The organism is Thiocapsa imhoffii (assembly GCF_016583985.1).
GTDB classification, from domain to species: Bacteria; Pseudomonadota; Gammaproteobacteria; order Chromatiales; family Chromatiaceae; genus Thiocapsa; species Thiocapsa imhoffii.
The window spans coordinates 1-57671 of the sequence record NZ_NRSD01000018.1 but is presented as its reverse complement, the minus strand read 5'-3'; the positions used below and the strand labels follow the sequence as shown (position 1 = coordinate 57671).

Here is a 57671-nt window from a genome sequence, read left to right as displayed (position 1 = left end):
ACATGAGGACCCCGGCCGCCATCCCGATCATCGTCCTGCGAGCGATGACAGGCTGCCGCGCGCGCCCTTGTGTGCGGCACGCATGCGGCAGGCGTGAGTGGCCGTCAGGGACGGATCGGGAGGGCGGGGAAACGGCATTGCGCATGTTCAGGCTTCCAGGAACTCCATGGGCTAGGGCCATGCCAACCGAGAATCGTTGGGATCCTCTTTCAGACCGTGCGTGACCCGTGACCGGGAGGGTCCGGGCACATCCCGCGCCGCGGAAGTGCCCGAACTAAGCGTTACTTAAAGCGTGAGAAGGCGTCCATAAAGGCCTTGCTGGTGGCGTCCCAAGCCGACTCCATGCCCTTGCGCATATCTTCCCAGGCCGCTTCGCTCGCATTGGTCATGTTGGCGAGCATCTCGCGAGCTTCTTCCTGTTGTTCGCGCAGGCGCGCCATTTGCTCTTGATACTGCTGCTTCATGTCGGCCTGTGCACTCTCGCTCTTGGCTTGCAGCTTGTCCATGTCCGCATCCCACTCGTCCATCTTCGCCTTCATTTTTTCGATGTATGTCTTACGGTCGACCATTTTGAATGTCTCCTTTGATTGCTGGTGGGGGCGTCTTCAGTCACGCTGAGTATTCCGCGTCCGGGCGGTGAAAGCAACCGCGCCCAGGACAACGCAGCCATTCTCAACCTTGGTCGTCAGCGCTGTTCGTGATCATCGCCCTGGTGAGTGCTCATCACTGGGTTTGTCCGCGTTCATAGTGTCGTGCAAGCCAGCCTGGTGAGGCGCCGAGAGCGAACGCGAGGCGGAGGCTCCACATGAAGACAATGGTGCGCACCACGCCATCACGTTCCCAGCGCCGGGCCGAGGTGACAACTGGCTCGCGCAGGCACAGGGGTGGGCCTTCCCGTTTGAGTCGCGCGGAGAGGCTGATGTCCTCCATGAGGGCCAGCGGCGGATACCCCCCAACGCGCTCGAATGTCTCACGCACGACGAACATGGCCTGATCACCGGTTGCAATACCGGTGAGCCGGGACCGTTGATTCATGCTCCAGCTAACCAGTCGGAGCAGCGGGTGGCGGGCATCGATCCGCACATCGAAGCGTCCCCAGCAGTGACCTTGTTGGGCCAACCGATCCGGCAGTGCCGCGACCACCTCGAGTGGAGGGCGCGTGTCGGCGTGCAGAAAGAGCAGGACGGCACCGCGCGCGGCGGCGCCGCCGGCGTTCATCTGGCGCGCACGACCTCGGGGCGCGGTGAATGCCTGATCGGCATAGGCTTTTGCTTGGTGCACGGTTTCGTCATCACTGCCACCATCGACGACGATCAGTTCGCAGCCTTGCGTGCGCAGGGGCGCGAGGGCCGTGAGCATGGTCGCAATACCGCCCGCCTCATTGAGGGTCGGAATGATGATGGACAGACGTGGCACCGGGCGCGATGAGGGGTGCGTATGCGTTGCCATGGGTGGCGATTCAGGCATGACATCCAGGGTTCGGATCAACCGGTCTGGCTCCGGTGGTGATGCCGACCGCCGAGGCGGGGGGCGATCGGAGAGTGGCTCGGGCCGCGGCGCCTGGCCCGAGCCAACGGCCTATTTGAGATTACGATCGCGCAGGCGCCATTGGAAATGGCTCAAGAGTTTTGAGCGAACCTTCTTCTCCTTATGCTTAGCCGCCGCGGCCAGCCGCTTCTCAGCGACCCCGATCAGAATCTCCTGCGCGCCCTTCGCCGTCTCGTCCTCGGGCTGACGTTGAGTGTAGTGCCCCTCTGCGTTCAGATCCCAAGCCGAACGGGTGTCGGCGAACTGAACATCGAGTAGCAGGCGCAATTCCTGGCGCAACTCGGGGTTTTCCACCGGCGCATGCACCTCGACGCGACTGTCGAGGTTGCGCCCCATCATATCGGCTGAGCCGATGTAGTATTCCTCCTCGCCGCCATTGCGAAAATAGATGATCCGGGCGTGTTCGAGGAAGCGCCCAACGATACTGACGACACGCGCCGTCTCGCTGATGCCGGGGAGCCCAGGGCGCAGCCGGCAGGTGTCGCGCACGATCAGATCGACCTTCACCCCAGCCCGGGTAGCCTTATAGAGGGCGCGGGTGATCTCGGCGTCCTCGAGGGCGTTCATCTTCATCTGAATCAACCCATTCCCGGTGCGCTTTTGATGCTCGATTTCGCGGTTGATCTTGTCGATGATCGCGCGTTTCAGGGTGTAGGGGGCAGCGAGGATCTTGCGATAGCTCGGTGGTGGGGAATAGCCGGTCAGATAGTTGAAGAGTTCGGTCAGGTCTTGGCCGATCTCCTCATCGCATCCCAACATGCCCAAATCAGTGTAGAGCTTGGCGGTGCCGGAGTGATAATTCCCGGTTCCGATATGGTAGTACCGCCGCAGCTGTGAGTAGTCGCGCCGGACCACGAAGATGAGTTTGCTGTGGGTCTTCAGCCCCATGACACCATAGTTGACGTGGATCCCTTCGGCTTCGAGCCGGCGCGCCCAGACGATGTTGGCGGCCTCATCGAAACGCGCCTTGAGTTCGACCAGCACCGCCACCTGCTTGCCATTGCGCGCGGCCATAATCAGCGAGTCGAGGATCGGGCCGGCCGAGGTGCGATACAGGGTCATCTTGATGGCGAGGACTTTGGGATCCTCGGCGGCAGTGCGCAGAAAGCGCTCGACCGAGGTGGCGAACGCTTGATAGGGATGTTGGAGCAGGATGGGCCCGTTTTCGCGAATGATGTGGAAGATGTTGCGGCGATCATTGGCCAGCAACGGATGATCGACGGCGCGGTGGGTCTTATCGCGCAGCTCCGGGCGTTCGATCGCGGCGATCTCGAAGAGGTCGCGCAGCGCCATCATGCCCTCGATCTCGAAGACGTCTTCCTCCTCATTCAGCCCTAACTCGGCCGCGAGCATGCCGCGATGCGTGGGCTCCATGCCGGGCTGCACCTCGAGCCGAACGATTGGGGCGAAATGCCGTTCGCGCAGCTCGGTCTCGATCATCTCGAGCAGGTCGTTGGCGGCCTCGGCCTCGGGCTCGACGATGGCGTTGCGGGTGATGCGGAAGAGGGCACAGGAATCGATCTCCATGCCTGGGAACAGCATGTCGAGATTGTGCAACATCAAGTCTTCGAGAGTCACGAAGGTGGTGCTGCCATCAATCGGGATCATTCGCTTCGAGACATCCTTGCTCACCGGGACCTTCACGCGCGCCATGTATACCTCGCTGCCTCCTGGGAAGCGCAGGGTCACGAGCAGGTTCAAGGTGAGGTTTGAGATGAAGGGAAATGGGTGAGCCGGATCCATGGCCAACGGCGTTAACATCGGGAAGATATTGGCGCGGAAATGGTCGCGCAGCCGCTCACGTGCGTCGAGCGGGAGGTCATCGTGCAGCAGGATGCGGATGTCATGTTGTTCGAGTTCCGCGCGCAGCAGCGTCACGATGCGCTGCATCTCGATTTGGAAGTCGCGGACCGCCGCCTGACATTCCTTCAGTTGCTGCAGGGGGGTGCGACCATCGAGGCTCATGGTATGCACCCCGGCCGCGATTTGCTGCTTAAGCCCCCCGATGCGTTTCATGAAGAACTCATCGAGATTGTTGCTCACGATCGCGAGGAACTTAACCCGTTCCAGCAAGGGTGTGCGCGGGTCATCAGCCTCATGCAGGACGCGTCGATTGAATGCGAGCCAGGTGAGCTCTCGGTTCAGATAGAGCGATGGATCATTGAGATTGATCTCCTCTGAACTGGCGTTCGACGGGGTCACGCTCGACGCGGCGGGTTCCTCCGCGACATCCGAATCCTCATTGATGGCTCGTTGGATCTCGTTGTGATTCATCATGACTCGCTTTCCGTATGACTGCCGGTGGGGTCGGGCCGCGGCGGATGGGCGATCTGCCCCGGCGCTCATCCGCCTTGCGGCGCGGATCGGCCAGTCGCTCTCTTTGTCGGACCAAGCCTAGATCCGCGCGGTAGAATGCAATCGCTCACCGCCCGCTGAGCATAGTCTAGCAACCTCTCATGAACCAGGCGTGTCAGATTACGTTCCCCGTCTGAGTGCGCGTCTGGGCGTCGTTAGGTGCTGCCGACGGGGTTGGCGGCGATCGGCCCTAAGGGTCGCGCTGGTGATTGGCGAATGATGAACTGAGGTGCTGTGAGAGCCGAAGGGATGGAGACGAGTGATCGAGATGAACTCTTCGAGCGACCGGACCTGAGGCACCGGCCCTTCACGTTCGACGCGGAGGTTGCCCGTGTCTTTCCCGATATGATTCAACGGTCGGTGCCAGGGTATGTTGAATTGGTGCGCCTGACGGGCCTGATCGCGAGCCGGGTGGTGCGACCGGGAACCCGCTGCTACGATCTGGGGTGCTCGCTGGGAGCGGTGTCACGCGAGATCCTATTGCGGACGCCTCCAACGGTTCCGGTGATTGCCGTGGATACCTCCGCGGCGATGATCGCGGGGTTGCGCGCACGCCTGGCGGACACCCCTGGGCGCGAGCGTCTCGAGCCCCTCCAGGCCGATCTGGCTACCATCGAGATCACCCAGGCCTCCCTGATCGTTCTTAATTTCACATTGCAATTTATTCCGTTGGCACGTCGTGATGAATTACTCCAGCAACTGCGCGCCGGTCTCGTCCCCAAGGGCGCGCTCGTGCTGGCCGAGAAAATCGAACTCGGTGAGGGAGCGGAGGGCCGGTTCGTTCGCGCCCTGCACGATGATTTCAAGCGCGCGAACGGGTATAGCGATCTGGCCATCGCGCGCAAACGCGCTGCACTCGAGCAGGTCTTGGTTCCAGAGACGGTCGAGCAGCACGAGCGCCGTCTTGCCGCGGCAGGCTTCAGCGGCTGGACGCGCTGGTTCCAGTGTCTCGATTTCGTGGCTTGGGTGGCATGGACCTGAGGCCGTTTGAACCCTTCCTGGGTGCGCTCGGAGACAGTCGACTCGCACGCTGGCGTGGTGTCCTGGCCGATGGGATTCGGACCCGCTTGGACACGCGGCGACATGGCGATCTCCCGCACTGGGAAAGCGCGCTCGCCGCGCTGCCGAGCCCCCCGCGCGGTCAGTTGTGTCTCGCTGAGGATTGTGTGGGGATCGCGGGTCCGGTCGCGCTTCCCGAGCCTGTGTTAGAGGATCTCGTCAAGCAACTGATGGCCCTGCATCCCTGGCGCAAGGGACCCTTCTGTGTGCATGGGCTGAGGATCGACGCGGAATGGCGCTCGGATCTGAAATGGCGACGGCTCAAGGATGCCATCACCCCGCTTGCGGGACGGCTGGTGTTGGACGTTGGATGCGGCAATGGCTATTACGCGTGGCGTATGCTCGGACAGGGTGCACGGCTCGTCATAGGCGTCGACCCCTCACTCTTGTGCGTGGCGCAATGGTTGGCCATTGATCATTTTCTCGGCCGTGATGCGATGGCGGTCCTCCCGCTGGGGATCGAGGATCTCATGGCGCTGGCGGATGCGCACCTGGATGACCCTGGTGTATTCGATACGGTCTTCTCCATGGGGGTGCTCGCGCACCGCCGCGCACCGCTCGATCATCTCCGGGATCTGCGACGCTTGCTCCGCCCGGGCGGTGAATTGGTGCTCGAGACCTTGGTGCTCGCTCACCAGACCGACCAGGTGCTGGTCCCGACTGGGCGTTATGCGGCGATGCGCAATGTTTGGTCCATCCCAACCGTCGGGGTGCTGGTCGGGTGGCTGCGTGGGTGCGGTTTGACTGAGGTGCGCGTCGTCGACGTCTCTCCCACGACGCCCGACGAACAGCGTGCGACCCCATGGATGCGGTTTCAGTCACTGGTGGATCAACTCGACCCTCTAGAGCCACAGCGCACGCGTGAAGGCTATCCGGCGCCGGTGCGGGCGATTCTGATTGCCTATCGTCCAGACTGAAGCCGCGGCGGCGGGCCAGTACCTTGTCGCTGAGGGGAAACTTCCCTATGCTCGCCACCTGGACTGCACGCGAAGATCCGTCACGTGACCGCCCGTCACATCGACAACCCGAGTGCCGCGCTGCCTGTCGAGGACGTGTTACCCCGTGATTGCGCCCTCATCTGATCTTGCAAGGCCGCGTGCTTCGTCCGCCAACCCCCGCATCGATTCCTTGCAGGACTGACTTATGAATCCGTTTCTTGGCCCACTCATGGCGCTCGGCCTCGTCGTGGCGCTCGCCCCCGCGTCAGCTCTAGCCCAACGCGCGGATCTGGCCGCGCCGCGCCTTGATGCGAACGGCCAAATCCTCGCCAGCTTCCTCAGAACCCATGAGCAGTTTGTAGACATCGCGAGCAAAGGAGGGGCGCATGTGGTCTTTCTTGGTGATTCGGTCACGGCGGGTTGGGCCAATCATCCAGACCTGTTCGAGCGCGAGTTCGGTCGCCATCGGGCGGTCAACTTTGGGCTGAGCGGGGATCAGACACAGCATCTATTGTGGCGGATCGACAATCGGACCCTAGATGGGTTGCAGCCCAAGGTCGTGGTCCTGATGATTGGTACCAACAACAGCCGGATCGCTGATCATACGCCTCAGCAAACCGCCCGGGGCATCCGCAAGATCATTCGCTCCATCCATCGGCGTTCGCCAACGACCAAGGTGTTGCTCTTGTCCATTCTGCCGCGCGGGTCCGCCGCCGCGGATGCCAAGAACCAGCAGGTCAACGCCCTGATTGCCAAATATCACGATGGTAGCAGGACCCATTATCTGGATATGCGCCGCTCGTTTCTGGGTCCCGATGGCCAAGTGTCTCGGGAAATCATGCCCGATGAACTGCACCTGAGTGAATTGGGATACCGCATCTGGGCCGATACGATGCGCTCCACGCTGAACGACTTGACGAGATGATGGGTGCGATCGCCACGAGCTGAGATGGGGCGTTGACGGAGGATCGGGCACGCATAACTGAGGGGCTAACGCTCCGGCGTGCGGGGAGGCAGGATGAATTGGCGCGTGACCTTGATGACCAACAGCACCCAAGGCGTGGCGTGGAGGAGGAGGTCAAAGATATCAATCGCCCGGGTCAAGGTGCCGTCGGCCAGCATCTTGAGTTTTTCCCACAAATGGGGTTCTGGGACAAAGGGCGCGAGCCCCAGCGTGAGGGACGCGACGACGAAGAGATAGAGCGGAAAACGGTCGATCCAGTTGAGCATTCGATGTTGATTCTCTTGATTATTCGATGTGTTGCGATCGCGTTGCGGGAGGTTGAGATCACCCTGACGCGCCGCCCGAGCCGTTAATGCCGGCCGCGCTGTCGCCCCAAGCGCTTGACCAAATAGTAACCCACGACCAAGGTCCCCAAGAGCGCGGCCAAACCGACCATATAGAGCGCGGGGTCGCCCTTGCTCTCAAGATCGAGCACAACCACCTTGCGCGTGAGTGCAGTGATGGCGATCAAGAGCATGATCTCCACATGGACGGATTTGTCCATCATGTACATATAGATGCTCGCCATCAATTCGATCGCGATCAAGACGATCAAAAACATGCCGAAAATCTCGAAAAGTTCTCCGAGATCAAGCAGAAAGACGCCTTTTTGGCTGGTCACATCCTGGTAGAGCACGAAACAGAGTTCGAGCACGGCGAGCACCGCAACGCCAGAGATCAACACCAACAGCACTGCTGCCAGGATCCTTTCGAAATGGTGAAACCCCCGATCGATGAACGAGGGTGGGTGGCCGGGTTTCGACACGGACCAAGTACGGGGATCAAGGTCGAGCTCAGGTGGCGCGGTCTCCTGGGCCGCTGGAATGATCTGCAACAGCGCGCCCGCCTGCCGAAAGGCAGCCTGATACCGTAACGCGGTTGGCTCATCGATATTGCGCCGGATCGTGACGCATTGCCCGCTGAACAAATCTGCAAGCGCTTGATCAGACAGATTGAAGCGGGCTTTGAGCGCGGCTCTAGCCGTGTCGGCATCAGTTCCCGGAAGCAGGGTCGCGCTGAATTGGATGTGATAACGATGACGGTCCACGCACTTGGTCTCATCACGGTGATCGACTCGGATAGGTGGCTGGCAGAGCACCGTTCCCGCGCTGCGGATCGCTGGGTCTGCCGCAGCGTCGATCCGCGCACACGACCACGCGGCGAGCATGGTGCCGGAGATCAACGGGTTCGGCAAGGTCTTTCGGTGATCTCTCTGGGTGCTGACTGCGCCGCCTCGACATGGATGATGCGACCCTGCTTGAGCGAAGCTGATCCTGAGCACGGGCCATGATGTCGGCCTGCCAAGGAAAACGGTCGATCGCCTGCCGCCATATCCTGTGTGATCTATCAGCCCGGGTGGTGATGACGTAAACTGAGTGTCAGGAACTCAAGGCGGTGACTTGAATCGCGATGACCTGGTTTGACAGCCGGGTTATGCGCGGGGCCTGGAGAAGCAACGGACCGCTTTCGTTGGAACCGGAGTTCATGATGACCCCAATCAGATGCGCTGCTTCCGAGAGGATGATGTGGAGCGCTTGGGTTGTCGGCCTGCTCGTAGGCAACCTCATCCTGAGTGGTCCGGCGGCGCCAGCAGCTGGCTCGGCACAGGGGTGGGACGCCTGTCGAGATCGGGTGATTGCGACGCTCGAAGCCGAGGGATTGCGTGATTTTGGAGATGTCAGCGCTTATACGGGGGCGACGGGGACAGGGGCCCTTCAGGCGGTGATCGAACGCTGTGGATACCGGCCCGAACGGATCAGTCGGAGCTTCTGTGATGACCTTTACGGACAAGTGTATACCGTTTGCCAATTGGATGGATTTGATGGGATGAGCATGGCGGCGACCTCATGGGTCCTGATCTTTGATCCGAATGGACCTCTGGTTGAACGGTTGCGCCGAGTCTGCAGTGTCCCGCGTGAGATGTCTCGCAGTGAATTTGGCCGAGTGGTCTGCGGTGAATAGCCGGCTTGACGGGTTCAATGAACGTGCGGTTACAGCGATGGAACGCGTCATTGTCCTGCTGATCGGATGCCTCCTGTGCGGGCACTCAGCGGCGCCGTTGGCGGCAAACCTGACTCTGATTTGCGGAGTGAATCCACAGATCCATGCCTTCTGTCGCACCGCCGCCGAGGAATGGGCAGACGCTCATGGCCACTCGGTTCGTGTCTTCGCAGCGCCCACGGACGTCCAGCGTCGCCTCGACATCTATGAGGAATTATTGGGTGTTGCCGAGCCCGGTCTCGACGTGATCGAGATCGATGTCAACTGGTCGGGTGTCCTCGCCGCGGACCTGGTCGATCTCACACCTCATCTGGACGGCACCGAACAGGGCATCATTCCAGCGCTGTTGGAGAACAATCGAGTCGACCAACGGCTGCTCGCGTTACCCTGGTATCTGGATTTTGGTGTGCTCTACTACCGTCAAGACCTGCTCGAAGAGCTTGACTTGGCAGTACCAACGGATTGGGACGCACTCGAGACCACCGCGAGGACCGTGCAGGAGGCGCAGCGAGCCGCCGGCAACGGGCGATTCTGGGGCTTCGTTTGGCAGGGCTGGCGAGCGGAGGCGTTGGTCTGCAATGCGTTGGAGTGGTTCTCCGGTCAAGGCGCGGGGCGCCTGATCGAGGCAGACGAAAGCGTCTCGGTGGACGATGAGGCGGTGGTTGCGGCGCTCACGCGTGCTCTGGGGTGGTTGGACAACGTTTCTCCACCATCGGTCTTGTCGTTCACCGAAGATGAGTCTTTGACGGTCTTCGCCGAGGGGAATGCCGCCTTTCTCCGCCATTGGCCGGGAGCCTGGGCCACATTGAATGAATACGACTCCTCCGTGGCGGAACGGGTTGGCATTGCGCCCTTGCCGAAACTGCCGGATCAGTCGCTTCACCCTGCCGCATTGGGTGGTTGGCAGCTGGCGGTCTCGCGTTACAGCCCGCATCCCGAGCTGGCAGTCGCCCTGGTTCAGCACTTGACGAGTCCAGCGGTGCAGACCCGCCTCGCGGTGGAACTCAACCTCCTCCCGACGCGCGGCGACCTCTATCAGGAGCCCGACGTCCAAGCGTCTCTGCCGGTCTCCGGACTGCTGGCGACCGGCCAGGTTGAACTGGTTCCGCGACCCGCCGCGCTCCTCGGGGCTCAGTATCCGCGGGCCAGTCGACTGATTCAGGAGACCTTGTTCGATATCTTGTCAGGCAGCGCGGATGCCGACGTGGTCCTGCCACGCCTCGCTCATCAGTTGCGACGCCTCTTGATGGCAGCGCGGGACGAAGCAACCGAGCGCTGAGTCGGGAGGAAATCATGCAACGAACGCGACCATCATTGGCGAGAAGACAAGATCAGTCACGGCTTGGGCCGGTCCCCGTTCATCCTGATCCGGTCCGCGAGGCGCTCTCCGCAATGCGACCATCGCCACTCCGGTTGATCCTGCGCTGCTCCACCCGGAAGCGAGCGATGCTGCTCTGTCTGATACTGGCGGTGATCGTCGTTCCGCCCGCGGCGGCGTCCCGGTTGCGGATCGCTGTGTTCGGACAGGATCCGCCCCTCAGCTTCATCGATTACCAGGGCCAACTCGCAGGCTTCGACATCGACTTTGCACAAGCCCTGTGTCGGCAGATCCGGTTCGAATGCGAGCTGATCCCGACCGAGTGGGAGGAGTTGCTCACCGGGCTCGTGCAGCGGCGTGTTGACGCAGTCGTGGCCTCGATCTCGATCACCGACGAGCGCCGTGAACAGGTGGCCTTTACTCGTCCTTATTACGATAGTCCCGGGCGTTTCGTCGCCCGTCGGGGGCGTTTCACTGAGTTCGATCCAGCAAGCCTCGCTGGGGCCCAGATCGGTGTCGCGCGCGCGACCACGTTTGATGCTTATGCCACGGACCAACTCGGCGAACGGAACACACTTTATCGTTACAGTACAAGGCGTGATGCGCTTGCCGATTTGGTGCTCGGGCGTACCGACTTGGTGTTCGGGGACCACATCGCACTGCATGAGAACTTCCTATCCACCGAGGCCGGCGCGGGCTTTGAGCTGATTGGTCCACCGGTGTCGGATCGCGCGTGGTTCGGTGATGGGATCGGTGTGGCCGTGGCCAAAGGCGATACCGCTCTTCTGGCCTTGCTGGACGAGGCGATCGCGGAACTCAATCGCAACGGTGTCTTTGAGCTGATTCGCCGCGGTTGGTTTGATTACGATATCCGCAACCTATCTACGACCTTGCAGGCGCAAGAGGACGCGCACGGCGCGCCCCTGATCCCTGATCCAGCAAGCTAGCTGCACCACCAGGGCAGAGGACGCAGGTCCGCTCACCCGGGAACCGGACTCTCAGGTCGTCCCATCCACCGAGGAGACGGCAAGGCCTTGCAGTAGACCGATTTCGGCGAATTCGATGCCTGCCGCAGCAAAGCGACGGCCGATCTCGAGAAGAACGGCGGAGCGGGTTGGAATGCTGCCGGGACCATGCACGAAGCGAAAGCAAAACTGCACGCGCAGACGCACACCGCGGTCGGTATATTCCCAAATGAAGACACCCGGTGCCGGCTGTTTCAAGACATTCGGATCCTCGTTGAGAACCTGGTGAATCAGGTCCATGGCCAACTCGCGGTCGCTACCGTAGCGAATGACGAAATAGTGCACCTGGCGAACGGTATCGTCTTGGCCCGTCCAGTTGATGAATTCACTGGAAATGACCGAGCCATTGGGAATGACGACTTCCTGACGATCCGGAGTTCGCACCGTCAGGGAGCGGATGCCGATTTGTGTGACCGTTCCGTCGTGAGCCCCGATGCTGACGAAGTCGCCGATGCGCAGCGGCCGTTCGGCGAGCAGGAGGATGCCGGAGATGAAATTGTTGACGATGTTCTGAAGACCAAAGCCGATACCGACCCCGAGACTGGCAGCGAAAACAGTGAGCGCGGTGAGATCGAAGCCGATGATGGAGAGTGCCAAGAGCACTCCAGCGACGATGACCACATAGCGGGTGAAGGTCGCAAGCGCTTGGCGCAATCCCAGGTCGCGCACCCGTCGGTAGGCCAAACGATAACTGACCTGCTGACTCCATCCGCCAACCCAGAGGGCAGCGCCGATCAACAGGAGCGTCAGCAGGATTCCTCCCACTGTGAAGGGCGTGCCGCTGAGTTGGAACAGTTCGGTGCGTGTTAGCGATAGCATCCAGCGAACCGGTGGCGTCTGCGCGCCCCATCCCCAGAGCACCAGCAGGATCCAGCCCGCACCGACAGAGAGACCGAGCTGAGCGAGCCGCCGCCCCGGTTCAACAAAATGAGTTCGCCAGAATTCGGCGTTCTCAACGTCCGTTGTGCGCAGATGATCGTCGATGCGTGCAGCCAGGGCTTGGACGACCCCGACTGAAAAGTAGAGACCCAGTGCGACCAAGGTGAGCCAGAGCGAGAATCCGATCAGGGTCCAAGCCAGATGAGTATAGCCAAGCACACCGGCAATGCCGGTCAACAACACAAAGCCAGGCAGCAGTCGTGACAAGAGGCGGACAAATGCGGCGCCGCGTGAATGCATCAACGATCCTTCTTGCAAGCGCGCGCGCAAGGCGCGCTCGACCCCAAGGGCTGTTGGGAACAAGGCTAAGACCGCAAACATCCCGAGTCGGTCGAGCACATCCATCAATAAGGGCGGCAGCGACAACAGATGGGTCGACTCATGCAACGCCACGATGGCCGCGGCCACGAGGATCGCGACGCGAAGATGATGTTGTAATCGAAGTCCAGCCTCGACGACGGCGTGTGATGCTATCCCATTCGCTCGATCGGCCGCTCGGTCGCCCTCGCTGGCGACCCGAGTTGTCGTGCATACCGCGCTGTCTGACGCCGTCATCGACTCGCCCATGCGCGCGCTTTGATCGTCCTGATCAACCTCAGTGTTCGCGTCCACAGTCACCGGCTGGGGCCGTTGCTGCGTCAGCACGGCAGTCAGCCGCAGCAGCAAGAGGACGCTGGGAACGAGTGAGAGCAGCACCAGGATGGGTCGCAACAGGTCCGGCCGAAGGCCGAGGAGCCACCCGAGAACGCCCCAAATGACGGCCGGAATCATCCAGGGTAGGGTATTGGACAGGGCGTTGGCGCTGTGTGCGAGCATGCCGGGCGCGTCCTGCTGAGCGGCCAAGACTGAGAGTCGGTGCGCGGCCCAAAGTAAGAGCGCCACGAGCAGCGGCAACGCAATGGCGAGCGCGACGCGCTGGCTCGTCGCTACAGCAGCGAATTGGATAAGTAGAGTGCGCCAGAGCTCAACGCCGAACGTGGCCGCCAACCGTGGCACGTCATGCATGGCGGCCAGGACGCGTATCCAGTCCTCGGCGACCGTTGGCAGCGGGTGATGCTCGAGCAGGCTCGCCGCCGTGGTTTCGCCAATCAACCTGACTAGGGCGACTTGTTCCGCCTCTAGGCGGTCGCGCATCACCCTGATGTCCTCGCGCTGAAACGCCATCAACCCCATCAGATCGGACACATCCCGGCTGTATTCGTCCGGCTGCGCACCCTGTTGGAGTCGTGCGGCACCGCGTGATTCGAGGCTCGTGAACTGGGTGTTCAGGGCGTTCTCGAGGTGCGTCAAAGTGGCGGCGATCTCGTTGAGTTTGCGCACCCCTAAGCGCAGGATCCGCAGCGGCATGGTCTCGTCGGCACGCAGGGTCGTGAGTGCCTCTAAGCGATTTCCCGTTAAAACCAACTCAAGATCGTTCTGACGGATAAAAGCACGTGTAATCGCCTCGTTCACTTGCTCCGCAAGGAGACGACGGCGATTTGCGGCCGAGGGAGTGTCGCCGACGACGGCATCGAGATCGCGGCTTGCCCGCGCGGCTCGCCTCAGAAAATCGGCGATGACGTCCTGGAGCACCGGGATACGCTCATCAGCGACGGATGCCGCGGCGCGGTCGACCGCGGCGAGCGAAAACCGGCTCTGCAGCAGTCGCAGGCGCTGGTGTAACAATTCAATCTTGCGACGGCTCACGGCGGCGAGTTCCTCATAGCCAGCCAGCGTTGCCTGCAAGACACTCTCTTGCTCCCGCAAGAGTCGTAGACCGGTCTCACGCAGAAGATCGTCGGCTTGATGATCTTGGGCGCGTGCGAGGACCGTCGCGAGATCGTCTCGCACTTGTCTGAGGCGCACCAAGCTCAGCCTGTATTGCTCGATGCGACCCTCGATTACAGCCAAGCGCGAACGAATTGACTCGAGATCGAGCCGCGCTCGCCGCAAGTCTTCGGTCTCGACCAGAGGGCCGTGCAGCCTTCGCTCCTCCGCGGCCAAATCCACTAGCAGCGTCTTGACCGATCGCTCTGAGCGGAACACCGTTTCGATGATGTCCTCGCGCAACTGATTGAGTTTTCGAGTCTCCTCTTGAAGCTCGCGCAGATCGGGCAAGGCGACATTGGCGCTGACGAGGGTTGTGGCCAGCAGCAGCCAGGCAGGGAAGAGCCATTGAACACTGCGCTCGATCCAGCTGACTGATGCTGCAGTCGGCTGGATTACGTCGCTGGTTGCACTAGACACCATCGCGGCCCAGATATCCCTCCACTAAGCGCTCCCACTCCGGGGTGTGGATGGTCTCTAGGATGCGAACATTGATTTCCTCGCGTTGGGCTGTCTGCCTGGGCAATGCAATCCCGTAGTCCTGACGGGTGAGCAGGAACGGCAGCACACGCAGTCGGCCGACATACTGTTCTTGCACGAGGTAGCGCAGGATCGGCGCATCATGGACGACGGCATCCGCGCGTCCCGCGACCAGTTCCTGGAGCGCTGCCTCGGCATCGGTGACGGTGTGATGGCGGATGAGCTTGTCGGTGAGATACAGCGAGCTGGTACTGCCCTCAATGGAGACAACCCGCGTGCCATAGAGATCCTCGACGCTGCCGATCGATTCATCTAACGCACCGACCGTTAGAGAGCTCGCGATCGCCGCCGTGAACCCAGAGATCACGATAATGCTGGCGAACATCCAGACCAGCGCGATCAGGCGGCCGACCAGGGTGATGGGCGCCTTGTCGCCGTAGCCGACGGTGGTCATGGTCACTGCCGACCACCAGAGCCCGGCACCGATGCCACGGATCGGTGCCGCCGGAAATTGTTCGTTGCGGCGCCGCTCAACCGCCCAGACCAAGGCACCGAGTAGGGTCAATAAGCCAAGCAGCGCGGCCAGCGATGTGAGAAAAGGCTCCGAGGCGACCCGGCGCAACGCCGTGATCCAGGTCATCGTTTCCCGCACCGGAACCGCCACGCCGATCCCCGTGGTATAGAATGGATGGGTGAAGTCCAGGATCCGTTCTCGCTCGGCGGTGATGGTGAGCGCACCCACCGCGGCGCCGACCGTGCCCGCGGCAACCGCGTCGAGCATCTCGCTCAACCCCATCTCGATGAAACGGATCTCCACTCCCCATCCCTCGCTGATGCGACGCATCAACGCGATGGCGATTCCCGTGAACTCACCGTCGTCGAGAATCACGAACGGTGGTGCATGGCGAGTGGCAATGAGCATCGGCTCCTCTTCGGCGGCTGGAAGCGACACTGGAGCCCATGCCAAACAGACTACGATGATGGTTGTCAGAACAGCTGGCGGAACAGGTCTCACGATCACGGCTTGGATGTGGTGGAATCAGGGTGACCGGGGGTTGGAACTCGCCGGGTCACGGTTCACCTGTTCTAACACGCTCGCACAGGCCGACACAACCCAGGTCGGCGGCCATGACTGGTGGGAAACACCATGCTCGAAGGAGGGGCTGCGAATGAAGCGACCTCGGCACACGCCTCCGCTTGGGAGCGCCTTCACACGAAGCTGTAGCCGATTGATGTTGATCGCGCGCAATCCCTGCGCGTGATCAGCGCTGAGTGTCTCGTTTTGATTCAGTTGGACGGGGGGGACTACAGCAGAACACTCACGATGCGCAGCGCGGAGCGCTCGACCGCCTTTTGCATTACGGCGCCGACGAGCGCCTTGCCGAAGGCTTCGTGGACGCGCTTGGTTCCAAGATCCGTGCGGATCGAGGTCCCCAGGCAGCCGATCTGTTCGAGCCGCGCAAGGATCTGCGCCTGACTTGTGTGCGCGGGATCGTAGTGCACGGTGATGCTGCCGGCACGCGGGTTGACTCGGATGTCGCGGATTCCCTCGGTCGCGCGCAACTCGCTCTCGGCCTTGCGGGCACTGATCGGATCACACCGGAAGGAACTGGAGCGAATGCGAATCCGACCTGGAACGTGATGGATGTAATGGCTCATGAACGCACTGCCTCACGATGGAAGATCAACGGTTGACAGTGCGGAGGATAGGGATGTTATTACATGAATGCAAATCTTTCGCATTACGATTATGATCCCGCTCGTGACCTGTTTCGAATGCTGAGCGTGTCAGGGTTCCGCGCGCTAGATTGTGAGACTGTGCCGCCGGGTTTGAGCGGGTGATCCGGAATCCCCCCTCTGTTCTGAAGCAATTGAGATGTCCTGTGATGAATGAAAACGATGATTGGTTGGTGTTTCAGCTCGATGACTTGATGGGTCGGGTCAAGCCTGGGACGCTGTCGCTGAAGGAGTTCTTGCGCACGCCCTCGCTGAGTTGCTCCGTGTATCATTTGCCAGCCGGTTCTCGCGACATGGCGAATGCACACGAAGAGGATGAGTTGTATCTGGTGCTGGGTGGACGAGGGCGGTTGCGCGTCGGCGAGGATGAGCATCAGGTCCGCGAGGGAACCCTCATGTATGTGCGCGCAGCCTGCGATCACGCCTTCTTCGATGTCGAGGAGGATCTGACCGTGCTGGTCTTCTTCGGAGCGCCGGTGAGGCAACGGCGCTGATGACGATCGCACGGGACGGTTGCGTGAACGAGGAGAGGGTCCCCACGGGATCGAAAACCGGCTTCACGCGCGCCGGCCGTGGCGGTTCCCGATCTCTTCGAGGTCTTCCATGCGTTGCTGCAACAAGGCCTCTTGCTCACTGGCAAGGCGAACGCCCCTGAGTGCATTCAGGAGAATCGCCACGGTCGTGCCGTTGTGGAGGAGGGCGCTCGCAACGGGGGATAGGACACCCCCAATCGCTCCGGCGAGGATCCCGGTATTGAGACCGATCGCGGCTCGGAAGTTACCGCGGATCAAGCCCATGGTCTTCACGGCGAGTTCGCGTGCATCGGCGACGACGCTCAAACGGTCGTCCATGAGCAAGATGTCGGCCGTGGCGCGCGCGATGTCGGCACCGCGAGGCATGGCGATGCCCACATCCGCCGCGACGAGCGCGGGGCCGTCGTTGACGCCATCACCGACGAAGGCGACTCGCCGGCCGGCGGACTGGAGACCGGTGATGAGTGCCGCCTTATCTTCGGGAGCGACCTCGGCGTGAACCGCGTCGAGGCCTAATTCGTGAGCGAGCGCCTCGGCCTTGTGCCGGCGGTCGCCCGTGATCATGATGAGATTTTCAATCCCAAGCGCACGCAGCCGTTTCATGGTCTCCGCGGCATCCCTGCGAGGTGTGTCGCGCAGGGCAATCAGACCGACTGGGCCGGACGGAGCACCGACGTAGAGAAGGATTTTCCCCGACGCTTCGAGTGCCGAGATCTGGCGGTCGTCATCCGCGAAGCGGATGCCATGATGCTCTTCGAGGAAATGTCGGCTGCCGACTAGGATCTGTTCACCGTTCACTTCGGCGGAGAGTCCATGCGCAACCAGATAGTCCACTTCGCCATGCGAGATGTGCTGCAGATCGCGGGAGCGCGCGGCCTCGACGATGGCGCTCGCGACCGGATGGGAGGCATGCTCCTCGACCGAGGCGACGAGTGCGAGAAGTGCCGCCTCATTGCAGCTCAATCCAGGCCGCAAGACGATCACATCCGTGACGCTCAGCTCACTATGAGTGAGGGTGCCGGTCTTATCGAAGACCAGGGTGTCGACGCCCGCGAGCTGTTCGATCGCATCGCCACCTTTCATGAGGACGCCATGCGCGGCGGCTCGGGACATGCCGGACTTGAACGCGACCGGCGTGCCCAGTTTGAGCGCACATGAGTAATCGACGAGGAAGACCGATTGGAGGCGGGTGAGATTGCGGGTCAGACCATAGACGACCGCGCCGGTCGCTAACGTGAGATAGACGCGCTGATCGGCGAGACGGTCGGCTTCGCGTTGCGTGTCCGAGCGTTGATCGAGTGACTCTTGGATGAAGCGCGCGATGCGTGCCGTGGTCGTCTCCGCACCAACCTGCGTCGCGGTGATGCGCAGCCGTCCCTCAACCAGGACCGACCCGGCCACCACGCGGCGGGGTGCCTCCTTGCGCACCGGGACATCCTCGCCCGTCACCAAGGCCTGATTGACCAGCGCCGTTCCGCTGATCACACGGCCGTCGACCGGAATGGTTTCTCCCGTACCGACCTGCAGGATGTCCCCCGACTCGACCTGATCGCCGGGAATCTGAATCAATTCCCCGTCGCGCTCGAGCCAGGCCATCGCGGGCTCGGGGCGCAGGAGTTTGCGCAGCTGACGATCGGATTGGCGCTCCGTGGTGCGCTCTAAGAAGTGCCCCAGCGACAGCAAGAAGTCGGTGAGATTCGCGGTATAGAGTTCGCCCCGGGCCGCCGACAGGCCGATTGCCAGTGCATCGAGGACTTCGACCTTGATGCCCTCGCGAATGAGGGTCTCGGTTCCGCGACCGATGGTCGAGGCAATATTGGCGCCCGTGAGCGCGATCTGGAGGGGCCGGCTCAACCAGGGGAGCGCCAGGATGGTGAGCGCGGAGATGACCATGGGGGTGATCTCGGGCTCGCGCGTCACACCCGTCCGCAGTCCGCCCTCGGGCGGTGGTGAATAGCCTTGTAGGCGCCGTAAGATCCGTTCGCGCGCGCCTGGCGTCTTGTCATAGTGCACCACCAGGGTGCGTGCAACTTGATTGGCGCGGGTGTGAGACACCTCGCTCAACGTGTCCATCCAGTCTTCGAGATCATCCGGAGTGGATCCCGGCGCGCCGAGTGCCGGGATTCGCAGCCGGATGCGGCCCGGAAGCTCATGTAGGATGCAATCGTCCGACGGCATCTCCGGCACACCGAGTCTCATGATCGGAACAGAGGCGTTATTCAGACTTGGATTGGGATGCGTGACGTAATTCCGCCTCGGCATCGTGAAACCGCTCCTTCGCCTCTTCAATACCGCCCTGGACGGCCGACCAGAGTTGCACCACGCCCTTGATCGCGGTGCGTTGGACGCTTTCGTTAGTCAGGAGATAGGTCGCGGCCGCTCCGATGAGTAATCCTTTGAGAAACCGATCGTTGTTGAAATTGAAAAACGAGGATGCAGGGGCGGGCGCGGATGGTCTTGGATAGCGTGCCGCAGAGTCACCCGGCATCGCGGCCCAACCAGGATCAACACCTCTCATCCAATCCGCGTTTGGTGGATATCCGGGATAGATGCCGGGGCGCCCAGGCATCCCTGAAGGACTCATCCCAGAGCCCATGCCATAGCCTGTGCCATAGCTTCCGGTGGCATCGTACATCGGCTTCCTCTCGTGTGGGTTGTCGCTCATCTGGATCGTTCTCCCGGTGATGGAGGCGCAGTCGCACATCGGCGATGCGCTTGAATAGGTTGATCTGTTGAAGGAGGTTGCGCGCTCGGCACGTCAATCGCCATGTGAGCAACCTGATGCCGTGGGCAGCCGCCGATTGCCATGCCGATTCTGATCCTGGCGCGTTCCAATGTCTGGCTTGGATCGCATCCCCATCTCGTCCGAGTTAGGGCGTCTTGTGTTGATGGAGCGATGCCGATTCAGTGGAGCCCTCGGTTGGGTGACGCGCTGAAGCCGCCGTAGCGCTTGCCACCCGCGAGCGCGGTGTCCGGCCGGTGGCGAGTGCGCGCAAGAACATCACCAATGCGGCGCCGGTCACAAAGCCACCGATCCCTTCAACGAGGTTCTTGCGCACCCCATGTCGTTGACGCTGTCCGTGATTAGGCATGTAGGGTGTGGGCTGATCGTTAGCGTTCATCGGACGACGCCTGCTCAACGTGCTCGGATGCCGGGCGGGGCCGGTCGCGGACCCGCTCAACGCCGGTCTTCACCGCGGCCTTGGTCTTGGCGCCGGTCTTGAATAAAGCTGATTGCACCGACTCGTTGGTCAGGACGAACACCGCGGCCGCGCCGAGGAGTGCGCCTTTCCAGAACTCGGAGTCCTCGAAATTCAGCATTTTGCTGAGGCTGGAGAGCCCATTGCCGCCGTTGGCGATGTCCTCTATCAGCGCGGCCATGCCGGGCCCGCCATGCCCCTGTCCGGTTCCCCCCGTGTGGCTACTAACCGAACCGCGCATCATGGCCGCACGAGCACCGTCCGGGTCACCCCAGGGTGTTCCCCAGGGCATCCCATTATTCGGGATGGCACCAGGATGTGGCGGTCCGTATGCCGGTGCCGCCCAGTAGGGAGGCGGTGACCAGTAGGGAGGCGGCGCCCCGTATCCCTGGATCGCGGCATAGACATCGGCTGGGTTGCCATGGCCACCCGGGTCAGCTCCCAGGCCAGGACCAGGATGGGCATAGGCAGCCGGATGAGGGGGCGAGGCATCGGGCCAACCGTAAGAGGCCGCTGGTGCGCCGGGATAGCGAGGCGGCGGCCAACTCGCACCATGAACCGGCGGTGCCATTCCAGGATCGTTCGGCCTGCTTGAGGCCGGAGATTGCACTCCCGGGCAATCGTGAGCAGCGGGCGCTGGACCCTGTGCTGGACCCGGAGCAAAACCAACGGACGGTCCGCCCGGCGACGATGATGGGCCTGGATTCGGCGCGGTGGCACCCGCCGCCGATGGCGGTGGGCCTTGGACGTGTTCGTGGTCACTCATGCACGAGGCTCCTGAGAATGGCAGAGGGCAGATGGACACATGAATCGGGTCAGTTTCTATAAGAATAATAACCGTTCGTATTCTCTTTCGCAATCGCCCGGTCCCGGACCAGCACGTCGAGGGGCGCGACCGCAGTCGGTGTCGCCCGCCAGGAGCGCACGCACTGTCCGTCGCGCTCGAGTGTGCGGTTCGTCAATTCCGTGACGCCGTGAAACCCTGGTAGGATCCATCCAATGGTCCGCTCCGCGGAACCTCGCTCGACCAACTCCCATGTGCGTTACAGGAGAACTGCGCGTGTCGACCCTTCTCGTGACTGGTGGCGCCGGCTTCATCGGCGGTAATTTTGTGCGGTTCCTCATGGAGCAGACCGAGGTGCGGGTCGTGAATCTGGACCTCCTCACCTATGCAGGAAACCTCGATACGCTGGCTGAATTCATGGATCATCCACGCCATCGTTTCGTGCAGGGCGATATCGCGGATGCGGACCTGGTTGCCCGGCTGCTGGCCGAGTTCGACGTCGATGCGGTCGTGAACTTCGCTGCTGAAAGCCATGTGGATCGTTCCATTGATGGGCCGGCGCAGTTCGTCCAGACCAACGTCGTGGGCACCTTCAATCTTCTCGACTGTGCGCGTGCCCACTGGTCACGACGCATGGGGGAGGCGAAAGCGGCGTTTCGGTTTCTGCATGTCTCGACCGATGAGGTCTACGGCTCGCTGGGTCCCACCGGCCTGTTCACCGAGTCGACGCCCTACGCGCCGAATTCGCCGTACTCCGCCTCGAAGGCCGCGTCGGATCATTTGGTGCGGGCCTGGTTCCACACCTACGGTCTCCCGGTGCTGACAACGAACTGCTCGAACAACTATGGTCCCTATCAATTTCCCGAGAAATTGATCCCACTGATGATCCTCAAGGCGCAGCAAGGGGAACCCTTGCCCATCTATGGCGATGGAGGGAACGTGCGCGACTGGCTCTACGTCCTCGATCATTGTCAGGCAATCTGGCGCGTCCTGGAGGCAGGGCGACCCGGCGAGGTCTACAATGTCGGCGGCAACAGCGAGCGGACGAACCTTGAGGTCCTCGACACCCTCTGCGCGTTACTCGATGCGCGATTGCCGGATTCACCCTATCGCCCCCATGCCCAACTGAAGACTTTTGTGAACGATCGTCCGGGCCATGATCGCCGCTACGCCATTGATGCGAGCAAGCTCAAGCAAGAACTCGGTTGGGAACCCGCGGAGACGTTCGAATCGGGCCTGCGCCGCACGGTCGATTGGTACCTCGAGCACCCTGAATGGTGCCAGCGCGTGACCGACGGCCGTTATCGGGGCGAACGTCTCGGCGCCACCGACACCAGGATCGAACCATGAATCGAAAAGGCATGATCCTCGCCGGAGGGTCGGGCACCCGGCTCTATCCGTTGACGCGAGCGGTTAGCAAGCAATTGCTACCGATCTACGATAAGCCCATGATCTATTACCCGCTCGCGACCTTGATGCTGGCCGGGATCCGGGACATCCTGATCATCTCCACACCACACGATCTGCCGCTCTTTCGTGCCTTGCTCGGGTCGGGTGAGCAGTGGGGGGTGCGGCTTGAGTATGCGGAGCAGCCGCGCCCCGACGGACTCGCGCAAGCCTTTCTGATCGGGAGCGATTTCCTCGACGGGGCCCCCTCTTGCTTGGTGTTGGGCGACAACATCTTCTATGGCCACGGTCTAGTCGACCAGCTCAAGGCGGCCAGTGCGCGCACGCAGGGCGCGACGGTTTTTGGGTATTACGTCTCGGATCCGCAGCGTTATGGCGTGGTTGAATTCGACGTTGACGGACAGGTGTTGAGCCTCGAAGAAAAGCCACGTGTTCCCAAGTCGAATTGGGCGGTGACAGGAATCTATTTCTACGATGAGAAGGCCTGCGAATTGGCCGCCGGATTGCGCCCCTCGGCGCGCGGTGAGTTGGAGATCACGGATCTCAATATTGGTTATCTCGAGCGCGGCGAGCTCCACGTCAGCCGGATCGGTCGGGGAACCGCGTGGCTCGATACGGGAACCCATGAGTCACTGATGCAAGCGGGTCAATTCATCGAGACGATCGAACGTCGTCAAGGACTCAAGATCTGTTGTCCGGAGGAGGTCGCGTATTTTTCAGGCTGGATCGACGATCAGCAATTGCGCAGCATGGGCGAAGAGCTGAGCAAGAGCGGTTATGGTGCTTATCTGTTGAGCCTGTTGGAGCGAGGGAGTGTATGAATGTTGTGGAAACCGCGATCCCCGGGGTTCTCATCATCGAGCCGAAGGTGTGGGGCGATGAGCGGGGGTTTTTCATGGAGACCTATCGCAGCAACCGTTATACCGAGCTCGGTCTTCCAGCAGACCTGGTTCAGGACAACCTGTCCTTCTCACGACAAGGCGTGCTGCGTGGTTTACACGTGCAACACCCCCATGCACAAGGAAAATTAGTTCAGGTCATGTGGGGCGAGGTGTATGACGTCGCGGTTGACATCCGCCGCGGTTCACCCACGTTTGGGCAGTGGGTCAGTGCCACGCTATCGGGGCAGAATCGCCGCCAGTTCTGGATCCCTCCAGGCTTCGCTCACGGTTTTCTCGTCACGGGTGAATCAGCACTCTTCACCTATAAAAACACTGAGTATTACAGCCCGGAGACGGAGTTCGGGATCCGTTGGGATGATCCCGCGCTGTCCATCGCCTGGCCGCTCGACGGCCTGTCTCCCGAGTTGTCGGCAAAAGATACCGCAGCACCCTGCTTGAGCGAGATCCCGCCCGAGCGCCTCCCCAGTTATGAGGACTATCCATGACGATCGAGCGCAAGACAACCGAGCGGCCCCGCATCCTTCTCATCGGCGCCAATGGGCAAGTCGGATGGGAACTGCGCCGCACCTTGGCAACGCTCGGCAACGTGGTCACGGCCTCGCTTGAAGGGGAGTGCGGTCCGATCATCGATCTCATGGACCCGCTGTCGTTGCGGCGACTCGTCGATGAGACGCAGCCGGACGCCCTCGTGAATGCCGCGGCCTACACCGCGGTCGATAAAGCGGAGACTGATCAAGACACCGCGCGTCGGATCAATGCCGATGCCGTTGGTGAAATGGCTGAACTCGTCGCGGTGCGGGGTATCCCGCTCATTCACTACTCAACCGATTTCGTGTTCTCCGGCGAGATCGATCGACCCTATCGCGAAGACGACCTGACGGGACCACTGAATGTCTATGGTGAGACCAAGCTCGCGGGAGAGCAGGTACTTTTGAACTCGGGTGCCCAGGCGCTCATCTTCCGAACCAGTTGGGTCTATGGTATCCGGGGAGCCAATTTTCTCTTAACCATGTTGCGCCTGCTGCAGGAGCGTGATGAGTTACGCATCGTCGATGATCAGGTCGGCGCGCCGACCTGGAGTCGGATGCTGGCGGAGGTGACGGCATTGGTCTTGTATCGAGTCTTGCGGGGCGAGCTCGATCTTGCCGACGTGGGTGGACTCTATCACTTGACCGGTTCGGGACAAGTCAGTTGGTACGGTTTCGCCAGCGCCATCCTTGAGGAATCGGGACTGGAGGGTAAGCTGATCCCCATCCCATCATCCGAGTATCCAGCGCCCGCGCTGCGCCCGCGTTATTCCGTGCTCGACAATCGGCGCGTTCAAGACACCTTTGGCTTGACCATGCCCGATTGGCGCGTCTCCTTACGGCAATGTTTGGAGGAGCGGATCTGAGCTGATTGGTCCAGACTGATGCGTCGCCCGGAGCGGCTGGGGCGACGTCAGATCAGTCCAGCTTGACCATCTCCACCCTCGCCTTTATTTCGTAGAATGTATATTATGTCAAGTCAAGGAATCAGGATGTTACCGGACCTCTCCACCCTGACCCGAGACGCGCTAGCGTCCCCAAATCACTTGATCGACATATTGCTTGATGAGGCGATGTTCAGCGCTATCGATGCGCGAAAATTGGAGGCTCACCCGATAACCCTCCTCGCAGGGACGGCAGCGTAGGATCCGTGCGGTGATGTCAAGGGTCGGTTCGGGGCTTGCATCAAGGCCGAGACCAAGCCAGACATCCTGGCCGGGCTCGAGCGGAGATGAGAGATCCGCGCTCAATCCCATGTATCCCAGATCCTTGACATGCCCCTTGATCGGCTGTGCGACTTGGTGTGCGGGAGCGAGTTGGCGAACCGACACGGCGCAATCGACCTGCACACGTGGCGAGCGCCGGATCTCGACACGCGGGACGATGTTCGCCGTGGGTTTGCGCATGCCGATCAACTCGTACAGCGTGATCTCTTGTCGCTTCCCTTTCAGGAGCACCCGGTTCGGTTCCCCAACGTCAACCTGCTCACGAACTTGCAGATAACTCGCCTGATTGATCATGATTTGACCGCGCAAACTGAAGCCCTGCATGCGTGCCGTCATGTTCACCGTGTCGCCGATCGCAGTGTATTCGCTGTAGAGGGTTGATCCGAAGCTCCCAACCAACATGGGTCCATTGTTGACTGCGATTCCAGCAAAGATCGCGGGGTCCCCCATCGTTTGACTCGCTCGATTGAGATCGAGCATCGCGTGCTGCATTTCCACCGCGCACGCGAGCGCACTCAAGAGATGGTCATCACGCGCGTCCGGCACGCCGAAAAGCGCCATCACGGCGTCACCCATGAACTTATCGATGATCCCGCCGTGGGCCTGCACGCAGAACACCATGCGGTTGAAGAAACGATGCAGGAGTCGTGCGATGGTGGCCGGCGATTCCGAATCGGCCAAGGCGGTGAAACCGCGAATGTCGGCGATCAGGATGCTGGCATCACGCTCTTCGATCGGCTGGGATTCCAGCAGGAAATGATCGAGCAGCGGATGAATCTGTTCAGCCAGGTGCTGGGTGCGTTGCTGGGATGATGCTGAGCGATCGACGCCCTCGACCAGTCTCGCGAGTTCCACGATCAACGTCTCGCGATCACGGTGCTTCATGAAGGGGATGGACACACGAGACAAGGGACCGGAGGATGGTATCCGTGGGGTCGCATCGACATGGGCACGAGTTGATCTATGATTGACTTTTTTCATGGGTTTTGAGCGGTGATGAGTTCACCCTGTTCACACCGCTGGGCTCGTCGTGACGTCTTGGCGAGCGCGCTCATCTCTTCCATCCGACTTCAGGAGCTCAACATCCGCATGGATCGTTTCACCCGTATCTATAGTATCGCGATCGGCGTGCTGGCACTGGTTGCCGTGGCATTTTGGATCAAATCCATGTGGCAACCCGATGTCTGGGAGCTCGATGCCGTCCTGGAGACGGACCAGAAGCTGGCGAGCTACCCCTATCGGTTTCGTGTCGTCGCCTTCGATCAGGGGGTTGCCACCCTCTCGACACCGCGTTCGTTTGACGTTCCCGCTTATCGCTTCCTCGCGATTCTCGATCCCAGCTTGGGCAACAAGGCCGACAATGATCCTGCGGTTCTCGCCGCACAGCAAGATCTGATCGATCATCAACAGCGTGCCCAGGGCTTGATTCTCGCGCTCCCCGAGGTGCAGGCCGTGGATTGGGAGCTCGACACACAGTGGCTGTCATCGCGTGGGATCATGCCGGCGGCGACACCATCACCGCGAGCTGACCGATAGGAGGAAGGGATTGCGGACCGAGGCGGCGCACGCACCCAGATGCGGGAGGCTGGATGGCGCAATCTCGGGCTATACTACACCGAATTGGTCTCCCCGAGAGTCCTCTCGACGATCTGGCGTGCGGTCGAGGTGAGCGAGTCATGTGGTTGCGTCAGGCTGCTCAGCCGGCACTGCCCGCTGGCACGCCGCTTCAGTCGCTCACTGTCAGTGACCCCATGACGGAGCATCCTCCCATGCAACCAGGCACCCGCTCGCCGCTGCAGTCACCTCCCACACCCATCAGTCCGCGCCGTCGTCACCTGTATAACCTGCTGGCTTGGCTCTGTTTCGGACTTGGGTTCGTGGGGATGGTCCTGCCCTTAATGCCCACAACCGTTTTTTGGATCTGCGCCACCTGGCTGTGGTTGCGCAGTGCTCCGAAACGGGTGCGATTTCTGGTCGAACACCCACGCTTCGGGGCCTCGATTCGGGGGTTCCTGGAACGCGGAGAGATCTGTCGAACCGGCAAGACCGCTGCCATTGGCAGCATGGCGGTGAGCTGGTCGGTCTGGTATGGGCTGGCAAGCCCTGCCCCGATGCTCGCCATCAGTGTCGCCGTTATTCTCGGTTTGGTCGCCCTGTGGATTGCGACGCGGGCCGAAGGCCCGGCACCGCAACCCATCCCGCAAGCCATCAAGGTCACACTGGATCTGCCGGGCACATCCCGCAAGCGGAGCGAGGGATCCGCACGCCAGGTGCATAAACCCTGATTCGAGTCGCCCGGGCGGAGCGAACTTGAGTGCCCGCCCCGGACGCCATGAACGTGCGGTCACAGAAATATCAGGCCCCTGCTCGCTCCGCTGGTGTATCAGCCGTAGATGAGTTCGGACCAACGTCCGTCTTCGATCATCCGTTGCTTGATCTCCGTCCAGGCATCCACGGAACCGACCTGCTTCGCCATGACCCGATCGAAGACCTGCGCTATCTTGTCCAGTCCCGAGAGGAACACGTAGGTGTTGACGTCCTTGATGAGGCGCAGCGCTTCCTCGGCATGACCCTCGAGCCCCTGTTCCAATGCTTGCGAAGAGGTCATGAGTGGACGCGTGCCGAGCGCTCGGAAGGCCTTGAAGGTCTTCTCATCATAGTAATTTGCTAGATCGGTTGTCTCATCGTTCGTATACATCAGATCGAGACCGCTGCGCCCACCGTAGAAGAGCCGAACCTGTCCGTTCCAGTCACCACGGCGCTCATAGATGAGTTGGGCGAACGCACGGAAGGGTGCAATGCCCGTCCCGGTTCCAATCATCAGCAGATTCGCGCTCGGATCGAGCGGCATTTTGAAGGGACTGAGATACGGACCGCTGATCGTCAGCGCATCGCCAGGATTGGCATCGCAGAGATAGTTTGACGCAATGCCAGGGTAGCGTTCGCCACTGACCTCGTCGATGTAGAAACAGCGCCGGACCAGCAGATCAATCTCGACGCCGGTCGCAAGCGGGATATTGCGGGCGTTCGCGATGGAATAGCGACGGACATGGTATGCATTCCCGAAGGGGTGTGGACCTGGGACCACGACGCCAATGCTTTGACCTTCGATAAATTGAAACGCAGGGTCGACCACCTGCACGGTAAGATGTCGGACCTCTTCCGCATGCTCGGGAGTGATGCGTCGAGACGTTTTGATGAAGGCCTGGGTGGTCGGACCCAGATCGGCCATGGTTTCAGGCATTGTCGTCGTGCTCCTTGGTAGCAATGGCCTGGATTGGGCAGGCCAACACGCGTTGAATTGCGAACCCGATCCCAGCACATGATCGGGGGTCAGGAGAATCCAAACCGGGTTTTACGGCACTCGTCCGAGTCAGGTCCCCGGGCACGCCTCATGAGCGATCACAGTGGCCCGCTCCGCAGGAGCACCCTCCCCCCTCGCGACGATAGGGACCGCGCTGCGGATGACGGCGCGCGAAGCCGGCGTAGTATCGCTGGACCCAGACCCAGAGGATCAAGACCAGAAAAATCACCAGTGGGGCCATGATCAGCCTAGCCAATGGAACCTCCGATGCCAGCAAAGCCCATGAACGCGAGGGAGAGTAACCCAGCCAGCATCAGGCTTAATGCCGCGCCCTGGCTCACACTTGGAACGCGGGCGAGCGCGAGCTTTTCACGTAAACCGGCCATCAACATGAGTGCCAATAAGAAGCCGACACCAGCCCCGGTGGCATAGACCAGGCTTTGAATGAAGTTGTATTCCTTCGCGGTCTGAAACAGCGCAAGACCAAGGATCGCGCAGTTGGTTGTGATCAGCGGGAGGAAGATCCCCAGCGACCGGAACAGGCTCGGGCTGAAGCGTTTGACGAACATCTCCACCAACTGCACCGCCGAAGCGATGATCGCGATGTAGCAGATGAGTCGAAGGAAGAGCAGATCCAGCTCTGTCAGCAGCCAATTGATCGCATAAGCGCTCATGGAGCTGACGAGCATGACAAAGATCACGGCCAAGCCCATGTTCCAGGCGGTCTCTTTTTTTGCCGAGACACCCAAGAACGGACAGATCCCGAGGAACAACGCCAACACGAAGTTGTTCACGATGGCGGCATTCAGGAAGATGCTATGAAGCGCTTCAGTTTGCATTGGCAGCGACTCCCGAACGTTCGATGGACTGTTGCTCCTTGCGCAGTCGGATCCAGTTGAAGAGCAGCAACCAAGCACCTAGCACGAAAAAACCGCCCGGTGGCAGAATCATGACGACCCAAGGCTGGAAGTTGTCACCAAATAAGGGGATGCCCAGCAAGGTTCCGCTGCCCAGGATCTCGCGCACCGTCCCCAGCGAGAGCAGTGCAAGCGTGAAACCCGCCCCCATGCCAAGGCTGTCGACCAAGGTCGTGTGCAAACGTTGCTTCGAGGCAAAGGCCTCGGCGCGGCCTAGAATGACGCAGTTGGCAACGATCAATTGAATGAAGGCGCCAAGTGCGGCATAAAGCTCCAAACTGATGGCTTGGATACCATAATCGACGATGGTGACGAAGGTCGCAATGATCACGATGAAGCTCGCGATCCGCACCTGTTTTGGAATCCAATCACGCAACAACGAGATCAGAATACTGGAACAAACCAATACAAAGGTGGTGGCTAAACCCATCGCAATGGCGTTGATCGTGGTGTTGGTGACCGCGAGCACCGGGCACATGCCCAGCAACATGACGAAGACGGGGTTTTCTCTCCAGAGTCCACGGATGAAGGTATCCGGACTCAGCGATTCGATCCGATTTGGCAAATTGGACATTGATGTCTCTCGCTTGACGAATCCCAGACGATGAGGCGCGCGACCTCAGGGCGTTGGTTGGGTGAGGGTCGCTTGCTCGCGCTGGATGATCGGCAGGAATCGTTGCGCGGCCTCATTGAGCGCGCGCGCCATCGCTTGCGCGGAAATGGTGGATCCCGAGATGCCATCGATCTGCCACGGATCGGTCTTCGTCCCCTGCGCGACGAGCGTAATGGGGTTGAGCAGCGCCCTGCCGTCTGGATCGAGGCGCGCATCGAGGGCATCGAAGTTTGCGAGAAAACGGGGGTCGTTATCGATTTTGTCGCCGAGCCCCGGCGTTTCGGTCGAACGCAGCACCTTGCTGCCAATGATGCACGCGCACGCGGGATCGTAGCCGAACAGAAATTGGATCACGTCTTGGTAACCGCGCGCGGCGGCGGGGAAGGCGATGCCGCGCAAACTGCCGTCGGGGCGATACCCAGCGAAGATCCGCACTCCAGAACGTCCCTCCCCCACCTGACTGATGCCATGCTCATCGAGGATGAAGATCACATTCGAGGACGCCCCGGGCAGCACCTCGAAGACGGCGCGTTCGGTCAACACGCGTTCGTTCTCGGCGATGATCGGCTGGGTGAACTGGTAGACCATCACCACCAGCAGTCCAGACAGCGTCGCGATTCCGGCGAGCGTCCGAAGCATCGCCCAACTGGGCGTGACCGGAAGCGGCGTGGAAGGCTCCCGTTGTGGTTGCGAGTGAGTTTCGACATCGACACTCATGTGGCTACCCCTCCCCCCGTGCTTTCTTGATCGCGCCATACACCCGTGGCTGGGTCCAACTCGAGATCAAGGGGCCGGCCGCGTTGGCGAGCAGAATGGCGTACATGATCCCTTCCACCAAGCCTCCGAAGATGCGGATCACCACGGTCAGCACACCGATCAAGAGGCCATAGAGGATCGCTCCCGTTGCGGTGACCGGAGAGGCGACCATATCGCTCGCCATGAACCAGGCCCCAAGCATCAAGCCTCCGGAAAAAAGGACAAACCAGGGGCTGGGATAGAGGGTTGCATCCATCAACCAAAATGGCAGCGTGGTCAACGCGGCCCCGGCCATGACCGCGACTGGAATTCGCCAATCCAGCATGCGTCTCACGGCCAGATAGAGACCACAGAGGAGAATCAAGACCGCCGAACTCTCACCCATGGACCCAAAAACCATCCCGGTGAAGAGATCCATCATCGGCGCTTCGATCTGTTGGAACTTCTGCATGGCCAAGGGGGTGGCCCCGGTCCAGCCGTCGAGTTCGAGACTCATGACCCAGTCCTGGACCGGGACCGGCTGCATGAAAGGGGTGGTGAAGGTCGAGGGGATGAACTCGGTGAAGCGCCCCGGGGCAAAGGCTGGCGTCCAGGTGGTGATGGCTCCTGGAAATGCGGCCTGGACAAAGGCCCGTCCAACCAGTGCGGGATTCATGACGTTGTAGCCGAGTCCACCGAACAACGCCTTGCCCAAGGCCACGCCCACGAATGCCGCAACCGCCGCCATCCAGAGCGGAAAGCCGGGTGGGAGGGTCAAGCCGAGCAAAATCCCCGTGATCACGACCGACCAATCCGAGATGGTGTTGCCCCGGCGGCTGATGCGGGCGAAGAGCCACTCGGTTGCAATCGCCGCGGTCGTCGTGGTCAACAACAGCACGAGCGCGCTCAGCCCGAATTGATATACGGCAAAGGTGCAGATCGGTAGCAGCGCATAGACCACATTGCGCATGATCTGGTCGACGCTGATCGCCTTTTTCAAATGAGGCGATGTCCTAATCTCGATCGGTTTAGCCATCGCGGTCTACTTCTGGTTGTCTCGGTTGATCGATTTCGCAATGCGAAAATACTGTGTCAGTGGAATATTCGAGGGACACACATAGGCACAGCATCCACATTCGAAGCACTGATCGAGATTGAATTCCGCCGCCATGCGTTCATACTGCCGAGCGAGTGCCAGTTCACCCAGCATTGAGGGATTCAGGGATACCGGGCAGGCCTTCACGCATTCAGCGCACTTGATACACGGATAGACCTTTCGATATGCGAGATCCGGGTCCTCGTGTTCAAGCGCCACGATGCCTGAGACCGACTTGATGATGGGGACATCGAGTGAGGCCACCGCCATCCCCATCATGGGTCCACCGAGAATGACCTCGCCGAGGTTCTCTCGCAGCCCCACTTGTTCGAGCACATGGCGCACCGGGGTGCCGATCGGCACGAGAAAATTTCCAGGCTGCAGGACCGCGGGACCACTGACGGTGACGACGCGCTCGATCAATCCGCGACCCTGTGGCAGCAGTTCCCCCATCTGCGCGAGTGTGCCAACGTTGTACACGGCGACCCCGATGTCCGCGGTGATCCCGCCAGCGGGCACCTCGCGTCGGAGCAAACTTTTGATGAGCATCTTCTCCGCGCCCTGCGGGTACTTGGTCTTGACGGCCTGGGCGCTGATTGGCAGATCCGGCGGAAGATGCTGGCGGAGATGCGCCAGCGCGTCGAGTTTGTTGTCCTCGACGCCGATGATGGCCCGCTTGGCGCCCGTTGCCTTCAGCGCGAGCTTGATGCCCCGGATCAGTGCCGCGGTCTGCTCGAGCATGATCCGATGATCACAGGTCAAGTAGGGCTCGCACTCGCAACCATTAACGAGAACCGTCTCGATCAGGCGTCCCGCCGGCGGGCGCATCTTCACATGACTTGGGAAGGCGCCCCCACCGAGACCGACGAGTCCCGCATCCTGCACCGCGGCTATGACCTCCTCGGCCGTCATCCTGTCCACATCCCGCTCAAGGTCATAGAGCACCGCTTGACTCGCGGCATGGTAAACCTTGAGGTAGATCGCCGGGGTTTTGGGGCCGTCCGCGGTGGGCGCCAAGGCGATGGCGCGGATCAGACCGGTCGCCGGGGCATGCATGGGCACCGAAAAATGGCCATCGGCACATGCGATTGGCTCACCGCGAACGACCTCCTGACCGACCTTCACCAGTGGGACGGCGGGAGCACCCTTGTGTTGCGCCAACGGAATCACGAGTTCCGGCGCGAACACGAGGCGACGAATCGGCTTGTCGGCCGTCATCTCCTTGTGTTCAACAGGATAGATGCCGTGCGCGAAAGTCCGGTGACGTTGAAACAGACTGATAAGGCCCATGCGTGGAAGTCGCATCCAGTTGAGATCAAGTCCGGGCCGGCGCAGCCCGATCAGGACACTGCGCCAACCCCACGACAGGTCTGAAGAACGGGGTTATTGGTATTTCGCGGCCCGTTTGACGAGTTTGTCGAGCCCCGCCTCGGCTGGATTCCAGGGCGTCCCAGGGTGGATGCATCCCGCCGTGCATTTTTCAGCGGCCTTCACAATCTCTAGGAAGGTTCCCGCCCGGGGATCCATCACCTCGACCTTCTTCTCTGCGTTGTACTTGAAGATCCTTGGATTAATCAGCACGCATTCGTCGCAGGCGGTGCATTCTGGCGTTTCAACCCAGACGGCTTCCCAGTCCGCGGCTGCGTCATGGCTCGCACCATTGGATCCCGCCGCACCAGCACCATTGGTGCCATGCCCATGACCCTGGCCGTTACCGCCGAGCAGCGCAAGCGCCTGTGCATCTCCCCCCGCCATGGCCAATAGGCTGGTGGTTAACTTCTGCGCCATCTCGGCCTTGGCTTGGTTGCGAACCTGCTCGATGTCGACCTTGTTGAGCAGACCGCAGATTCCGCGCACTTGTGTCCAGAAGGATCGACGTTCCTCGCAAGAGGACACCAGTTCCTCGCTCACCAGCACCCGCATCAGCCGATTCTTGGTATCGACTCCCCAAACGTAAGGGAATTTGCCAAGGCGCGCCTCCTCATCCATCTCGAGGAATTCGGCGATCGGGATCATGTCCTCGTTCCAGGTTTCAGGCGGTGCCTTGCGGAAATGCTTGCGGAAACGCCCTTCCGTCATGGCGAAATCCGCAAAGGTGAACGGCACCTCCATCTCGGCGAGCGCGCCCTTCTCATCGGTGTATTTCAGCGTCCAGCTGATCCAATCGCGATCGAGGTTTGGATTGCCTTCGATCGAGCAACACTCCTCAAAACTCCTGCCGGCATCCGGATCGAAGCGGAACAAGGGATAGGCCCGTGACTCGATCGCCATGCGACTTTGATGGGCGGACATGTCGTCACCGATCCCATGTTCAGGCTGACACCCGCTGTAGACATTGAATAGGGCCGGACGACGGGCGTTGAGACCGTCAATGAAGCCCTCGAGCAGATGCGTGAGGTTGCCCACCGCGCCGTTGAGCACGAAGCTCGTCCGATGGGCCATGCCAATCAACCCCATCTCCTTGCGGATTTCGGTCTTCCCTTTCACCGACTTTCCGTAGGGTGCCATATCCGCCACCTGGCCAATGAAACCCGAGGTGCAGGACTGACCACCGGTATTGGAATAGACCTGGGTGTCGAGCACCATGACCTTCACGGGATGCCCGGACATCAATGCGCGGGACAGGTTCTGGAAACCGATGTCATACATGGCCCCATCACCACCGACCGCGACCACCGGCGGGCAAAGCAGCCATTCTTCATCGGAGAAATCCTTCCAACCGAAGTAGGCCAACTCTTCGCCGTGCTCGGCGCTGTGATAGCCACCCGCGAGTTCGAGACGGGCCATGCGAATAGCCTTGAAGCCCTCGCCCATCTTGCGCATGTGTCCCTCGAAGAGTCCGAGAGCAATCGAGGGCGAATCCTGGAAGAGGTGGTTCGACCAGGGGAAGGGATAGGGGTTGAATGGGAAGGTCGCGCCCCAGACCGACGAGCAGCCGGTGGCATTGACGATGCCCATGTTGGCGCGCGGTTGAGAGGCTGTGTATTGCCCCTTGAGCTGGCGCAGCTGATCGAGCAAACCCGTCACCCAGGTCAGCCACTCCGGATCCACTGGCTCGGCACTGCGATCACGATCAAGCTCAGCGGACAGATCGGATAACCGCAGATCAACATCCTGGTGTGCATTCACAGCCTTGTTGATGGCCGCGACATTGCTGAGATCGATTTTCGCGGCGAGCTTCAGACGGACATGGGTCTCGAGGCGGTTGATCAAATCGTCGATTTCGGCGAGATGCCGCTTGATCCGCGGCTGCATCAAGGCGGTCACCGTCGCGGTGAAGAGATGAATCACCGTCTTCTCGCCGCACCCCATGCAAGAGCCATCGCCCGAAATCAATGACTGATAATTGGTCTTGTCCAGCAGCAGCGTCTCGAGTGCGCCGATCTTATCATCGAGGTCATCGATCCGGATGAAGTCCGGGTCGGTGGTCGGCAGATCGAGCCACAGGTCCCATTTCGCGCGCATCTCCTCGATGCTTTGCGTGGTCTGTGGCTCGGAGATCAAGGCTCCATCGTCACACACCTCGATGCACTCCATGCATCCTTTACAGGTATAGGGGTTGATCGTGATGCTAAAGAGTCCGCCACTCCCCTTCTGTTTTTTCTCGCGATTCGACCAATAGGGCTTGGTGATTGCGAATTGGTAATCGCCAAGCGCGGCCATGAAGCGACCGAACTCTTCCTCGACCACAGCCTTCTGCTCGGGATCACCCTGATAGTTGGCGAGGGTCTCCAAGACGGCACGATCGAGCAGTTCGTGGATATCGGGGCCCTCTCCGGCAGACTCGATCAGGGCGCGGAGCCGTTTCTCGACGGTGCGCGTCTCACGGCGCAGATGCTGCGTCGGTATCCCCCGCTCGACCCGCGTGATGACGGTTGCGAAGACGTCTGAGATACGATTTACCAAACCCGGGATGGCGCTGTCCGGGCACACTGCGAAGCAATTGCCACAGGCCGTGCAATTCTCCGGCAGATACTTCGGATAATTGAAGCGAATTTGGGTCATGTCACGATAGACACCGGTGGATGCCGGCATCAGTGACAGGGCCATGTGCGGATCAGCCAGATTGTCATTGGCGCGTCCGCTGGCATAGAAGGAACCGGTCTGCTCCCAGAAGCGGTGCACGTCGCTGACGCCGCCGTCACCTTCGGGCAATTGCTTCAACATCACCGGCAGACCAAGCGCCTTGCGCGGCATCAGCTGCCCACTGACCGCTTGCTTGTCGGTGATCTCGACGATCTCATCGAACCCGCGACGCACGATTCGCAGGTTGTCCTGAACAACCCGCTCTCCTTTCGCGCCGAATTTTTGACGAATTTGTTCCTCGATCGCGGCGAACAGACCCATCTCGTCGAGCCCTGCCCGTTCCATCAGCGGGGATGCGGCAAAGAATGCGCCTTGGAAGGCGTTGCCCTGCATCCGGAACTGCAACTCGGGATCGGATGCCTCCTCACGCGCAATCTTGAATCCGTCGATATAGAAGACGCGGATCTCATGATCAATGATGAAACGGCGTGCCGCTGGTGGAAAGCTCGACCAAACCTGCTCGGGGTTGTCGAGGCTCGACTGGATGATGAAGCGCCCACCACGATCGAGACCCGCAAGTGGATTGGAGTGGGTAAAGACGTTCGGGTCCGGGCTCAGAACCACATCGACATAGGTGTATTCGCAATTGAGCCGAATGGGTTCGGGTGCCGCGGACAGGAAATAGGTGGTTGGCTGTCCCTTCTTCTCCGACCCATATTTCGGGTTGGCACGGATGTCGAATCCGAGCAATTCATACAGGGTCATCGCCAGGTTCTTGCCCGTGGTGACCGCGCCCCATCCACCAACCGAGTGCATTCGGACCGTAATGGCGCCCTTCGGCAAGAGGTTCGGGTTTTCGCTCCCACGCAGTGCGAGCTCACCGATCCTGGGATAGGCGTCCTTGATGCGCTGGATCCGAATCTCATCTTTCGGATCCAGCGCATCGCGCACGAAATCGACCGATAGATAGAAAAAGGGACGATGCGCGCCGCGTGGCAACATGTTCTCAATGGCCGCGATCAAACCCTCTGGCTGCAGATCGCGCGAACCCAATCCATAGCATCCCGAGTACAGGCGCGGCATGTCGCCGGCGCGATAGCTGGCGTAGTCTGGATAGGGGAGCGCCCCACCCTTCTCGAGCATGCCGTTCTCGAGACACTTGCTTAAGACCGAGCGAATCTCGCGCATCATCGGGAGATCCTCGGCGAGGGGTTGATCCGTGCGTTCGAGCACGGCCACCCCCTTGCGGCCCTTCAATAATGCGCCGAGGAGATCGCCCGGGAAGGGGCGATACATGGTCAGATTGACGACCCCGACCTTCAGCTTGCGACTTTCGCGCAGATAATCCACGACCGCTTCGGCTTGGACGATCATGCTGCCCTGACCCAGGATCAGATACTCGGCATCCTCGATCCGATAGCCACTGGCACGCTGATAACGACGCCCGGTCAAGGTCGCGTATTCGTCCATCACCTGTTCGGCAATGGGCGCGATGTGATCAAAAAAGTAAGGACGCTGCGCAGCGACGGCCTGCATGTAGGCGTCCTGGTTCTGCACCGTGCCGGAGGTGACGGGATTGTCGACATCCCAAACAAGGGGAACGCGCCGGCGTGTCTCGCCGTAGACGAGTCGCTGAGCCGGCGTTGGACAGGGAATGATGTCGTCCGGTTGCCCACAAAACTCGGCGATCAGTTCCGGCTCCGGAACGAGGAGCGGTTCGATCAGATGCGTGGTCAGAAAGCCATCCTGACCGACTGCCGCGGGCGTCAGACTCAACTCCGCCAGCTTACGAGCAATGAGATTGAGATCAGCGGCCTCTTGTGCGCTCTTGCCAAAGACTTGGATGAAACCGGTGTCATCGATGCAGTGATAATCATCGTGCGCGCAATGCACATTCAGACTCGACTTGGTGATGGCACGCGCACCGATATTGAGAACATAGGGAAGGCGCTTGCCGACCGCCGCATAGAGTGACTCATGCATGAAAGCCACGCCTTGCGCCGATGAAAAATTGGTCGCGCGCAGCCCCGTCATCGACATCCCAGCGGTGACGGCCGCCGCGGCATGTTCGGATTCGGGTTCGACGAAGATCAGCGGCCGTCCCGCGGTATTCAGGTGGCCTTTCGCGGCCTCTTCCGCCCAGTACTCACCCATCTGGGTCGAGGGTGTAATGGGATAGGCACCGGCGGCATCGGAGGCCTCGCGCTCGCACATGATGACAGCCGAATTGCCGTCCATCGCCATCCGCGTACCGGGATACTTGACTTGTTTTTCGTCTTTCTTTCCGAACATGGCGCTTCTCTGTGGTGGTTATCCGAGCACCTTGCTCCGGCCTCAACAGAGGCTCGAAGCCAACATGGGCAGTCGGAGAGCTTCGTTTCGTCTTCTGCCGCGTGATCGCATTGAGTGCGACGCGTCAGGCCAGTGGTAATGCCTCTTTACGGATCACTTTACGTGCATCCTTGCCTTTGATGACCCGGCCATCCGACTCGATCCAGATGATCGCGCCGGTGGGGCAGCGTTCGATCGCCACCTTCGAGGCCAGGGCGTTCTTGGTGTAATCAACCTCGGCGAGGTGATCCTGGATGCCGATCAACCCCTCGGGCGAATCCTGCACACAGCGTCCGCAGGCGGTGCAGACGACGTCGCAATCATGCGCGCCCTCGTCGCCTGGATCCCGGTTCTGACACGCGACCCAGAGACGATGACTCACCGGATGCAGACTGAAGAGGTTCTTTGGACAGGCCGTGACACAGTCCCCGCAGGCGGTGCACTTGGACTCATCAACACGGGGCAGTCCATAGCGATCGAGACGGATGGCCTTGAACTCACACACCAGCTCGCAGTCGCCGAGACCTAGACAACCCCAGGCACACCCCTTTCCCCCACCCGCGACCAATGCCGCGGCGCGACAGGAGGACAATCCGGCATAGGACGCCCGCAGAAATGCGACGTGCTTTCCCCCCGCGCAGGCGAGTCGAGCCGTTCGCCGCTCCCCCGCGCCGAGCGCAACACCGAGATAATCCGCAATCAGTTGATTGATATGCTTGGGGTTGACCGTACAGAGGCCTGGCGCAGCCTCCCCCTTGACCAGCATTTCAGCGAACGGGCGACAGCCTGCCGTCCCACAGGCACCGCAATTCGCACGCGGCAGCAAATCCTCGACTTCGTCGATTCTAGGATCTTCATAAACATACAACTGCCGGTTCGCCACGATCAGGATCGTGGCCAGCAGCATACCGAGAGCGGCCATGAAGCCGACAGCGGTCGCGATGGTTGCCATAGAGACTGCTCACAAGGCAAAAGGACGAACGGGTGAACGCGGGGTGGAGTTGGGTCCGCCACACGAGCCTCGCAGCCCGAGGACAGGGCTGAATCCTCCAGCCGGGGCGGTCACGCTGCATGCCCCGATATCCGGTTGCCGTTCAAAACAACGGTCTAATCTTACAAAATGATGATGTATTAAAATTCATAATTCCATTAATCGTTACTATTGAATACAATATGAAGCGTCTGATTCTGCTCTTTTTTTGATCTAGCGCATGGACATGTTCAGCAGTTTTTCCGAACTCAATCCGCTCTGGATCAGCGGCCATACCCGCCCGCGGAGCGCGATCCGGCGAAACACCCAGGCCGGACCCGGGTTGGTCTTAGGGAGGCGGCGCTCTGACCTCGCACCACGCACATCCTCAGATCCCGCGCAGCGAAGTGCCTGCACGGCTTGGCAAACGCGCGCTGCGTCAGGTCGCCCAGTAGTTGGATTGCGGGAAACGCGGAGGCTTGGAGAAACGACGGTAGCGGATGGTCGGCGCGGAAGAGGTGGTCGTCAGACGGACCCAGGCGAGGGACTCAGCTCCGCGCGCAGCGGGCGCGAGTCATTGCAGACGCTCGATGACATCCGTGACCAATCCGGTCTTCAGGGCATCGGTGAGCGAGATGATCAGGATCTTGTTGTTGGGGATGGCCGCCGCTGCAATCGCCACATCTGGGTCGACGCCCATCTCTCGCAGATAGAGAAAGGAGTCGGCAACATAGCGTTGCCCACCCTCGTGACTGCTGAAGCGCGCGGGCACCCGGCTCTGATGAATTCCGAGTTTGGCCGAGGGGGTGACGTAGCGTTCGACGCCGCCCGCAAGAATGTCGATGCAGGCTGAGGTGCAGGCTTGATCGACCGCCGTGCGATAGCCCATCGCGCGCAGAAAGCGGCCGAGTTTCCGGGCTTCGAAAACCGACCCGCCGGGGCTGTTGATGACGAGCCCAACCGCGCGCCGGCGGCGCAATTCTGCGATCGTCTCATCCGCGAAGCCGTCGGCAATATCCGCTCCATCGATCCGCAACCACACCGTCCGGGGGGTCCCGTCGGGTTCGAAACGCACCAAGGACGAGGGGGTTTCGGTGGCCTCCGAGACCCGACGACAGGACTCTGTGGCGAAGACCACCAAGGCTTCGCCATGCATCGCATGCTCTTGGACGAGTTGGTTGGAGCGTTCGATGATGTCCTCGACGCGATAGCCGTATTTTTCGGCGGCGGCGATCACGGCCATGTCCGTCACCGCCACATCCATGTTCTGCCCGACCCGCAGCAGGTGACAGGCCGCGATTTGCGACAGCCAATCATCGGTACCGAGACCCGTCGGTGGACGCTGCGCGCTGGGGAGTCGCGCAGGCGTGGTACCGCGCGTCCCGTCCAGGCCCAGTTCGCGCACTGAGTCGGTCCGCTCGGGCGCGGAATGGCAGCCCCATCCCAGGGTGAGGAAGGCGAGCAACAGCAGAAGGGATGGGAGCCGCATGAAAACGCTCATGAATCCTCTGGAGAGTTAGGCTCTGACCTCGATCCCGTGGCCAATCAAGAAGGATTTCACGGTCGGGATCGGAACCTCCCGTCGGTGAAAGATCCCGGCGGCGAGTGCCGCGTCGACATCCGTGCGCGCGAACACCTCTTCAAAATGCTCGACACAACCCGCGCCACTCGAGGCGATGACGGGGATCCGCACCGCTGTGCGCACCGCCTGAATCAATTCGAGATCGAAGCCGGAGTTCGTGCCGTCGCGGTCAATCGAATTTAAGAGGATCTCCCCGGCACCCAGTTCCTCACAGGCCTGGGCGAACTCGATCGCATCGAGATCGCGCCCCTCGCGCCCACCCTTAATGGTGCATTGGAACCAGCAGAAGCGCTCCCCTTGCGGTCCTGGTGCGCGCGTTTCGATCGTCTGATGATGGGTGGCGTCGGGGGCTTGGACATAGACGCGCCGCGGATCGATAGAGATGACCACGGCCTGGTTCCCATAGACACCGGCGATCTGTTCGATTGCGGTGGAGCCATCCTTGAAACCACGCTGCCGGTAAGCCAGCACGGCATCCACGGCATCGGACCCGATCGAAACCTTATCGGCTCCCGAACGAAAATAGGCATGCGCGACATCGAGCGCGGAATACCCGGTGCCATCGGCATCGCGAAAAGCACGAATCCCGCCTCCGATCGTCAGGGGCACGAACACCTGCTCGGAGGTCCGTTCAAGGACTTCGAGCATGGGTTGGTCGGCCAGTGGACACTCACGAAAGGCGGTGATATTGAGAAAGGCAATCTCGTCGGCCCCTTCTTGATAATAGCGCTGGGCCAGCTCCACGGGCTTGCCAAGATTCCGGACCTCACCGGACTCGCGCACGTCATACTGGTCGCCCTTTGTCACAACGAGATCGCCCGCGTCATTCGCGCGCACGTCGAGGCAGGCAATAATGCGCTTGGCCAACCGCGTGGGCTCTCCGGTGCGAGTCGGATCAACCCGGGTGGAGGCGGGACTGTTCTCCAGAAAGCTCCGGAGCAGTTGCAGTCCCGCGTTTCCGCTCTTCTCGGGGTGAAACTGCACCGCGGTCACATCACCCTGTGCGACCGCGCTTAGAAACGGTTGCCCATAGTCGGTCTTCGCCAAGTGCCACGCAGCGTTTTGGGACGTCGGCTCGGCGCAATAGGAATGCACGAAATAAAATTTTTCCCCGCCATAGTTGGCAAATAGCGAGCAGTCTCGCTCAACCCGCACGTCATTCCAGCCCATGTGCGGAACGGTGAGCGTGCCGGACTCGAAACGACGAATCCGCCCCGGAATGATGCCGAGGCCGGGAACATTGGGCGACTCATCGCTGCCCTCGAACAGGATTTGCAGGCCGATGCAGATTCCCAAGTAGGGTCGGCCGGCAGCGAGATAATCGCGCAGTGGCCCGAGATAACCGCGTTCGGCCAGGCGTTCCATAACGGCGCCGAAGGCACCAACCCCCGGAAAGATCAGCCGCTCGGCCTTGAGGATGTCGTCAGGTTTCTCGATCTCGGTCAAGGTGAAGCCGAGGGCGTGAATGGCATTGCGAAGACTGCGTACATTGCCAGCGCCATAGTCGAGCAGAGAGATCATGCGTCCGATTCCAACTGTGATCCTAACTCGATGCGAGTCGTGGAGGTCCCCCCTGCTCACACCCCATCCGCTATCTTAACGTCAACCGGGTACAGGTTCAGTCGTCCAGCGGTTGCGCGCCCGACTGAGCCGCTGGGTGCGCCTCCCAGGCGGCGGCAGCCTGTAGGTCGCTGCTGATGCCCTCGGCATCCACCACGCGCGCCAACGCCGTCTCCATCATCGCGCGGGCGTGCGCGGTGGTGGTCTGCAGATAGGCATGCAAGGCCGCGTCGTCGCTGTTGCGGTCTTCGCATTCCGCGCTGTAGCGCTCGAATGCATTTAGGGAGAGTACCAGATCCACCAGGTGGTGCGGACATTCACAGCGCACACTCGGCGATACCGCGGCGATCCGCAGCAGTTCCGCATCGCTGAACCGGTGTTCCGGAAGTGGCGCGGAAAGGTCAAGATCACCGCATGTGGAGGCCCCTTGGCTGACCTGAATCAACTGGTTAGAACACCATTGCTGGAGATCCCGCGGATCGACCGGAGCCCGCTTTGCGAGGATCCGACGTGCATCGATGCGCGCGAGTGCTGCTTGGTTCGCATAGGTGTAGACCAGGATGGCACGTGCCGCCCCCGTCTCGGCGATCTGCGCACTGATCTGACGCACTTGATCAGCATGCAGGGAGGGGCATTCCAGAACCACGACATCGGGTCCAGCGCTCACGGGACTGGAGGAGCGCAGCATGTCGAATGAATCATGAAAACCGACAAAATCGAGTCCAGTCAGCTGGGCGGCGGCACGTTTCAGGCGACTGGCAAGCGTGGCCCCGATGACGAGCACCCGGCAGGGTTGTGCGCATGTTTCCGGGGGGCTGGTCAGATCAGTGCCACGGACGCGCTCACGCAGCTGGTCGAGACTCAGATTGGCGACGCTGCTGATCGCATCCCCGCGATCAACGAGACGTTTGATTAACGTCAGGCGGGTGACATCGTCGGGACCATACAAGCGGGTGCCAGCATCCGAGCGCATCGGGGTGACGACGCCATAACGGCGTTCCCAAACCCGCAGCGTGTCGGCCGGGACCCCGGTCAAGCGGGACACGGTCCCAATGCGATAGGTGGGGCTGGGAACCAGGGTGTCCGCTGCGCTCAAGGTCCGTTCCTCGGGGTCTGATAGTGTGCTGGTATCTGAGCTAGGTGGGAGCCGACCCGCGTCGGTCCAAGCCCCGCCGCCGCGGTCGTGGCCGCGCCATGTCCGACGCCAGGCTCATGCTCCCCGCAAATCCCCAAAATGCGCGACCCGATCATGAACTTGCAGTAGCATGGCGGTTTTCAGCCGGTGGGCTCTGCGTCACGCTCACCGCTGTGACAACTTGACCTGACGGGGATTGTATGAACGTCTTGTCCCACACCCTCGCCGCCGTTGTCCTCGCCCTGACCCTGACCGGCCCGGTCTGGTCGCAAAGCAACGAGACCGTGCATCTCTACAACTGGAATGACTATTTCGCCGCCGACACCCTCTCGGGATTCCAGGCGGCAACCGGCATTCGCCCCATTCTCGATGTCTATGACGCGAACGAGGTTCTGGAGGCAAAATTGTTCGCCGGTCGCAGCGGCTATGACGTCGTCTTCCCGACTGCGCATCCCTTCGCAGCCAGGCAAGTGAGAGCGGGGATGTATCGCCCGCTCGACCAGGACGCGCTACCCGGACTTGCGCGCCTCGACCCCAACGTGATGTCACGCCTGAGCCTCAGCGATCCCGATAACGCGCATCTTGTGCCCTATCTGTGGGGGACCTCCGGGATCGGGATCAACCGTGAGCAGGTTAATGCCATCCTCGGCGAGGACGCGGACACCGATACCTGGGGGTTGATTTTTGATCCGGAGATGGCGTTGCAACTCTCCAAGTGTGGAATCAGCCTGCTCGATGACTCCACGGAGGTCTTCTCCGCGGCCCTCGCCTATCTCGGCAAGGATCCCAATAGCCTCGAGCGCGGCGACCTCGATGCCGCCGAGGCCTTGATCCGGTCGATCCGCCCTGCCGTGCGTTATTTTCACTCCTCGCAATACATCAGTGATCTTGCCAACGGCGGGCTGTGCGTCGCCATGGGCTATTCGGGCGATGTCCTCCAGGCCCGGGAGCGGGCCGCCGAAGCCAACCGCGGCGTGGTCATCGAATATCATATCCCGCGTGAGGGGGCCGCCTTCTGGACGGATGTCATGGCCATTCCGGCCGATGCCCCGAACCCGCTCGCGGCTCAGGCATTCATCGACTATATCCTCGAGCCTGCAGTGATCGCGGCGATTTCCAACGAGGTCTTCTACGCCAATCCCAATCGCGAGGCGACCGCCCTGCTCGATGCGGCGGTGCGTGAGGACAGTGCGATTTACCCTCCGCCCGAAGTCATGGATCGACTCTTCGTGCCCAGCGAGCGCAGTGATCGCGACATCCGCGAACTCAACCGCCGTTGGACACGGATCAAGGCCAACCGCTGACGCGGACAGGTCACCTCCCACCCACGCAACCGAGGCGGCCATGGCCACACTTGCTGAGCGTCGCTCCCTGGAGCCTTGGCAGGATCCCAAAGCGGCGCCCTATCTGCGCATCGACCGCGTCACCAAAAAATTTGGCGATGTCTATGCAGTCGACGACGTCAGTCTGAACATTTTTCAGGGCGAATTCTTTTCCCTCTTAGGCAGTTCGGGGTGCGGCAAATCAACCCTGCTGCGGCTGCTCGCAGGGTTGGAGTCACCCAGTTCGGGGCGGATCTTCATCGACGGGGTCGATGTCACGGCGGTGCCGGCCTATTCGCGCCCCGTCAATATGATGTTTCAGTCCTATGCCTTGTTTCCGCACATGAGCGTGGAGCAAAACATTGCGTTCGGACTGCAACAGGAGCGTCTCCCGAGTCGCGAGCGTGCCGAGCGGGTCGCGGAGATGCTCAACCTGCTGAAGATCAGCGAATTGCGCAAACGTCGTCCCGATCAACTCTCCGGCGGGCAGCGTCAACGTGTCGCGCTTGCACGCAGTCTAGCCAAGCATCCCAAACTCTTGTTGCTCGACGAACCGCTCGGCGCGCTCGATAAACGTCTGCGCGAGAACACACAATTCGAGTTGGTCAACTTGCAGGAACGTCTCGGCATCACCTTTGTGACGGTCACGCATGATCAGGAAGAGGCGATGACCATGTCCACCCGCATCGCCGTGATGGACGCCGGACAGATCATGCAGATCGATACCCCAACGGCGATCTATGAGTTCCCGACCTGTCGGTTCGTGGCGGAGTTCATCGGTTCGGTCAACCTCTTCGAGGGCAAGGTCGTGGAGAGCGCGGGTGAGTTGGTCACGGTCGAGACGCAACTCGGTCGCCCGCTGCAGATGCGCAGTTTCCAACCACTCGCGATCGGGGCATCGGTTGCCGTGGCCATTCGACCTGAGAAAATGCGGATCTGCTCCGATTATCGTGAAGACGGTGTCAATCAGGTACAAGGCGTCGTCGAGGACATCGCCTACCTCGGCGACGTGTCCATCTACCGGATCCGGGTCGCCGACGGCTCCCTGGTGGAGATGACGCTGACCAATGTGCAACCGCGAACAGAACAGGCGCTCACTTGGGACCAGGCCGTCGCTATCGAATGGTCGCCCAGCAGTGGCGTGATCTTGACCGAATAGAGCCGGCCGCTCGTGAGGTGGAAGTCAACATGTCCAGATCGATGCAGGACCAAGCCCGAAGTGACCGGCGCCTCAGTCGCTTGATCAATATCGGCTTGCCCTATGTCTGGCTTGGTCTCTTCTTCCTGCTGCCATTCGTGATCGTGCTGCACATCAGTCTCGCCGAGTCGACGCTGGCGCAGCCGCCTTACACCGCGTTATGGCACTGGCTCGACCGCGGTCTGCTGCAAATCGAGATCAATCTCGGCAACTTTCTCTTGGTGTTCGAAGACGATCTGTACGCATGGGCCTTATGGCATTCCTTGCAGGTGGCCTTCGTCTCCACGGTGCTCTGCCTGCTGCTCGGCTACCCCATGGCTTACGCCATTGCGACGAGCGCCTCACGCTGGCGCCTCATTCTCTTGATGCTGATCATCCTGCCCTTCTGGACCTCCTTTCTGATTCGCGTCTACGCCTGGATTGGAATCCTCCAGACGAACGGACTCCTCAATGATCTGCTCTTGTGGCTTGGCCTGATCGAAACACCGCTGAGCATCCTCCATACGCCAACAGCCGTCTACATCGGTGTCGTTTATTCCTACCTGCCCTTCATGATCCTCCCACTCTATGCCAACCTGACCCGTCTCGACCCGATCTTGCTTGAGGCCGCCGCCGACCTTGGCTGTCGTCCGCTACGCGCCTTCTTCCGGATCACCGTGCCCCTGTCGCTGCCAGGTATCCTGGCCGGAAGTATGTTGGTCTTCATCCCGGTCGTGGGTGAATTCGTCATCCCAGACCTGCTTGGCGGACCCGAGAGTCTGATGCTGGGGAAGTTGTTGTGGACCGAATTTTTCTCCAACACCGACTGGCCCCTTGCCTCGGCCCTCGCGATCGTGCTGTTGGGGATTCTCGTCGTGCCCTTCGTGATGATGCAACGACTGCAACAGCGGCTTGAGGAGAACCGACCATGAAGCGTCAACGCTGGCCGCTGCTGAGCGTCCTCGCGTTTGGTTACGCCTTTCTCTACGTGCCGATCCTGCTGTTGATCCTCTACTCCTTCAACGAGTCGCGGCTGGTAACGGTTTGGAGTGGTTTCTCAACGAAATGGTATGGGGAGTTGTTTCGCAACACACAGTTGCTCGATGCGGCCTGGCTGAGCGTGCGAATCGCCGCCACCAATGCGACCTTTGCCGTGGTGCTTGGCACGCTGGCCGCCAATGCCATGGTGCGTCATCGGCATTTCCGTGGACGGACCGGTTTCGAACTCCTGATCACCGCGCCACTGGTCATGCCCGATGTGATCATCGGGCTTTCGCTCCTGCTCCTCTTCGTGGCCATGCAGCAGGGCATCGGTTGGCCGGATGGGCGCGGCTTCACGACCATCACCATCGCCCACATCACCTTCAGCATGGCCTATGTTGCCGTGATCGTCAGGGCGCGCCTACTGCAGTTAGACCGCTCTCTTGAGGAGGCCGCCATGGATCTGGGCGCGCGCCCACTGACGGTCTACCTGCGGATCACCCTACCCTTGATCGCACCGGCCTTACTTGCCGGCTGGCTGCTGGCCTTCACGCTCTCGCTCGATGACCTGGTCATTGCCAGTTTTGTCGCCGGCCCTGGTTCGACCACCTTGCCCATGGTGATCTACTCCAGTGTGCGTCTGGGTGTCTCACCGCAGATCAATGCCTTAGCGACCATCATTGTCGCGATCGTCACACTCGCGGTGCTGATCGCCGCGCTCGCGTTGCGCGGGGAGCGCGCGCGGCGATAGCCGCGCGTGTTCGCTTCATCCAGAGGCTATCGGGCAAGAGCACCAGATAGACGACGCCGAGAATGACGAATTGATACCAGAAGCTGGTCAACCAGACCGGCGTGACACCAGTTGCCAGCCAGGTTTCGGCCAGCCGCTGCAGATTGAAGAAACTGAAATAGGCCAGGAAGGCAAGCGTCAAGCGCGCCGAACTGCGCTGACGGGGCGAGAGCGAAACCAACGGGATGGCGATGATCGTCAGGACCAGGATCGCCAGGGGCATGGCAAGTCGATCCTCGAGTTCGGCGCGATCGGCCAAGTCGTCCGAACGCAGCAACTCCAGACTCGGCGTGGTGGATCGCTTGTGCATGTGCGCAAGTGGGGCATGCGAAGCGCGAATGCGGATGAAGTACTCATTGAAATCACCGATCAAAAAGGCCGCCGACCCCGGCACTCCGTCGAACCGATGACCTCGCGAGAGGACAACCAGATGATCGCCGCTTTCCGGCTCGACCCGATGATGTCCCCCGTCACTCACGACGAGCCGAGCAACCTCATCGCGTCGGTCCAGAATGAAGACATCTCCAAGTGATTGTTGACGGTCCATCTCGCCGATATAGAGCACCACTTGACCGCCTTGATCGAGATAGAAGCGGCCGGCTTGGAGTCCCGCGACCCGCGCGGTTTGCTGATTCTGCTCGAAGCGAATCTCAAGCACCCCCGCAGCGGCCCAGGGTTGGACAACCAGTGACAGCCAAGCGGCCACCACAGCCACCGGGACCGCCAACACGAGCAGGCCTCGTAACAATCGACCGGGACCGATCCCACAGGCTCCCATCGCGATCAGTTCGCTGTCCTTCGAGAGCCGGGTCAAGGTGACGAGGACGGCCAGGAAAAATGCCGGAGGCAGGATCCGCGCCAGATCGCCGAGCACTTTGTAACCCAGAAATTGCACCACGAGATGCACGCTCAACGCCCCGGCGTTCACCTCTTCCAATGTGCGCAAGAAGAGCAGACTCGCGACGATCATCATCAATACCGCAACGATCGCGACCAGGACCTTGGTCGCTTCGAGCAGCAGGTAACGATCGACGATTCCGAGCATGACTGTCCCTAATGAGGCGATCTGACATTCTGACACAACCGCAAGCGCACAACCCGATCCAACGCCTGTCCCCAGCAATTCCTAATCTCGTTTTCCAGCGCCCAGGTGGTGGCCCGATGATCAGTCGACGCGCCATCTTGGCGCGCCAAAACGCGGCTGGTAGCTGCGTTTTCTCAGGATGATTCAGCTTGCTCGGGAACCGTATCAAGGGCCTTGGATGCCACCTCATAGACATCGGCCGAGAGTTCCCCGGTTTCGAGAACGCGCGCGAGTTCGCGGCGCATTTGTGCTTGCCGTCCCGCATCATAGCGACGCCAGGACAGAATCGGCTTGAGCAACCGTGCGGCAATCTGCGGGTTCAGTGGATCCAGTTCGAGCACGACGTCGCTGAGTAACCGGTAGCCGGAACCGTCCGCGGCATGGAACTGCACCGAGTTGGCGTGACAGAGTGCACCGATCAGGCTGCGCACGCGATTAGGATTGCGTAAGGAAAAATCAGGATGAGCCATGAGGCCTCGCACCCGCTCCACCGTCCCCTCTCGGCAACTCGAGGCCTGCACGCTGAACCATTTGTCGATGACCAATGGCACCTGCGACCACCGCTCGTAAAACCGCTGCAGCGGCGCGTCGCCGGCCGCTCCGCCGTGGTCAACGAGCAAACGCAGCGCCGCGAGGGTGTCGGTCATATTGTCCGCGGTCTCGAACTGCGTCTGGCAGAGATTGAAGACCTTGGCACCATCCACAGCCATCAGCAAGGCCAGGGCGCGGTTCTTCAAACGCCGCCGCCCGATCGCCCTTGGGGTCACTTCAGTGGGTGCTGGATCCTGATTGTGCGCATAGGCGGCCATCAGATCATCGTTCAAATGGGTTCCGAGATGGCTCGCAAGCTGGCGGTGCGCGCGGTGGATCCCGTCGACGTCGACGACATCAAGTTGATCAGCAAGATAGCTCTCAGAGGGAAAGGTGAGGAGTTCAGCGATCAAGGCGGGATCCGTCGCCGGATCGCGCAAGGCATCGCGGAAGGCCGCAACGACATCGTCTGGGATTAGGGTCGTCGGATCCTGTGTCAACCTCAATAGCAGCCGCTCCTGCAGTCGCTGCGCCGCATCCCAGCGACAGAACCCATCGCGATCGTAGCGCATGAGGTGAATCAGGTCGGCGTTGGTGAAGGCATAGCGCAGCTTCACTGGCGCGGAGAAGCCACGCAGCATCGAGGGCACGGGTCGCGTCCGCAGACCGAGCACACAGATCTCTGTCTCAAGCTCGCGCAGTTCGAGCACACGGGTCCCAGCGGGTTGATCCTGGACATCGCCCTCGAGGCGGACAGGGCATTCGCGGCCCTGATCGTCCAGCAGACCCAGCGCAAACGGCAGATGGAGCGGTTCCTTGACGGGTTGGCCTGGAGTGGGTGGCGTCCATTGCCGGATTCGCAGTCGATAGAGGTGCCGGGTGGCATCATGATCGGCCTCGATATCGAGATAGGGTGTCCCTGCCTGAGCATACCAGCGCCGGAACTGTGCGAGATCACGTCCACTGACCTCCTCGATGCAGCGCACGAAGTCATCCGTCGTCACGGCCTGGCCGTCATGGCGCTCGAAATACCGATCGGTTGCACGTCGGAACAGCTCTGGGCCGAGCAGGCAGGCCTGCATCCGGACTAACTCAGCTCCCTTGTTGTAGACCGTCGGCGTGTAAAAATTATTGATCTCAATGTAGCTATCGGGGCGCACCGGGTGAGCCATCGGACCGGCATCTTCGGGAAATTGATGGTTACGAAGAAACCGTGCGTCGGCAATGCGCTGGACATCGCGGGAGCCCACTTCGGCTGAGAACTCCTGGTCTCGATAGACCGTGAATCCTTCTTTCAAACTCAGCTGGAACCAGTCGCGGCAGGTAATGCGATTGCCGGTCCAATTATGGAAATACTCGTGGGCAATCACACTTTCGATCCCCTGAAAATCCTCATCTGTCGCCGTATCTGGGCTGGCGAGGACGAATTTGTCATTGAAAACATTCAGCCCCTTGTTTTCCATCGCCCCCATGTTGAAGTGACTCACCGCAACGATCATGTACAGGTCTAGATCGTATTCCCGCCCAAAGCGCTCTTCGTCCCAGCGCATCGCTTTCTTCAGCGCCTGCATCGCATGGCCACAACGATCGAGGTTGTGCGGTTCGACGAAGATCCGCAACCCGATGTCACGACCGGAGCAGGTGCGAAACTGATCCTCGACGACGCTCAGATCCCCACCGATCAGTGCAAACAGGTAGCAGGGTTTGGGGAAGGGATCGTCCCAAATGACCTGGTGACGTCCCGCGGGAAGCCGTGTCTCAGACACCAGATTGCCATTCGCGAGCAAAACGGGGAAGCGGTCCTGATCCGCGATCAGTGTCGTACGAAATCGGGATAGCACATCCGGGCGATCGAGGAAGAAGGTGATCTTGCGAAAACCCTCCGCCTCGCATTGAGTACAGAGCATCGGCCCGGACTGATAGAGGCCTTCGAGAGCGGTGTTGCGATTGGGGTGAATCCGCACCTGCGTCTCGAGTTGAAACCGATCGGGCACGCGATGGATCCGCAATGCCTCCGCTTCAAGCTGATATTCCGCTGGTGTCAGGGTCTGTCCAGCAAGTTTGAGCTCAATCAGCTCAAGTTGTTCACCATCGAGCGTCAAACTCCCATCGCCACGGGTGGCCGCCGGGTTGCGGGAGAATTCAAGGAGAGCATGGACAGTTGTGACCTGCTCGTCGAGTTCGAACGTCAGGTCGACACGCTCGATGAGGAACTCTGGTGGACGGTAGTCGGCAAGTCGAACCGGATGGGGCCTGTCGCGATACATGCTGATATCCTGCTGCTTCGTGAAGGATGTCCGGGAGCGATCGGCACGGGGTGGGTTTGCTCCGCTACCCCTTGTCAAGCGTGCCCTCGCCCGCGGACGTTGGATGCGTCCCCTGGAGCGATCGGACCCAAGCGCGATCGAACCTGATTCAATCCTCCTCCGGTCGAACCAAGCAATTTTCAAGGTTGGGTTGACGAACGGCAGGCGTCCTGGCGAAGCTGTGCGCCGAAAACAGGGCGAGCCAGGTTCCGGCAGCTCCGCTTCTTAAGCCAGCCGGGACGCCGCCCGAACGGCCACCTGGTTGCCCGGGGACAGCGGGCGCATGCATCCTCTGTTGGCATGGGTACGGACTCACTGATGTCGATCACGACGTTTATTCCCTAACCTAGGTCTCATTCCATCATGTCTTCTGTCATCCTTTACACCACACGCATCTGCCCATATTGCTGGCGCGCGCGTGAGTTGTTGCAACGAAAGGGCGTGGCATTCGAGGAGATCTCCGTCGATCAGAATCCCGAGCACATGGCGACCATGCGCCAGCGCAGCCGCCGCAACACCGTTCCGCAGATCTTCATCGGCAATCACCATGTCGGTGGCTATGACGATCTCGCCCTACTCGAGGCCCGTGGCGAACTGGATGCCTTGCTGGCCGCCGCCGATGGCTAAGTCCCCGGAACCGCTGAGCACGATGCGGTTGGATAAGTGGCTCTGGGCGGCACGTTTCTTCAAAACACGCCAACTTGCCGTCGAAGCGATCAATGGCGGCAAGGTCCATCTCAACGGACAGCGCGTCAAGCCAGGAAAAACCATCACAGTGGGCGCCGGCCTTGAAATCCAGAAAGGTGGCTTGTCCTGGACCATCGAGGTCCGCGCGCTCTGTGCCCAACGCCGTCCCGCATCCGAGGCCGCTTTGCTCTACACCGAAGACGAGCAGAGTCGACTGAGACGTCAACACATGGTGCTCGAACGTCGTGAATTGGGGATCGGGCATGGGGAGTCGACGGGACGACCCAACAAGCGCGATCGTCGTCTTATTCAACGATTCAAGACGCCAGCCAACTCGAGGGGGCAAGAGCCGCGTGGACAGTGATGCCTTTCGTCGAACCTATCGTGATCTCAATGAGCGCTATTGTGTCTTCGAAAAGGCCATGCTCACCAATCAGTGTGGATGCTCGCAGGCGCAAAAATTTTGTATTGCCGAGCGCGAAGGCGTGCATTGTGGTGCTGATGAGGCGCAAGCCGATTGCATCGCCTTACTGAACCTCCTGCGCCAACAGGCGCGCTTTGCCCTCAAGAGCCGTCATCCAACGCGCGCACTCCCGCATGCGCAGGCGCTGCGATTACAGGTTGGTGGGTTACGCGGCGTCGCCGCAGTCGTCGAGCCAACCGAGCCCGCTCCCGCGAACATCGCCGACGTACGCGGCTTGATCATCGCCGCACTGGCCCATTTCGGTGCGCTCGAACACTTGCCTTTCGCACAAATCATGCAGCAGATTGCGGCCTACCGGGGACGGCGGCGACGTTCTCGACTGCGCGACTGAGGAGGCCTCAGGCTCTTGCCGCCGCCGCGCGTGGGGGACGCCTAGGATTGCACTTCAACCCTGACGACACCGCCCGAAAAGCGGTCAGGATTCTGGACGACGAAGGCGGATTCAGACCAGCCGGCGGGTCCAGAGCGCGACTAGCCGTCGGATGAACAGACTCAGCCTGCTTCTGTGCTGGTGAGAAGCACCGGCGTCCCGACCCCAATGCGGTCAAATAGTGCGATCAAATCATCGTTTCGCATACGAATACAACCATGAGAGAGCGGGACACCCATGGGTTGCGTATCCGGGCAGCCGTGGATATAGATGAATCGACGCAGGGTATCGACCTCGCCGCCGCGATTGAACCCGCGTTCGCAACCCGTCAGCCATAGGATGCGGGTCAGAATCCAGTCCCGCTCAGGCTGTGCCGCCGCGAGTTCCTCGCAGTAGATCTCGCCAGTCGGTCGTCGAGCGCGAAATACCGTGCCGAGTGGACATCCGTCGCCAATGCGCATGCGGACACGATGCAGACCACGGGGCGTGCAGCCGCTGCCGAATCGCTCGCCGACCCCATTGCGCCCGGTCGACACGCGATACCTCGCGAGCTGCCGGCGACCCGTCCGGAGTCTTAACCATTGCTGGTCCAGATCGATCTCGATGACCGAGTCAGCTATGACCATGACCGGACTCGCCCGAGCGGGTTAGGATGAGCGAGACGCCACGGGCCAGAGACGAAAGGGTCGGCGCGCGAGATTCGCATTGAAATACCGTGGATCATATGACACCTCCTCACCCAGCCAACTTGGGCGTTCGAAGGGTGCATCCTCTCGCTCCAACTCAATTTCGGCCAGGATGAGCCCGCTGTTCTCGCCAGCGAACACATCGATCTCCCAACGGTGCGTCCCGACACGGACTTGATAACGGATCTTCTCGATCACGGATGAAACGCTGAGGGTCTCGAGCATGGCCCGGGCCTCCTCTACCGGAATCGGATACTCGTATTCATCCCGGGTGATCCCGTTTGTCACACCCTTGACCGTGATCAATCCTCGCTCGCCCATCACCCGCACGCGAATCGTCGCCCGATCCGTCTGCGCCAGATAGCCTTGTTGGATGGCTTCGCTGCGCTCGATCGCGTCTTGCCATGATGCGTCGCGGACGAGAAATTTTCGCTCGATCTCGGATGCCATGCTTACCTCCGGTCAAAGACCGCCATCGACTCGACGTGTGCGGTGTGCGGAAACATATCCATGACCCCTGCCTCGCTGAGACGATACCCCAGCACATTCACCAGTCGATCAGCATCGCGGGCGAGCGTGGCCGGATTGCAGGACACGTACAGGATCCGCTCGGCACCCAAGCGAGGCAGCCAGTCCAAAATGGCGATCGCGCCACTGCGCGGTGGATCCAACAGGACCTTAGAGAAATGCTCGGACAACCAGGGCTGCTGATCCAGCTCACCATACAGGTCCGACACATGAAAACGTACATTGTTGATTCCGTTCCGCTCCGCGTTCGCCCGCGCCCGCGCGACAAGCCCGTCATCGCCCTCGACACCCACGACCTCGCTGACCCGTCGCGCCAGCGGCAGGGTGAAATTACCGAGGCCACAGAACAGATCCAACACTCGATCATCGGGTTGTGGCGATAAGCGATCCAGCGCCTGGTCCACCATCAGGCGATTCAACTCAAGATTCACCTGCGTGAAATCCGAAGGCAGAAAGTCCAGCCGCAGATCATGGTGCGGCAGATCATAGTGGAGAGGAGCGGACTGTCCAGACAACGCTCGAATGCTCTCGGGCCCGCCCTCCTGGAGATGGATCCTGAACCCCTCGCGCTCGCCAAATGCCGTGAGTGCGTCCACATCTGTTTCCGTCGGGGGAGCCAACACGCGAAATACCAAGACGGTCGTATCGTCCCCCATCGCCACCTCGATCTGCGGAACCTGATCGCGAATTGTCAGGGTATCGATCAGGCTCGCGATGGCGCTCATCCGAGCTCCTACACTTGGATGCAGAACCTCACACTGACTCACGTCAGTGATAAAGGCGTTCCCACGCTCCCGAAAGCCGACGAGCGTGCGCCCTTTCTTCGACACATAGCGAACCCCAAGACGCGCTTTGCGACGATAACCCCAGGCGTTGGCCCGCAAGGGAGGGAGCCACGTCTGCGGTGAGATTTTTGCGATGCGTGCCAAAAGGGCTGCAAGACTCTCCTGCTTAGACCGGATCTGCGCATCAACATGCATATGTTGCAGGCTGCAGCCCCCACAGACACCGAAATGCGAACACCTCGGCTGCACCCGATCCGAGGAGCTCTGCAACACCTCCTCCACCGTCCCTTCGTCGAAGCGCCGCCGTTGACGCCGATAACGAAAACGGACTTGTTCGCCTGGCAAGGCACCATCGATGAAGACAGCCTTGCCTTCGATATGCGTCAAGCCCCTGCCCTCGTGCGTCAACCCCTCGATCAGCGCGTCGACGGTCTCCACAGGGAGTGGTTTGCGTCTTCTCGACACCTTAGATCCTCCGATGGTTCGAATCCCTGGTTGCAACAACGATCTGTCCAGACTTCCCACGTACAGGGGCCGACGGGATTAGCCTAAATCCTGCATGTCTCTCTTTTTCATTGAATATCCAGCAACCTCCGGCCTGGCATTGGGTCGTCATCGGATTCCTCGCCCTGTTCACCTCTGTTGCACGGGGCTAGGGTACCCATCATCTTCTCGTCAACCCTAACTTCGAGGCCGCGACCCTCGCCCCTTGGAACGTGAATGCCTGGGGCGGACAGATGCAGGCACAGATTGTGAGCCCCGGGCGCGTTGGCGGCCAATCGGCATCGCTCGCCCCCTGGAATATCAACGCGTGGGGCGGGAGCATGCCAGCCGCGATATCAGACGCTAGACCACAGGTAGCGCAAAGGAACGACACAGAGGATCAGTCTGCTGAATCACGGCGAGCCGGAATTGACCGTGTCTCAGACCACTGTTACAATTCTGTGCTGATCGGGCGCATAGCTCAGCGGGAGAGCACTGTCTTCACACGGCAGGGGTCGGTGGTTCGATCCCACCTGCGCCCACCATATAAACTAAGAACATAAAAGCCGACCTCTGGTCGGCTTTTGCGTCGTGGGTCCATTGCGGGCCCGTCTTAAGACCCGCCCTCCGACTGTAGGGCATCCATTTTGATCAGGGGTCGATCAGCGTCAGCCGCTCGGCCTTGAAGCGGTCACGGTCTTCCTTGCTCGCCGGGTCGTAGCCATTGGCCTGCATCTGCTCTTTCAGCCAACCCGGGAGCGGACCACGGATATAGAAACGTTCGTGGTCGTTGGGATCGACATAGCGACGCTTGTCGACGGGGTTGTTGCTGGTCGTTTTCCGAGCTCCGCGGGTCAGTCGACTGGCGATATCCTCAAGGTCATAGCCGCGCTCAAGGATGAGATCGCGCAGTTCGCGGATGAAATCGCCGCGTCCTTCTTCTCGTTTTTTGACCAGTAGTTGGGCAATGACCGATTGCTGGTAGGCGATCTCCTCGGCCTGTTTCTGCAGTTCGTCCAGACTCAGTTGTTCGTATTCCATACTTCCGTTCCAGTTGTGTGCGTTTTCTTTTGAGCGAGTATTGACATGGATGCGTTGATGCTGAGATCAAGGTGTGCATTAAAGCATAATTGATGAGCGGGCGTCGAATCCATTTGACCCATCCAGTCAGATGGGCTTTGCCAGGGAACGATTGGACTGTGGAATGGAGTGCAAAGGGCACCGGAACGCCTGACCGATTCGCAGTGTGTCCATCCCAAGGCTTCTGCGCGATGGAATCACGTTGCGTTGGTGCCGACTCCCCATTGAACAATAGAATCCTGAGCACTCGGGAGAGCGAGATCCGTCCACTCCCTGAGTGAGCCATGCAAGGTGTTCAGGTCATGCTGCCGCCAACACCCTCCGGCGAGAGACGATCAGGAAGAGGAGCAGAAGACAGACGATGGCAATGGTCGCTAGGAACAGGACTGTGGCAACGGATTCATGTTCCAAAGCCATGACCACGATGCTGTTGCATGCGGCCAGGATCGCGAAAAAGGTCAAGGATTCGGAATGGGGATTCCTATAGACCTTCCTGACCGTAGGCCCGAAGCCCAAGAGGTCGACGAGGTTGAGCACCACCCGAGGATGGCCTCGCGACGGTGGCTCAGTCGAGTGTCACCGCGTCCAGGTAGAACCAGCGTCCGTCTTCTTTGACGAACCGGCTGGTTTCATGGAGCCGGTGAGCTCGTCCGCCGATCTTGTAGCGAGCAACGAACTCGACGATCCCCTCGTGATCCTGTGGGGTGCCCGCCTCGACCCGACGAATCTTCAGTCCGAGCCAGCGCACGGGCGTGCGGTCTGGATCGATGCGGGGTGGTCGTGTGCGCGGATGCCAGGTTGCGAGAAGATAGTCGGTCCTGCTCAGGGTATAGGCGACATAGCGTGAGCGCATCAACGCCTCGGCGGTCGGCGGTGGGATGCCCTCGTCCAGGGCCGGACCGCAGCAGAGTTCGAATGGGCGTGGGCCGCCACAGGGGCAAGAGGTCATCGCAAGCGGCATGGTGGATCGCGTCGATGGTCAATCTGGTTGGACAGTCTGCCACAGGGGTTGGCGGTTTGCAGGTCGATGGATCAACCTGATTGGAGCATCCCAATGGTCGGAGTGGCGTCGACTGGATAACTGTCGCAGGATGATGACACGAGTGTCGACAGCACACTGTCGCGACGACCGAAAGGATGTGTTCGCATGCAAGAAACCCGATTCGCGCGTGATCGCCCGATAATGCCGGATGCCCCGCTGACTGATCTCGCATCGCTGCGCCGCCAGTACGACGGTTTTCTGCTCGATGCCTACGGGGTGCTGCTCGAGAGGGAGCGCGCCCTCCCGGGGGCGGTGGCGCTGCTCGCTGACCTGGAGCG

At 60.7% G+C, this 57671-nt stretch carries 51 protein-coding genes and 1 tRNA gene; 21 read left to right on the top strand and 31 right to left on the bottom strand.

Translation table 11 applies throughout. The features are described from left to right. Positions 1-281: 281 nt before the first annotated feature. From CKO25_RS15385 to ppk1, 3 genes are all read right to left on the bottom strand, one after another. Entirely contained in the window at positions 282-569 is a 288-nt protein-coding gene (locus CKO25_RS15385) for a sll1863 family stress response protein (RefSeq protein WP_200388838.1), read from the bottom strand. Between the two features lie 154 nt (positions 570-723). Continuing rightward, on the bottom strand, positions 724-1467 hold the full coding sequence (locus CKO25_RS15380) for a TIGR04283 family arsenosugar biosynthesis glycosyltransferase (protein WP_242467646.1): 744 nt from the start codon (positions 1465-1467) through the stop codon (positions 724-726). A gap of 111 nt (positions 1468-1578) precedes the next feature. Further along, the gene (gene ppk1, locus CKO25_RS15375; RefSeq protein WP_200388837.1) at positions 1579-3825 is read right to left on the bottom strand and encodes a polyphosphate kinase 1; all 2247 of its coding nucleotides are present in this window, start codon (positions 3823-3825) and stop codon (positions 1579-1581) included. Between the two features lie 327 nt (positions 3826-4152). Here ppk1 and cmoA point away from each other — a divergent pair, with 327 nt between their 5' ends. From cmoA to CKO25_RS15360, 3 genes are all read left to right on the top strand, one after another. Continuing rightward, a complete protein-coding gene (gene cmoA, locus CKO25_RS15370; RefSeq protein WP_200388836.1) occupies positions 4153-4884 on the top strand; it encodes a carboxy-S-adenosyl-L-methionine synthase CmoA in 732 nt (243 codons plus the stop codon). Further along, the gene (cmoB, locus tag CKO25_RS15365) at positions 4875-5879 is read left to right on the top strand and encodes a tRNA 5-methoxyuridine(34)/uridine 5-oxyacetic acid(34) synthase CmoB (protein ID WP_200388835.1); all 1005 of its coding nucleotides are present in this window, start codon (positions 4875-4877) and stop codon (positions 5877-5879) included. The genes cmoA and cmoB overlap by 10 nt, the downstream gene beginning before the upstream one ends. A gap of 226 nt (positions 5880-6105) precedes the next feature. After that, positions 6106-6825 (top strand): GDSL-type esterase/lipase family protein, encoded by a 720-nt coding sequence (locus tag CKO25_RS15360; RefSeq protein ID WP_200388834.1) that lies wholly within the window; start codon positions 6106-6108, stop codon positions 6823-6825. A 65-nt stretch (positions 6826-6890) separates the two neighbouring features. Here the strand turns inward: CKO25_RS15360 and CKO25_RS15355 are convergent, their stop codons facing one another. Beyond that, positions 6891-7130, bottom strand: coding sequence for an RND transporter (locus tag CKO25_RS15355; protein ID WP_200388833.1), 240 nt, complete (start codon positions 7128-7130; stop codon positions 6891-6893). Positions 7131-7213: 83 nt separating this feature from the next. After that, positions 7214-7951: a phosphate-starvation-inducible PsiE family protein gene (locus CKO25_RS15350; RefSeq protein ID WP_200388832.1), complete on the bottom strand. Its 738-nt coding sequence runs from the start codon at positions 7949-7951 to the stop codon at positions 7214-7216. Between the two features lie 473 nt (positions 7952-8424). On the opposite strand from CKO25_RS15350, the gene CKO25_RS15345 reads away from it, so the two are divergent. The 3 genes from CKO25_RS15345 (at position 8425) to CKO25_RS15335 (ending at position 11169) form a co-directional block, all read left to right on the top strand. Next, a complete protein-coding gene (locus CKO25_RS15345; protein ID WP_200388831.1) occupies positions 8425-8865 on the top strand; it encodes a hypothetical protein in 441 nt (146 codons plus the stop codon). A 127-nt stretch (positions 8866-8992) separates the two neighbouring features. Next, the gene (locus CKO25_RS15340; RefSeq protein ID WP_200388830.1) at positions 8993-10183 is read left to right on the top strand and encodes an extracellular solute-binding protein; all 1191 of its coding nucleotides are present in this window, start codon (positions 8993-8995) and stop codon (positions 10181-10183) included. Between the two features lie 167 nt (positions 10184-10350). Continuing rightward, positions 10351-11169, top strand: coding sequence for a transporter substrate-binding domain-containing protein (locus tag CKO25_RS15335; RefSeq protein WP_200388829.1), 819 nt, complete (start codon positions 10351-10353; stop codon positions 11167-11169). A 51-nt stretch (positions 11170-11220) separates the two neighbouring features. Here the strand turns inward: CKO25_RS15335 and CKO25_RS15330 are convergent, their stop codons facing one another. From CKO25_RS15330 to CKO25_RS15320, 3 genes are all read right to left on the bottom strand, one after another. Continuing rightward, on the bottom strand, positions 11221-14415 hold the full coding sequence (locus tag CKO25_RS15330) for a mechanosensitive ion channel domain-containing protein (protein ID WP_200388828.1): 3195 nt from the start codon (positions 14413-14415) through the stop codon (positions 11221-11223). Then, entirely contained in the window at positions 14405-15394 is a 990-nt protein-coding gene (locus CKO25_RS15325; RefSeq protein ID WP_200388827.1) for a transporter substrate-binding domain-containing protein, read from the bottom strand. Before CKO25_RS15325 ends, CKO25_RS15330 begins: the two co-directional genes overlap by 11 nt. A gap of 383 nt (positions 15395-15777) precedes the next feature. Further along, entirely contained in the window at positions 15778-16131 is a 354-nt protein-coding gene (locus CKO25_RS15320) for an HMA2 domain-containing protein (protein WP_200388826.1), read from the bottom strand. Between the two features lie 227 nt (positions 16132-16358). Here CKO25_RS15320 and CKO25_RS15315 point away from each other — a divergent pair, with 227 nt between their 5' ends. After that, positions 16359-16703 carry a cupin domain-containing protein gene (locus CKO25_RS15315; RefSeq protein ID WP_200388825.1) on the top strand — a complete coding sequence of 115 codons (345 nt, stop codon included), beginning with the start codon at positions 16359-16361 and terminating at the stop codon, positions 16701-16703. Positions 16704-16766: 63 nt separating this feature from the next. Here the strand turns inward: CKO25_RS15315 and CKO25_RS15310 are convergent, their stop codons facing one another. The 4 genes from CKO25_RS15310 to CKO25_RS15295 form a co-directional block, all read right to left on the bottom strand. After that, a complete protein-coding gene (locus CKO25_RS15310; protein WP_338115144.1) occupies positions 16767-19004 on the bottom strand; it encodes a heavy metal translocating P-type ATPase in 2238 nt (745 codons plus the stop codon). Then, complete coding sequence (locus CKO25_RS15305; RefSeq protein WP_200388824.1) at positions 18958-19407, bottom strand: YtxH domain-containing protein; 450 nt, start codon at positions 19405-19407, stop codon at positions 18958-18960. Before CKO25_RS15305 ends, CKO25_RS15310 begins: the two co-directional genes overlap by 47 nt. A 205-nt stretch (positions 19408-19612) precedes the next feature. Then, positions 19613-19864, bottom strand: coding sequence for a hypothetical protein (locus CKO25_RS15300; RefSeq protein WP_200388823.1), 252 nt, complete (start codon positions 19862-19864; stop codon positions 19613-19615). Further along, the gene (locus CKO25_RS15295) at positions 19854-20513 is read right to left on the bottom strand and encodes a hypothetical protein (protein ID WP_200388822.1); all 660 of its coding nucleotides are present in this window, start codon (positions 20511-20513) and stop codon (positions 19854-19856) included. The genes CKO25_RS15300 and CKO25_RS15295 overlap by 11 nt, the downstream gene beginning before the upstream one ends. A gap of 489 nt (positions 20514-21002) precedes the next feature. Here CKO25_RS15295 and rfbB point away from each other — a divergent pair, with 489 nt between their 5' ends. Genes rfbB through rfbD form a run of 4 tightly spaced genes read left to right on the top strand, consistent with a single transcriptional unit; the run spans position 21003 to position 24428 of the window. After that, positions 21003-22076, top strand: coding sequence for a dTDP-glucose 4,6-dehydratase (gene rfbB, locus CKO25_RS15290; protein WP_200388821.1), 1074 nt, complete (start codon positions 21003-21005; stop codon positions 22074-22076). After that, on the top strand, positions 22073-22954 hold the full coding sequence (gene rfbA / locus CKO25_RS15285; protein WP_200388820.1) for a glucose-1-phosphate thymidylyltransferase RfbA: 882 nt from the start codon (positions 22073-22075) through the stop codon (positions 22952-22954). The genes rfbB and rfbA overlap by 4 nt, the downstream gene beginning before the upstream one ends. Then, positions 22951-23520, top strand: coding sequence for a dTDP-4-dehydrorhamnose 3,5-epimerase (rfbC, locus tag CKO25_RS15280; protein ID WP_200388819.1), 570 nt, complete (start codon positions 22951-22953; stop codon positions 23518-23520). Before rfbA ends, rfbC begins: the two co-directional genes overlap by 4 nt. Continuing rightward, positions 23517-24428 (top strand): dTDP-4-dehydrorhamnose reductase, encoded by a 912-nt coding sequence (gene rfbD, locus CKO25_RS15275; protein ID WP_200388818.1) that lies wholly within the window; start codon positions 23517-23519, stop codon positions 24426-24428. Before rfbC ends, rfbD begins: the two co-directional genes overlap by 4 nt. Positions 24429-24590: 162 nt before the next feature. Here the strand turns inward: rfbD and CKO25_RS15270 are convergent, their stop codons facing one another. After that, the gene (locus CKO25_RS15270; protein WP_200388817.1) at positions 24591-25673 is read right to left on the bottom strand and encodes an adenylate/guanylate cyclase domain-containing protein; all 1083 of its coding nucleotides are present in this window, start codon (positions 25671-25673) and stop codon (positions 24591-24593) included. Between the two features lie 204 nt (positions 25674-25877). On the opposite strand from CKO25_RS15270, the gene CKO25_RS15265 reads away from it, so the two are divergent. Both CKO25_RS15265 and CKO25_RS15260 read left to right on the top strand, forming a co-directional pair. After that, a complete protein-coding gene (locus tag CKO25_RS15265; RefSeq protein WP_200388816.1) occupies positions 25878-26324 on the top strand; it encodes a hypothetical protein in 447 nt (148 codons plus the stop codon). 233 nt (positions 26325-26557) lie between these two features. After that, entirely contained in the window at positions 26558-27073 is a 516-nt protein-coding gene (locus CKO25_RS15260) for a YbaN family protein (RefSeq protein WP_200388815.1), read from the top strand. A 98-nt stretch (positions 27074-27171) separates the two neighbouring features. Here CKO25_RS15260 and CKO25_RS15255 read toward each other — a convergent pair whose 3' ends face one another. The 11 genes from CKO25_RS15255 to CKO25_RS15205 all read right to left on the bottom strand — a co-directional run bounded on the left by CKO25_RS15255 (position 27172) and on the right by CKO25_RS15205 (position 43018). After that, on the bottom strand, positions 27172-28032 hold the full coding sequence (locus tag CKO25_RS15255; RefSeq protein WP_200388814.1) for a ferredoxin reductase domain-containing protein: 861 nt from the start codon (positions 28030-28032) through the stop codon (positions 27172-27174). 308 nt (positions 28033-28340) lie between these two features. Then, complete coding sequence (locus CKO25_RS15250) at positions 28341-28931, bottom strand: electron transport complex protein RnfA (protein ID WP_200388813.1); 591 nt, start codon at positions 28929-28931, stop codon at positions 28341-28343. Beyond that, positions 28921-29583 (bottom strand): electron transport complex subunit RsxE, encoded by a 663-nt coding sequence (gene rsxE / locus CKO25_RS15245; protein WP_200388812.1) that lies wholly within the window; start codon positions 29581-29583, stop codon positions 28921-28923. Before rsxE ends, CKO25_RS15250 begins: the two co-directional genes overlap by 11 nt. Positions 29584-29628: 45 nt before the next feature. Continuing rightward, a complete protein-coding gene (locus tag CKO25_RS15240; protein WP_200388811.1) occupies positions 29629-30339 on the bottom strand; it encodes an RnfABCDGE type electron transport complex subunit G in 711 nt (236 codons plus the stop codon). A 4-nt stretch (positions 30340-30343) separates the two neighbouring features. Then, positions 30344-31393 (bottom strand): RnfABCDGE type electron transport complex subunit D, encoded by a 1050-nt coding sequence (locus CKO25_RS15235; protein ID WP_200388810.1) that lies wholly within the window; start codon positions 31391-31393, stop codon positions 30344-30346. 6 nt (positions 31394-31399) lie between these two features. Beyond that, positions 31400-32743 carry an electron transport complex subunit RsxC gene (rsxC, locus tag CKO25_RS15230; RefSeq protein WP_200388809.1) on the bottom strand — a complete coding sequence of 448 codons (1344 nt, stop codon included), beginning with the start codon at positions 32741-32743 and terminating at the stop codon, positions 31400-31402. 93 nt (positions 32744-32836) lie between these two features. Then, positions 32837-37771 carry a 2-oxoacid:acceptor oxidoreductase family protein gene (locus CKO25_RS15225; protein ID WP_200388808.1) on the bottom strand — a complete coding sequence of 1645 codons (4935 nt, stop codon included), beginning with the start codon at positions 37769-37771 and terminating at the stop codon, positions 32837-32839. Between the two features lie 124 nt (positions 37772-37895). Further along, complete coding sequence (locus CKO25_RS15220) at positions 37896-38762, bottom strand: RnfABCDGE type electron transport complex subunit B (RefSeq protein WP_200388807.1); 867 nt, start codon at positions 38760-38762, stop codon at positions 37896-37898. A 592-nt stretch (positions 38763-39354) separates the two neighbouring features. Then, on the bottom strand, positions 39355-40269 hold the full coding sequence (locus CKO25_RS15215; protein WP_200388806.1) for a COG3904 family protein: 915 nt from the start codon (positions 40267-40269) through the stop codon (positions 39355-39357). 27 nt (positions 40270-40296) lie between these two features. Continuing rightward, entirely contained in the window at positions 40297-41883 is a 1587-nt protein-coding gene (hisF, locus tag CKO25_RS15210) for an imidazole glycerol phosphate synthase subunit HisF (protein WP_200388805.1), read from the bottom strand. Positions 41884-41980: 97 nt separating this feature from the next. After that, a complete protein-coding gene (locus CKO25_RS15205; protein WP_200388804.1) occupies positions 41981-43018 on the bottom strand; it encodes a MerR family transcriptional regulator in 1038 nt (345 codons plus the stop codon). A 239-nt stretch (positions 43019-43257) separates the two neighbouring features. On the opposite strand from CKO25_RS15205, the gene CKO25_RS15200 reads away from it, so the two are divergent. From CKO25_RS15200 to CKO25_RS15185, 4 genes are read left to right on the top strand one after another with little or no spacing between them, the layout of a single operon-like run. Next, a complete protein-coding gene (locus CKO25_RS15200; protein ID WP_200388803.1) occupies positions 43258-44361 on the top strand; it encodes a polyamine ABC transporter substrate-binding protein in 1104 nt (367 codons plus the stop codon). Positions 44362-44401: 40 nt separating this feature from the next. Then, entirely contained in the window at positions 44402-45538 is a 1137-nt protein-coding gene (locus tag CKO25_RS15195) for an ABC transporter ATP-binding protein (RefSeq protein ID WP_200388802.1), read from the top strand. A gap of 29 nt (positions 45539-45567) precedes the next feature. Next, positions 45568-46488: an ABC transporter permease subunit gene (locus CKO25_RS15190; protein WP_200388801.1), complete on the top strand. Its 921-nt coding sequence runs from the start codon at positions 45568-45570 to the stop codon at positions 46486-46488. Next, a complete protein-coding gene (locus CKO25_RS15185; RefSeq protein ID WP_200388800.1) occupies positions 46485-47288 on the top strand; it encodes an ABC transporter permease subunit in 804 nt (267 codons plus the stop codon). Before CKO25_RS15190 ends, CKO25_RS15185 begins: the two co-directional genes overlap by 4 nt. On the opposite strand, the gene lptF is transcribed toward CKO25_RS15185, so the two are convergent. Next, positions 47230-48372, bottom strand: coding sequence for an LPS export ABC transporter permease LptF (gene lptF, locus CKO25_RS15180; RefSeq protein WP_200388799.1), 1143 nt, complete (start codon positions 48370-48372; stop codon positions 47230-47232). The genes CKO25_RS15185 and lptF overlap by 59 nt on opposite strands. Before the next feature lie 173 nt (positions 48373-48545). Continuing rightward, positions 48546-51209, bottom strand: a complete 2664-nt coding sequence (pepN, locus tag CKO25_RS15175; protein WP_200388798.1) for an aminopeptidase N — start codon at positions 51207-51209, stop codon at positions 48546-48548. A gap of 402 nt (positions 51210-51611) precedes the next feature. On the opposite strand from pepN, the gene grxC reads away from it, so the two are divergent. The 3 genes from grxC to CKO25_RS15160 are packed head-to-tail and all read left to right on the top strand — an operon-like array spanning position 51612 to position 52750. Continuing rightward, positions 51612-51875 carry a glutaredoxin 3 gene (gene grxC, locus CKO25_RS15170; RefSeq protein ID WP_200388797.1) on the top strand — a complete coding sequence of 88 codons (264 nt, stop codon included), beginning with the start codon at positions 51612-51614 and terminating at the stop codon, positions 51873-51875. Continuing rightward, a complete protein-coding gene (locus CKO25_RS15165; RefSeq protein ID WP_200388796.1) occupies positions 51868-52299 on the top strand; it encodes an RNA-binding S4 domain-containing protein in 432 nt (143 codons plus the stop codon). Before grxC ends, CKO25_RS15165 begins: the two co-directional genes overlap by 8 nt. Then, positions 52289-52750, top strand: coding sequence for a hypothetical protein (locus CKO25_RS15160; RefSeq protein WP_200388795.1), 462 nt, complete (start codon positions 52289-52291; stop codon positions 52748-52750). The genes CKO25_RS15165 and CKO25_RS15160 overlap by 11 nt, the downstream gene beginning before the upstream one ends. A gap of 161 nt (positions 52751-52911) precedes the next feature. Here CKO25_RS15160 and CKO25_RS15155 read toward each other — a convergent pair whose 3' ends face one another. The 3 genes from CKO25_RS15155 to rlmD are packed head-to-tail and all read right to left on the bottom strand — an operon-like array spanning position 52912 to position 55253. Next, a complete protein-coding gene (locus CKO25_RS15155) occupies positions 52912-53415 on the bottom strand; it encodes a L,D-transpeptidase (RefSeq protein ID WP_200388794.1) in 504 nt (167 codons plus the stop codon). Positions 53416-53436: 21 nt separating this feature from the next. Beyond that, positions 53437-53925 (bottom strand): CYTH domain-containing protein, encoded by a 489-nt coding sequence (locus CKO25_RS15150; protein WP_200388793.1) that lies wholly within the window; start codon positions 53923-53925, stop codon positions 53437-53439. A 2-nt stretch (positions 53926-53927) separates the two neighbouring features. After that, on the bottom strand, positions 53928-55253 hold the full coding sequence (gene rlmD / locus CKO25_RS15145) for a 23S rRNA (uracil(1939)-C(5))-methyltransferase RlmD (protein ID WP_200388792.1): 1326 nt from the start codon (positions 55251-55253) through the stop codon (positions 53928-53930). A 488-nt stretch (positions 55254-55741) separates the two neighbouring features. On the opposite strand from rlmD, the gene CKO25_RS15140 reads away from it, so the two are divergent. Further along, a tRNA-Val gene (locus CKO25_RS15140) sits at positions 55742-55816 on the top strand. Positions 55817-55922: 106 nt separating this feature from the next. Here the strand turns inward: CKO25_RS15140 and CKO25_RS15135 are convergent. Continuing rightward, positions 55923-56312: an H-NS family nucleoid-associated regulatory protein gene (locus tag CKO25_RS15135; RefSeq protein WP_200388791.1), complete on the bottom strand. Its 390-nt coding sequence runs from the start codon at positions 56310-56312 to the stop codon at positions 55923-55925. A gap of 604 nt (positions 56313-56916) precedes the next feature. Continuing rightward, the gene (locus tag CKO25_RS15130; protein WP_200388790.1) at positions 56917-57312 is read right to left on the bottom strand and encodes a YchJ family protein; all 396 of its coding nucleotides are present in this window, start codon (positions 57310-57312) and stop codon (positions 56917-56919) included. Between the last annotated feature and the right edge of the window lie 359 nt (positions 57313-57671).

Excerpts from the sequence above, each read along its gene's own strand:
- CKO25_RS15355 (WP_200388833.1), bottom strand. The coding sequence starts at position 7,130 with ATGCTCAACTGGATCGACCGTTTTCCGCTCTATCTCTTCGTCGTCGCG.
- CKO25_RS15155 (WP_200388794.1), bottom strand. The coding sequence starts at position 53,415 with ATGGTCATAGCTGACTCGGTCATCGAGATCGATCTGGACCAGCAATGG.
- rsxC (WP_200388809.1), bottom strand. The coding sequence starts at position 32,743 with ATGGGCCTTATCAGTCTGTTTCAACGTCACCGGACTTTCGCGCACGGC.
- rsxE (WP_200388812.1), bottom strand. The coding sequence starts at position 29,583 with ATGTCCAATTTGCCAAATCGGATCGAATCGCTGAGTCCGGATACCTTC.
- CKO25_RS15385 (WP_200388838.1), bottom strand. The coding sequence starts at position 569 with ATGGTCGACCGTAAGACATACATCGAAAAAATGAAGGCGAAGATGGAC.
- CKO25_RS15335 (WP_200388829.1), top strand. The coding sequence starts at position 10,351 with ATGCTGCTCTGTCTGATACTGGCGGTGATCGTCGTTCCGCCCGCGGCG.
- rfbC (WP_200388819.1), top strand. The coding sequence starts at position 22,951 with ATGAATGTTGTGGAAACCGCGATCCCCGGGGTTCTCATCATCGAGCCG.
- CKO25_RS15150 (WP_200388793.1), bottom strand. The coding sequence starts at position 53,925 with ATGGCATCCGAGATCGAGCGAAAATTTCTCGTCCGCGACGCATCATGG.
- CKO25_RS15195 (WP_200388802.1), top strand. The coding sequence starts at position 44,402 with ATGGCCACACTTGCTGAGCGTCGCTCCCTGGAGCCTTGGCAGGATCCC.
- CKO25_RS15220 (WP_200388807.1), bottom strand. The coding sequence starts at position 38,762 with ATGGCAACCATCGCGACCGCTGTCGGCTTCATGGCCGCTCTCGGTATG.
- CKO25_RS15310 (WP_338115144.1), bottom strand. The coding sequence starts at position 19,004 with ATGCCGAGGCGGAATTACGTCACGCATCCCAATCCAAGTCTGAATAAC.
- CKO25_RS15200 (WP_200388803.1), top strand. The coding sequence starts at position 43,258 with ATGAACGTCTTGTCCCACACCCTCGCCGCCGTTGTCCTCGCCCTGACC.
- lptF (WP_200388799.1), bottom strand. The coding sequence starts at position 48,372 with ATGCTCGGAATCGTCGATCGTTACCTGCTGCTCGAAGCGACCAAGGTC.
- CKO25_RS15255 (WP_200388814.1), bottom strand. The coding sequence starts at position 28,032 with ATGCCTGAAACCATGGCCGATCTGGGTCCGACCACCCAGGCCTTCATC.
- CKO25_RS15265 (WP_200388816.1), top strand. The coding sequence starts at position 25,878 with ATGGATCGTTTCACCCGTATCTATAGTATCGCGATCGGCGTGCTGGCA.
- CKO25_RS15300 (WP_200388823.1), bottom strand. The coding sequence starts at position 19,864 with ATGAACGCTAACGATCAGCCCACACCCTACATGCCTAATCACGGACAG.
- hisF (WP_200388805.1), bottom strand. The coding sequence starts at position 41,883 with ATGATCTCTCTGCTCGACTATGGCGCTGGCAATGTACGCAGTCTTCGC.
- CKO25_RS15360 (WP_200388834.1), top strand. The coding sequence starts at position 6,106 with ATGAATCCGTTTCTTGGCCCACTCATGGCGCTCGGCCTCGTCGTGGCG.
- CKO25_RS15315 (WP_200388825.1), top strand. The coding sequence starts at position 16,359 with ATGAATGAAAACGATGATTGGTTGGTGTTTCAGCTCGATGACTTGATG.
- rfbA (WP_200388820.1), top strand. The coding sequence starts at position 22,073 with ATGAATCGAAAAGGCATGATCCTCGCCGGAGGGTCGGGCACCCGGCTC.
- rfbD (WP_200388818.1), top strand. The coding sequence starts at position 23,517 with ATGACGATCGAGCGCAAGACAACCGAGCGGCCCCGCATCCTTCTCATC.
- ppk1 (WP_200388837.1), bottom strand. The coding sequence starts at position 3,825 with ATGATGAATCACAACGAGATCCAACGAGCCATCAATGAGGATTCGGAT.
- CKO25_RS15165 (WP_200388796.1), top strand. The coding sequence starts at position 51,868 with ATGGCTAAGTCCCCGGAACCGCTGAGCACGATGCGGTTGGATAAGTGG.
- CKO25_RS15295 (WP_200388822.1), bottom strand. The coding sequence starts at position 20,513 with ATGGCACCGCCGGTTCATGGTGCGAGTTGGCCGCCGCCTCGCTATCCC.
- CKO25_RS15225 (WP_200388808.1), bottom strand. The coding sequence starts at position 37,771 with ATGTTCGGAAAGAAAGACGAAAAACAAGTCAAGTATCCCGGTACGCGG.
- CKO25_RS15215 (WP_200388806.1), bottom strand. The coding sequence starts at position 40,269 with ATGCGGCTCCCATCCCTTCTGCTGTTGCTCGCCTTCCTCACCCTGGGA.
- CKO25_RS15250 (WP_200388813.1), bottom strand. The coding sequence starts at position 28,931 with ATGCAAACTGAAGCGCTTCATAGCATCTTCCTGAATGCCGCCATCGTG.
- CKO25_RS15130 (WP_200388790.1), bottom strand. The coding sequence starts at position 57,312 with ATGCCGCTTGCGATGACCTCTTGCCCCTGTGGCGGCCCACGCCCATTC.
- CKO25_RS15325 (WP_200388827.1), bottom strand. The coding sequence starts at position 15,394 with ATGCTCATTGCCACTCGCCATGCACCACCGTTCGTGATTCTCGACGAC.
- CKO25_RS15235 (WP_200388810.1), bottom strand. The coding sequence starts at position 31,393 with ATGGCTAAACCGATCGAGATTAGGACATCGCCTCATTTGAAAAAGGCG.
- CKO25_RS15345 (WP_200388831.1), top strand. The coding sequence starts at position 8,425 with ATGATGTGGAGCGCTTGGGTTGTCGGCCTGCTCGTAGGCAACCTCATC.
- CKO25_RS15380 (WP_242467646.1), bottom strand. The coding sequence starts at position 1,467 with ATGCCTGAATCGCCACCCATGGCAACGCATACGCACCCCTCATCGCGC.
- CKO25_RS15330 (WP_200388828.1), bottom strand. The coding sequence starts at position 14,415 with ATGGTGTCTAGTGCAACCAGCGACGTAATCCAGCCGACTGCAGCATCA.
- CKO25_RS15260 (WP_200388815.1), top strand. The coding sequence starts at position 26,558 with ATGCAACCAGGCACCCGCTCGCCGCTGCAGTCACCTCCCACACCCATC.
- CKO25_RS15270 (WP_200388817.1), bottom strand. The coding sequence starts at position 25,673 with ATGAAGCACCGTGATCGCGAGACGTTGATCGTGGAACTCGCGAGACTG.
- cmoA (WP_200388836.1), top strand. The coding sequence starts at position 4,153 with ATGGAGACGAGTGATCGAGATGAACTCTTCGAGCGACCGGACCTGAGG.
- grxC (WP_200388797.1), top strand. The coding sequence starts at position 51,612 with ATGTCTTCTGTCATCCTTTACACCACACGCATCTGCCCATATTGCTGG.
- CKO25_RS15320 (WP_200388826.1), bottom strand. The coding sequence starts at position 16,131 with ATGAGCCATTACATCCATCACGTTCCAGGTCGGATTCGCATTCGCTCC.
- cmoB (WP_200388835.1), top strand. The coding sequence starts at position 4,875 with ATGGACCTGAGGCCGTTTGAACCCTTCCTGGGTGCGCTCGGAGACAGT.
- CKO25_RS15185 (WP_200388800.1), top strand. The coding sequence starts at position 46,485 with ATGAAGCGTCAACGCTGGCCGCTGCTGAGCGTCCTCGCGTTTGGTTAC.
- CKO25_RS15190 (WP_200388801.1), top strand. The coding sequence starts at position 45,568 with ATGTCCAGATCGATGCAGGACCAAGCCCGAAGTGACCGGCGCCTCAGT.
- CKO25_RS15135 (WP_200388791.1), bottom strand. The coding sequence starts at position 56,312 with ATGGAATACGAACAACTGAGTCTGGACGAACTGCAGAAACAGGCCGAG.
- CKO25_RS15240 (WP_200388811.1), bottom strand. The coding sequence starts at position 30,339 with ATGAGTGTCGATGTCGAAACTCACTCGCAACCACAACGGGAGCCTTCC.
- pepN (WP_200388798.1), bottom strand. The coding sequence starts at position 51,209 with ATGTATCGCGACAGGCCCCATCCGGTTCGACTTGCCGACTACCGTCCA.
- CKO25_RS15305 (WP_200388824.1), bottom strand. The coding sequence starts at position 19,407 with ATGAGCGACAACCCACACGAGAGGAAGCCGATGTACGATGCCACCGGA.